The 55124-nt window shown below is 72.4% G+C and carries 62 protein-coding genes and 2 tRNA genes (2 of these 64 only partly in view); 41 read left to right on the forward strand and 23 right to left on the reverse strand.

Going from position 1 to position 55124, the window contains the following annotated elements; translation table 11 throughout:
* The 6 genes from era to IOD16_RS04285 form a co-directional block, all read left to right on the forward strand.
* Window positions 1–253, forward strand: the end of a protein-coding gene (era, locus tag IOD16_RS04260; RefSeq protein ID WP_123743564.1) for a GTPase Era. 644 nt of this gene lie to the left of the window's left edge; only the last 253 of its 897 coding nucleotides appear in the window; its start codon lies off the left edge, out of view; it ends in the stop codon at window positions 251–253.
* Window positions 254–265: 12 nt separating this feature from the next.
* Window positions 266–1018: a DNA repair protein RecO gene (recO, locus tag IOD16_RS04265; RefSeq protein WP_201438960.1), complete on the forward strand. Its 753-nt coding sequence runs from the start codon at window positions 266–268 to the stop codon at window positions 1016–1018.
* Between the two features lie 55 nt (window positions 1019–1073).
* Window positions 1074–1892 (forward strand): isoprenyl transferase, encoded by an 819-nt coding sequence (locus tag IOD16_RS04270; protein WP_123743562.1) that lies wholly within the window; start codon window positions 1074–1076, stop codon window positions 1890–1892.
* On the forward strand, window positions 1893–2321 hold the full coding sequence (locus tag IOD16_RS04275) for a YbjN domain-containing protein (RefSeq protein ID WP_123743561.1): 429 nt from the start codon (window positions 1893–1895) through the stop codon (window positions 2319–2321). It begins immediately after the preceding gene.
* Window positions 2321–2593 (forward strand): hypothetical protein, encoded by a 273-nt coding sequence (locus tag IOD16_RS04280; RefSeq protein WP_123743560.1) that lies wholly within the window; start codon window positions 2321–2323, stop codon window positions 2591–2593. The genes IOD16_RS04275 and IOD16_RS04280 overlap by 1 nt, the downstream gene beginning before the upstream one ends.
* Window positions 2594–2708: 115 nt before the next feature.
* Window positions 2709–3152: a hypothetical protein gene (locus tag IOD16_RS04285; protein WP_201438961.1), complete on the forward strand. Its 444-nt coding sequence runs from the start codon at window positions 2709–2711 to the stop codon at window positions 3150–3152.
* 37 nt (window positions 3153–3189) lie between these two features.
* Here the strand turns inward: IOD16_RS04285 and IOD16_RS04290 are convergent, their stop codons facing one another.
* Window positions 3190–3870 (reverse strand): class I SAM-dependent methyltransferase, encoded by a 681-nt coding sequence (locus IOD16_RS04290; protein ID WP_201438962.1) that lies wholly within the window; start codon window positions 3868–3870, stop codon window positions 3190–3192.
* A gap of 98 nt (window positions 3871–3968) precedes the next feature.
* Between IOD16_RS04290 and IOD16_RS04295 the strand changes: the two genes are divergently transcribed.
* Together IOD16_RS04295 and IOD16_RS04300 are read left to right on the forward strand one after the other, a co-directional pair.
* Window positions 3969–4979: a permease gene (locus IOD16_RS04295; RefSeq protein ID WP_123743557.1), complete on the forward strand. Its 1011-nt coding sequence runs from the start codon at window positions 3969–3971 to the stop codon at window positions 4977–4979.
* Between the two features lie 27 nt (window positions 4980–5006).
* On the forward strand, window positions 5007–5741 hold the full coding sequence (locus IOD16_RS04300; protein WP_201438963.1) for a TIGR03943 family putative permease subunit: 735 nt from the start codon (window positions 5007–5009) through the stop codon (window positions 5739–5741).
* A 9-nt stretch (window positions 5742–5750) separates the two neighbouring features.
* On the opposite strand, the gene IOD16_RS04305 is transcribed toward IOD16_RS04300, so the two are convergent.
* Genes IOD16_RS04305 through IOD16_RS04315 form a run of 3 tightly spaced genes read right to left on the reverse strand, consistent with a single transcriptional unit; the run spans window position 5751 to window position 6907 of the window.
* Complete coding sequence (locus tag IOD16_RS04305; RefSeq protein ID WP_201438964.1) at window positions 5751–6194, reverse strand: Fur family transcriptional regulator; 444 nt, start codon at window positions 6192–6194, stop codon at window positions 5751–5753.
* Window positions 6191–6595, reverse strand: coding sequence for an ArsR/SmtB family transcription factor (locus tag IOD16_RS04310; RefSeq protein ID WP_201438965.1), 405 nt, complete (start codon window positions 6593–6595; stop codon window positions 6191–6193). Before IOD16_RS04310 ends, IOD16_RS04305 begins: the two co-directional genes overlap by 4 nt.
* 45 nt (window positions 6596–6640) lie before the next feature.
* A complete protein-coding gene (locus tag IOD16_RS04315) occupies window positions 6641–6907 on the reverse strand; it encodes a DUF6703 family protein (protein ID WP_236594748.1) in 267 nt (88 codons plus the stop codon).
* 17 nt (window positions 6908–6924) lie between these two features.
* Between IOD16_RS04315 and IOD16_RS04320 the strand changes: the two genes are divergently transcribed.
* On the forward strand, window positions 6925–7305 hold the full coding sequence (locus IOD16_RS04320) for an antibiotic biosynthesis monooxygenase family protein (RefSeq protein ID WP_123743553.1): 381 nt from the start codon (window positions 6925–6927) through the stop codon (window positions 7303–7305).
* Between the two features lie 187 nt (window positions 7306–7492).
* Window positions 7493–8878, forward strand: coding sequence for a glycine--tRNA ligase (locus IOD16_RS04325; protein ID WP_123743552.1), 1386 nt, complete (start codon window positions 7493–7495; stop codon window positions 8876–8878).
* A 198-nt stretch (window positions 8879–9076) separates the two neighbouring features.
* Here the strand turns inward: IOD16_RS04325 and IOD16_RS04330 are convergent, their stop codons facing one another.
* On the reverse strand, window positions 9077–10009 hold the full coding sequence (locus tag IOD16_RS04330) for an AraC family transcriptional regulator (protein ID WP_201438966.1): 933 nt from the start codon (window positions 10007–10009) through the stop codon (window positions 9077–9079).
* Between the two features lie 82 nt (window positions 10010–10091).
* On the opposite strand from IOD16_RS04330, the gene IOD16_RS04335 reads away from it, so the two are divergent.
* Window positions 10092–10523 (forward strand): anthrone oxygenase family protein, encoded by a 432-nt coding sequence (locus IOD16_RS04335; protein ID WP_236594749.1) that lies wholly within the window; start codon window positions 10092–10094, stop codon window positions 10521–10523.
* On the opposite strand, the gene IOD16_RS04340 is transcribed toward IOD16_RS04335, so the two are convergent.
* On the reverse strand, window positions 10520–11449 hold the full coding sequence (locus IOD16_RS04340; protein WP_201438967.1) for a tetratricopeptide repeat protein: 930 nt from the start codon (window positions 11447–11449) through the stop codon (window positions 10520–10522). The two genes, IOD16_RS04335 and IOD16_RS04340, sit on opposite strands and share 4 nt — an antisense overlap.
* Window positions 11450–12157: 708 nt before the next feature.
* On the opposite strand from IOD16_RS04340, the gene IOD16_RS04345 reads away from it, so the two are divergent.
* Window positions 12158–13600 carry a SulP family inorganic anion transporter gene (locus tag IOD16_RS04345; protein ID WP_201438968.1) on the forward strand — a complete coding sequence of 481 codons (1443 nt, stop codon included), beginning with the start codon at window positions 12158–12160 and terminating at the stop codon, window positions 13598–13600.
* 38 nt (window positions 13601–13638) lie between these two features.
* Here the strand turns inward: IOD16_RS04345 and IOD16_RS04350 are convergent, their stop codons facing one another.
* The 5 genes from IOD16_RS04350 to IOD16_RS04370 form a co-directional block, all read right to left on the reverse strand.
* Window positions 13639–14103, reverse strand: a complete 465-nt coding sequence (locus IOD16_RS04350; RefSeq protein WP_236594750.1) for a DUF6194 family protein — start codon at window positions 14101–14103, stop codon at window positions 13639–13641.
* A gap of 80 nt (window positions 14104–14183) precedes the next feature.
* The gene (locus tag IOD16_RS04355; RefSeq protein WP_201438969.1) at window positions 14184–14702 is read right to left on the reverse strand and encodes an oxidoreductase; all 519 of its coding nucleotides are present in this window, start codon (window positions 14700–14702) and stop codon (window positions 14184–14186) included.
* On the reverse strand, window positions 14699–15622 hold the full coding sequence (locus IOD16_RS04360) for a methyltransferase domain-containing protein (RefSeq protein WP_201438970.1): 924 nt from the start codon (window positions 15620–15622) through the stop codon (window positions 14699–14701). Before IOD16_RS04360 ends, IOD16_RS04355 begins: the two co-directional genes overlap by 4 nt.
* 49 nt (window positions 15623–15671) lie before the next feature.
* Window positions 15672–16547 carry a hypothetical protein gene (locus IOD16_RS04365; protein ID WP_201438971.1) on the reverse strand — a complete coding sequence of 292 codons (876 nt, stop codon included), beginning with the start codon at window positions 16545–16547 and terminating at the stop codon, window positions 15672–15674.
* Window positions 16548–16562: 15 nt separating this feature from the next.
* Window positions 16563–17294 carry a peptidase E gene (locus IOD16_RS04370; RefSeq protein ID WP_123743543.1) on the reverse strand — a complete coding sequence of 244 codons (732 nt, stop codon included), beginning with the start codon at window positions 17292–17294 and terminating at the stop codon, window positions 16563–16565.
* 53 nt (window positions 17295–17347) lie between these two features.
* Between IOD16_RS04370 and IOD16_RS04375 the strand changes: the two genes are divergently transcribed.
* From IOD16_RS04375 to IOD16_RS04390, 4 genes are all read left to right on the forward strand, one after another.
* A complete protein-coding gene (locus tag IOD16_RS04375; protein WP_201438972.1) occupies window positions 17348–17986 on the forward strand; it encodes a YdcF family protein in 639 nt (212 codons plus the stop codon).
* Between the two features lie 32 nt (window positions 17987–18018).
* Entirely contained in the window at window positions 18019–19281 is a 1263-nt protein-coding gene (locus tag IOD16_RS04380) for a deoxyguanosinetriphosphate triphosphohydrolase (RefSeq protein ID WP_201438973.1), read from the forward strand.
* Between the two features lie 100 nt (window positions 19282–19381).
* Complete coding sequence (locus tag IOD16_RS04385; RefSeq protein WP_201438974.1) at window positions 19382–20428, forward strand: serpin family protein; 1047 nt, start codon at window positions 19382–19384, stop codon at window positions 20426–20428.
* 75 nt (window positions 20429–20503) lie between these two features.
* On the forward strand, window positions 20504–21070 hold the full coding sequence (locus IOD16_RS04390) for a carboxymuconolactone decarboxylase family protein (protein WP_201438975.1): 567 nt from the start codon (window positions 20504–20506) through the stop codon (window positions 21068–21070).
* 26 nt (window positions 21071–21096) lie between these two features.
* Here IOD16_RS04390 and IOD16_RS04395 read toward each other — a convergent pair whose 3' ends face one another.
* On the reverse strand, window positions 21097–22023 hold the full coding sequence (locus IOD16_RS04395) for a sigma-70 family RNA polymerase sigma factor (RefSeq protein WP_442978109.1): 927 nt from the start codon (window positions 22021–22023) through the stop codon (window positions 21097–21099).
* A 25-nt stretch (window positions 22024–22048) separates the two neighbouring features.
* On the opposite strand from IOD16_RS04395, the gene dnaG reads away from it, so the two are divergent.
* From dnaG to IOD16_RS04410, 3 genes are read left to right on the forward strand one after another with little or no spacing between them, the layout of a single operon-like run.
* Complete coding sequence (gene dnaG, locus IOD16_RS04400; protein ID WP_123743537.1) at window positions 22049–23944, forward strand: DNA primase; 1896 nt, start codon at window positions 22049–22051, stop codon at window positions 23942–23944.
* The gene (locus tag IOD16_RS04405; RefSeq protein ID WP_201438977.1) at window positions 23944–24477 is read left to right on the forward strand and encodes a hypothetical protein; all 534 of its coding nucleotides are present in this window, start codon (window positions 23944–23946) and stop codon (window positions 24475–24477) included. Before dnaG ends, IOD16_RS04405 begins: the two co-directional genes overlap by 1 nt.
* Before the next feature lie 53 nt (window positions 24478–24530).
* Entirely contained in the window at window positions 24531–25277 is a 747-nt protein-coding gene (locus IOD16_RS04410) for a trans-aconitate 2-methyltransferase (protein WP_201438978.1), read from the forward strand.
* 76 nt (window positions 25278–25353) lie between these two features.
* Here the strand turns inward: IOD16_RS04410 and IOD16_RS04415 are convergent, their stop codons facing one another.
* Window positions 25354–25584, reverse strand: coding sequence for a hypothetical protein (locus IOD16_RS04415; RefSeq protein WP_123743534.1), 231 nt, complete (start codon window positions 25582–25584; stop codon window positions 25354–25356).
* 138 nt (window positions 25585–25722) lie between these two features.
* On the opposite strand from IOD16_RS04415, the gene IOD16_RS04420 reads away from it, so the two are divergent.
* The 7 genes from IOD16_RS04420 (at window position 25723) to IOD16_RS04450 (ending at window position 30712) form a co-directional block, all read left to right on the forward strand.
* Window positions 25723–25794: transfer RNA gene (locus IOD16_RS04420), tRNA-Asn, on the forward strand.
* 119 nt (window positions 25795–25913) lie between these two features.
* Window positions 25914–26759, forward strand: a complete 846-nt coding sequence (locus tag IOD16_RS04425) for an oxygenase MpaB family protein (protein ID WP_123743533.1) — start codon at window positions 25914–25916, stop codon at window positions 26757–26759.
* A gap of 86 nt (window positions 26760–26845) precedes the next feature.
* Window positions 26846–26920: transfer RNA gene (locus tag IOD16_RS04430), tRNA-Ile, on the forward strand.
* 677 nt (window positions 26921–27597) lie between these two features.
* Window positions 27598–28659 (forward strand): sigma-70 family RNA polymerase sigma factor, encoded by a 1062-nt coding sequence (locus IOD16_RS04435; protein WP_201438979.1) that lies wholly within the window; start codon window positions 27598–27600, stop codon window positions 28657–28659.
* 35 nt (window positions 28660–28694) lie between these two features.
* Window positions 28695–30122 (forward strand): MFS transporter, encoded by a 1428-nt coding sequence (locus IOD16_RS04440; RefSeq protein WP_236594752.1) that lies wholly within the window; start codon window positions 28695–28697, stop codon window positions 30120–30122.
* Between the two features lie 22 nt (window positions 30123–30144).
* Window positions 30145–30375 carry a ribbon-helix-helix domain-containing protein gene (locus IOD16_RS04445; RefSeq protein WP_123743529.1) on the forward strand — a complete coding sequence of 77 codons (231 nt, stop codon included), beginning with the start codon at window positions 30145–30147 and terminating at the stop codon, window positions 30373–30375.
* A complete protein-coding gene (locus IOD16_RS04450; protein ID WP_123743528.1) occupies window positions 30362–30712 on the forward strand; it encodes a type II toxin-antitoxin system PemK/MazF family toxin in 351 nt (116 codons plus the stop codon). The genes IOD16_RS04445 and IOD16_RS04450 overlap by 14 nt, the downstream gene beginning before the upstream one ends.
* 51 nt (window positions 30713–30763) lie before the next feature.
* On the opposite strand, the gene IOD16_RS04455 is transcribed toward IOD16_RS04450, so the two are convergent.
* Together IOD16_RS04455 and IOD16_RS04460 are read right to left on the reverse strand one after the other, a co-directional pair.
* A complete protein-coding gene (locus IOD16_RS04455; RefSeq protein WP_123743527.1) occupies window positions 30764–30958 on the reverse strand; it encodes a ferredoxin in 195 nt (64 codons plus the stop codon).
* Complete coding sequence (locus IOD16_RS04460) at window positions 30955–32154, reverse strand: cytochrome P450 (RefSeq protein WP_201438980.1); 1200 nt, start codon at window positions 32152–32154, stop codon at window positions 30955–30957. The genes IOD16_RS04455 and IOD16_RS04460 overlap by 4 nt, the downstream gene beginning before the upstream one ends.
* Window positions 32155–32340: 186 nt before the next feature.
* Here IOD16_RS04460 and IOD16_RS04465 point away from each other — a divergent pair, with 186 nt between their 5' ends.
* From IOD16_RS04465 to IOD16_RS04475, 3 genes are read left to right on the forward strand one after another with little or no spacing between them, the layout of a single operon-like run.
* Window positions 32341–33213: an ABC transporter ATP-binding protein gene (locus IOD16_RS04465; protein WP_201441196.1), complete on the forward strand. Its 873-nt coding sequence runs from the start codon at window positions 32341–32343 to the stop codon at window positions 33211–33213.
* Complete coding sequence (locus IOD16_RS04470; RefSeq protein WP_123743525.1) at window positions 33210–34061, forward strand: ABC transporter permease; 852 nt, start codon at window positions 33210–33212, stop codon at window positions 34059–34061. Before IOD16_RS04465 ends, IOD16_RS04470 begins: the two co-directional genes overlap by 4 nt.
* On the forward strand, window positions 34058–34297 hold the full coding sequence (locus IOD16_RS04475; RefSeq protein WP_123743524.1) for a helix-turn-helix transcriptional regulator: 240 nt from the start codon (window positions 34058–34060) through the stop codon (window positions 34295–34297). Before IOD16_RS04470 ends, IOD16_RS04475 begins: the two co-directional genes overlap by 4 nt.
* 38 nt (window positions 34298–34335) lie before the next feature.
* Here IOD16_RS04475 and IOD16_RS04480 read toward each other — a convergent pair whose 3' ends face one another.
* Together IOD16_RS04480 and IOD16_RS04485 are read right to left on the reverse strand one after the other, a co-directional pair.
* Window positions 34336–35496, reverse strand: coding sequence for a macrolide family glycosyltransferase (locus tag IOD16_RS04480; RefSeq protein ID WP_442978110.1), 1161 nt, complete (start codon window positions 35494–35496; stop codon window positions 34336–34338).
* A 130-nt stretch (window positions 35497–35626) separates the two neighbouring features.
* Window positions 35627–36211 (reverse strand): TetR/AcrR family transcriptional regulator, encoded by a 585-nt coding sequence (locus IOD16_RS04485; protein WP_201438982.1) that lies wholly within the window; start codon window positions 36209–36211, stop codon window positions 35627–35629.
* Between the two features lie 60 nt (window positions 36212–36271).
* Between IOD16_RS04485 and IOD16_RS04490 the strand changes: the two genes are divergently transcribed.
* The 5 genes from IOD16_RS04490 (at window position 36272) to IOD16_RS04510 (ending at window position 41614) form a co-directional block, all read left to right on the forward strand.
* A complete protein-coding gene (locus IOD16_RS04490; protein ID WP_201438983.1) occupies window positions 36272–37375 on the forward strand; it encodes an FAD-dependent monooxygenase in 1104 nt (367 codons plus the stop codon).
* Window positions 37376–37576: 201 nt separating this feature from the next.
* The gene (locus IOD16_RS04495; RefSeq protein WP_123743521.1) at window positions 37577–38737 is read left to right on the forward strand and encodes a nitric oxide synthase oxygenase; all 1161 of its coding nucleotides are present in this window, start codon (window positions 37577–37579) and stop codon (window positions 38735–38737) included.
* A 101-nt stretch (window positions 38738–38838) separates the two neighbouring features.
* A complete protein-coding gene (locus tag IOD16_RS04500) occupies window positions 38839–39930 on the forward strand; it encodes a Re/Si-specific NAD(P)(+) transhydrogenase subunit alpha (protein ID WP_328809485.1) in 1092 nt (363 codons plus the stop codon).
* Complete coding sequence (locus IOD16_RS04505) at window positions 39927–40250, forward strand: NAD(P) transhydrogenase subunit alpha (RefSeq protein WP_328809415.1); 324 nt, start codon at window positions 39927–39929, stop codon at window positions 40248–40250. The genes IOD16_RS04500 and IOD16_RS04505 overlap by 4 nt, the downstream gene beginning before the upstream one ends.
* Entirely contained in the window at window positions 40247–41614 is a 1368-nt protein-coding gene (locus IOD16_RS04510; protein ID WP_201438985.1) for an NAD(P)(+) transhydrogenase (Re/Si-specific) subunit beta, read from the forward strand. Before IOD16_RS04505 ends, IOD16_RS04510 begins: the two co-directional genes overlap by 4 nt.
* A gap of 25 nt (window positions 41615–41639) precedes the next feature.
* On the opposite strand, the gene IOD16_RS04515 is transcribed toward IOD16_RS04510, so the two are convergent.
* From IOD16_RS04515 to IOD16_RS04525, 3 genes are read right to left on the reverse strand one after another with little or no spacing between them, the layout of a single operon-like run.
* Window positions 41640–43688: a PAS domain S-box protein gene (locus IOD16_RS04515; protein WP_201438986.1), complete on the reverse strand. Its 2049-nt coding sequence runs from the start codon at window positions 43686–43688 to the stop codon at window positions 41640–41642.
* 6 nt (window positions 43689–43694) lie between these two features.
* Entirely contained in the window at window positions 43695–44501 is an 807-nt protein-coding gene (locus IOD16_RS04520; RefSeq protein WP_201438987.1) for an SAM-dependent methyltransferase, read from the reverse strand.
* A 55-nt stretch (window positions 44502–44556) separates the two neighbouring features.
* Window positions 44557–45837 carry an MFS transporter gene (locus IOD16_RS04525; protein WP_201438988.1) on the reverse strand — a complete coding sequence of 427 codons (1281 nt, stop codon included), beginning with the start codon at window positions 45835–45837 and terminating at the stop codon, window positions 44557–44559.
* 53 nt (window positions 45838–45890) lie between these two features.
* Between IOD16_RS04525 and IOD16_RS04530 the strand changes: the two genes are divergently transcribed.
* The 3 genes from IOD16_RS04530 to crcB are packed head-to-tail and all read left to right on the forward strand — an operon-like array spanning window position 45891 to window position 47000.
* Window positions 45891–46328, forward strand: a complete 438-nt coding sequence (locus IOD16_RS04530) for a MarR family winged helix-turn-helix transcriptional regulator (RefSeq protein ID WP_123743514.1) — start codon at window positions 45891–45893, stop codon at window positions 46326–46328.
* Entirely contained in the window at window positions 46318–46671 is a 354-nt protein-coding gene (locus tag IOD16_RS04535; RefSeq protein ID WP_236594753.1) for a fluoride efflux transporter FluC, read from the forward strand. Before IOD16_RS04530 ends, IOD16_RS04535 begins: the two co-directional genes overlap by 11 nt.
* Complete coding sequence (gene crcB, locus IOD16_RS04540; protein WP_201438989.1) at window positions 46668–47000, forward strand: fluoride efflux transporter CrcB; 333 nt, start codon at window positions 46668–46670, stop codon at window positions 46998–47000. Before IOD16_RS04535 ends, crcB begins: the two co-directional genes overlap by 4 nt.
* 56 nt (window positions 47001–47056) lie before the next feature.
* On the opposite strand, the gene IOD16_RS04545 is transcribed toward crcB, so the two are convergent.
* Together IOD16_RS04545 and IOD16_RS04550 are read right to left on the reverse strand one after the other, a co-directional pair.
* Entirely contained in the window at window positions 47057–49306 is a 2250-nt protein-coding gene (locus tag IOD16_RS04545; protein ID WP_201438990.1) for a HelD family protein, read from the reverse strand.
* Window positions 49307–49542: 236 nt separating this feature from the next.
* A complete protein-coding gene (locus IOD16_RS04550) occupies window positions 49543–50400 on the reverse strand; it encodes an SGNH/GDSL hydrolase family protein (RefSeq protein WP_236594754.1) in 858 nt (285 codons plus the stop codon).
* A gap of 224 nt (window positions 50401–50624) precedes the next feature.
* On the opposite strand from IOD16_RS04550, the gene IOD16_RS04555 reads away from it, so the two are divergent.
* The 4 genes from IOD16_RS04555 to IOD16_RS04570 all read left to right on the forward strand — a co-directional run bounded on the left by IOD16_RS04555 (window position 50625) and on the right by IOD16_RS04570 (window position 54085).
* Window positions 50625–51299: a hypothetical protein gene (locus tag IOD16_RS04555; RefSeq protein WP_201438991.1), complete on the forward strand. Its 675-nt coding sequence runs from the start codon at window positions 50625–50627 to the stop codon at window positions 51297–51299.
* Between the two features lie 109 nt (window positions 51300–51408).
* Window positions 51409–52089 carry a TetR/AcrR family transcriptional regulator gene (locus IOD16_RS04560; RefSeq protein WP_236594755.1) on the forward strand — a complete coding sequence of 227 codons (681 nt, stop codon included), beginning with the start codon at window positions 51409–51411 and terminating at the stop codon, window positions 52087–52089.
* A gap of 54 nt (window positions 52090–52143) precedes the next feature.
* The gene (locus IOD16_RS04565; RefSeq protein WP_201441200.1) at window positions 52144–53595 is read left to right on the forward strand and encodes a dihydrolipoyl dehydrogenase family protein; all 1452 of its coding nucleotides are present in this window, start codon (window positions 52144–52146) and stop codon (window positions 53593–53595) included.
* Between the two features lie 118 nt (window positions 53596–53713).
* The gene (locus IOD16_RS04570; protein ID WP_201438993.1) at window positions 53714–54085 is read left to right on the forward strand and encodes a hypothetical protein; all 372 of its coding nucleotides are present in this window, start codon (window positions 53714–53716) and stop codon (window positions 54083–54085) included.
* A gap of 48 nt (window positions 54086–54133) precedes the next feature.
* On the opposite strand, the gene IOD16_RS04575 is transcribed toward IOD16_RS04570, so the two are convergent.
* Window positions 54134–55124: the 3' portion of a hypothetical protein gene (locus tag IOD16_RS04575; RefSeq protein WP_201438994.1), read on the reverse strand. Its footprint extends 257 nt past the window's final position; only the last 991 of its 1248 coding nucleotides appear in the window; its start codon lies off the right edge, out of view — the gene reads right to left on this strand; the stop codon is at window positions 54134–54136.

Here is a 55124-nt window from a genome sequence, read left to right on the forward strand (position 1 = left end):
CGTGGTGGAGGAGATGCTGCCCCGCGAGGGGCGTGACGACCTGGTGGACATCCACGCCAACGTGTTCGTGGAGCGGCCCAGCCAGAAGGCGATCATCCTGGGCCACCGGGGCGAGCGCCTGAAACAGGTCGGGATCACCTCGCGCAGGCAGATCGAGAAGCTGCTCGGCACGCGCGTGTACCTCGACCTGCACATCAAGATCGCCAAGGACTGGCAGCGCGACCCGAAGCAGCTGCGCAGACTGGGTTTCTAGGGACTGGCGAAGGTGGCGAACCTCTACCGCGACACCGGTGTGGTCCTGCGGGTGCAGAAGCTCGGCGAGGCCGACCGGATCATCACGCTGCTCACGCAGAAGCACGGCAAGGTGCGCGCGGCGGCCAAGGGCGTGCGCCGCACGTCGTCGCGGTTCGGCGCGCGGCTGGAGCCGTTCGGGCACGTGGACGTGCAGTTCTACCCCGGCCGGACGCTGGACGTGATCACGCAGGTGGAGACGCTGGACGCGTTCGGCGTGGTGCTGGTGGACGACTACCAGCGGTACACGGCGGCCTGCGCGGTGCTGGAGACCGCGGACCGGCTCACGTCCGAGGAGGGCGAGCCCGTCCTGCGGCTGTACCTGCTGGTCACGGGCGCGTTGCGGGCGTTGGCGGCGAAGGAGCGGGACGCCTCGCTCATCCTCGACGCCTACCTGATGCGCGCGATGGCGTTCGCGGGGTGGGCGCCGGCGGTCGACGAGTGCGCCCGGTGCGCCGACCCGGGCCCGCACAAAGCGTTCAACGTGCACGCGGGCGGCATGGTGTGCGCGCGGTGCCGGCCGCCGGGCAGCGCCACGCCGTCCACGGACACGTTGCGCCTGCTCGCCGCGCTGCTGCACGGCCGGTGGGACGAGGTGGACGGCATACCCACCGGCGCGCGCCGCGACGCGAGCGGCCTGGTCGCCGCGCACCTGCAGTGGCACCTGGAGCGGCAGTTGCGCTCGCTGCCGTTGGTCGAGCGAAAGGCGCAGCCGGCCGACGGTTAGAGTCGCCTGCCGCACCGGAGAACTCCTCCGCAGCACACCATCCGAGAGGACAGCCATGCTCCGCCGACGGCGGGTTGAGCGCGTCCAGCGCGTCACCCGACCCCCGGAACCGCACCCCACCGGCGCCACGCCCCCGGTGCTGCCCGCCGACCTCGTGCCCAGGCACATCGCGATCGTGATGGACGGCAACGGCCGCTGGGCCAACCAGCGCGGCCTGTCCCGCATCGAGGGGCACAAGCGCGGCGAGGCCGTCGTGGTGGAGGCGGCCAAGGGCGCGATCGAGATGGGCGTGAAGTGGCTGTCGCTGTACGCGTTCTCCACCGAGAACTGGCGGCGCAGCCCGGAGGAGGTCCGCTTCCTCATGGGCTTCAGCCGTGACGTGATCCGCCACCGCACCGACGAGCTGGACGAGCTGGGTGTGCGGGTGCGGTGGGCGGGTCGCCGGCCGAGGCTGTGGCGCAGCGTCATCACCGAGCTCGAGGTCGCCGAGGAGCGCACGAAGGACAACGACGTGCTGAACCTGGCGATGTGCATCAACTACGGCGGGCGGGCCGAGGTCGGCGACGCGGCGCGGGAGATCGCCCGGCTGGCGGCGGCGGGCAAGATCAACCCGGAGAAGGTCGACGAGCGGACCCTCGCCAAGCACATGTACCAGCCCGACATGCCGGACGTGGACCTGTTCATCCGGCCCTCCGGCGAGCAGCGCACGTCCAACTTCCTGCTGTGGCAGTCGGCGTACGCGGAGCTGGTGTTCCAGGACATCCTGTGGCCGGACTTCGACCGGCTGGACCTGTGGCGCGCCTGCGAGGCGTACGCCATGCGCGACCGGCGCTTCGGAGGCGCCGTGGACAAGCCCGACGTGGAGGATTCTTAAGTGACCGACGAGGACGCCAAGGTGACCGCGGAGCTGCTCACCGCGGCCCGTGAGGCGTTGGAGCTGTTCCACGAGGTGCACGTCGACGACGACGGGGCGCTGAGCTTCCAGCACGCGGAGGTGCCGTGCGCGGTGCAGGCGATGCGGCTGGCCGACGGCCTGACCGTGCTCAGCCTGACCTGCGTGGTGGCGTGGGACCTGCCCAACGACCCGAGCCTGGCCGTGTCCGCCGCCGAACGCGCCGGTCAGGGCCTGTTCGGCACGCTGGGTGTGGTGAACACCGAGCGCGGGATGGACGTCACCCTGCGCTACGCGTTCCCGGCCGAGGGGCTGAAGCCGGAGCCGTTGAGCACGTTGTTGATGCTGGTCGTGTCCACTGCCTCGCAGCTGCGCAACGAGCTGCTGGCCGGAACCGGGGACGGTGCCTGATGGCCGGGGTGATCGTGTACGAGCCCGATGACGAGTCGGACGTGGAGGGCCTGCCGTGGGCCATCACGTTCGAGGCGTCGGCGGGGGAGGAGTGGGCCTCGTTCGTGTGCGGGCCCTACGAGCGCGACGACGCGGTGCGGCTGGCCGAGGAGGTGCTGGCCGCGAGCCGCGGCGTGACCGCCGTGGTCGAGCCCCTGCTGCCGGTCACGGAGGCGGTGGACGTGCTGGCGACCATCGCCGAGCTGCGCGACGAGGACGAGACGGCGCAGTAGCCGCCCGGCGGGCCCGGTCCGGCCGGTGCGCGGTGCTCCGGTCACCCTTTCGACGGCAGTGCCGCGGGGACGCACCTCGCTACCGTGGTCGGACCGCGCCCGCCGGAGGTGTCCCGTGATCATCGAGAAGCTCGCCGCGAAGTTCGCCGCGTCGGTGGCCGCGGTGCTGGTCGCGGCGGTCTGGTCGGTGGCTCCGGCCGGCCCGGCGGTGGCGGCGGCGGGCATCACCGTGACCGGTGTCTCGGTCGGCGACTACCCGGACAGCGGTCTGTGGGTCTCCGGGACCGCCACCTGCTCCACCACCACCGGCACCGGTGTCGTCGACGTGTCGGCCCTCCAGGTCCTCTTCGGCGCGAACGCCTCCGGGTGGGGCGGCACGACCGTCTCGTGCGCGGACCAACCGGCCTACTGGTCGGTGTTCGCGAGCACCGCGGGCGCGTGCTTCCAGCCCGGCACCGGCTCCGGGTGCTTCCAGCGCGACTCGCTGGCCAGTGTGTTCGCCACGCTGACCAGGGGCGGCGCGCAGGAGGCGTTCCACGGCGACGCCTTCCCGACCTGACCGGCGTGCGGCCCCGTCGGCGCCGCCGTGGCGGTCGCTACTCGTCGGCGTCTTCGGAGGCGTCTGCGGCCGAGTCCTCGAACGCGTCCTCGGGGCGGCCGACGAAGGTGAACATGCGCACGCCCGCGGTCAACGGGCGTGGGTCGGCGTGGAGGCGGTGGGCGGCGGCGCCGAAGCCCGCGTCCGGGTCGGACAGCCAGTGGCGGTGGAAGCCGCGGTCCTCGAACCACTCGCAGATCAGCGGCACGCGGTCCGGGGCGCCGCGGTGGCGGGTCCAGATCACGGTGCCGCCCGTCCGGCACAGCGCGGCGCAGTGCTCGACGGTCCGCTCGATGTCCTCGTCGGTGATGTTGCCGAACACGCCGCAGACCAGCACGAGGTCCGCCGGCGCCAGGTCGCGGTAGTGGTCGGTGAGCGAGGCGTCGGCCGCCAGCACCTCCACCCCGGTCAGGCCGGCCGCCCGTGCCGCCGCCTCGGCGATGGCGGCGTTGCGCGGGTCCAGTTCGACCAGGCGCGCCCGGACGTCGTGCCGCCGGGGGTGCTCGGCGAGCACTTCCAGCAGGTCGCGGCCCTGACCGGCGCACAGGCTGAGCACCCTCAGCGGGCCGGGCGGGCTGTCGTCCAACGCGGCCTCGACCTGCGCCTGGACGGCCCGCAGCCGCCGGGCGAGCCCGGAACCCGGACGGTCGTAGTCGGCGTGCCACTCGTGCCAGTCCACGACGCGAACCTACCGCCGGTGACGGTCGCGTGGCCGGCGACCGAAGACCAGCCGGAGGTCGGTGAGCCGGGCGCGGTGGTTCTGGCATCATCTCGAAAGTGACAATCACTGGCGAAATCCGGGGTGCGGGACCGCGCCGCCCGCCGCCGCGCTGGAGGATCACTTCGCTGGAAGTGCTCTGCGCGTTGCTCGTGGCGGCGCTGTTGTTGCAGGACTGGCTGGTCGGCGTGCTCGACGTGCCGGTGCTGCGCACGGCGTCCACGGTGTTCGTCGCGGTGTGCGTGCAGGCGCTGCCGTTCCTCGTCCTCGGGGTGCTGATCAGCGGCGCGATCGCGGCGTTCATCCCGGCCTCGGTGCTGCGCCGGGCGTTGCCGAGCAGAACCGCGCTCGCCGTGCCCGTCGCCGGTGTCGCCGGGGTGGCGCTGCCCGGCTGCGAGTGCGCGGCCGTGCCCGTCTCCCGCCGGCTGATGCAGCAGGGCGTGGCGCCCGCCGTGGCGCTGACGTTCCTGCTCGCCGCGCCCGCGGTGAACCCGATCGTGCTGGTGTCCACGGCCGTGGCGTTCCCCAACGCGCCGATGATGGTGCCCGCGCGGTTCGTCGGCGCGCTGCTCACCGCCGTGGTCATGGGCTGGCTGTGGACCCGGTTCGGCAAGGCCGAGTGGATCGCCGAACGCGCGTTGCGCCGCCTGCCCGACCACGACGGCACGTCCCGCTGGCTGGTGTTCGCCGAGACCGCGCGGCACGACCTGGTCGACGCGGGCGGGTTCCTGGTGCTCGGCGGCGTGTTCGCGGCGGCGTTCAACGTCCTGGTGCCGCAGGCCTGGCTGGAGACGCTGGGCGGGCAGGTCGTGCTGGCCGTGGTGGTGCTGTCGTTGCTGGCCGTGGTGCTGGCGCTGTGCAGCGAGGCGGACGCGTTCGTCGCGGCCTCCATGTCGGCGCTGCCGCTGCTGCCCCGGCTGGTGTTCCTGGTCGTCGGCCCGGCGGTCGACGTCAAGCTCATCGCGCTGCAGGCGGGCGCGTTCGGCAAGTCGTTCGCGGCGCGCTTCGCACCGGCCACGTTCGTGGTGGCGATCGCGTCGGCCCTGGCGGCGGGAGCGGTGTTCCTGTGAGGCGGGAGAACCGAGGAGACGTGGCCCATGAGGCGTGAGACGCAGAACATCCTGCTGGTCCTGCTCGGCGGCGCGCTGCTCAAGCTCGCGCTGACCGGCACGTACCTGCGGTACGTCAAGGAGTCGTTGCAGCCGTGGCTGGTCGTGACCGGCGGCGTCATGGTGGTGCTGGCGCTGGTGTCGATCGCCCGCGACATCCGCGCCGGCCAGACCCACGCCGGTCACGCGCAGCCCGGCGGGGTCGAGCACGCCGGGCACGAGCACGGCACGTCGCGCAGCCCGTGGATGCTGCTGCTGCCGGTGTTCGCGGTGTTCCTGATCAGCCCGCCGGCGCTGGGCGCGGACACGGTCAACCGGTCCGACCGCAACGCCGCCCAGGAGGCCAACGCGTCCAGCGGGTTCGCGCCGCTGCCGGCCGACGAGGTCGTCCCGCTCACCATCAGCGAGTTCGTCACCCGCACCGCGTGGGACGACTCCGGTTCGCTGGACGACCGCACGGTCAAGCTCACCGGGTTCGTCGTGCGCAAGGACGCCGACGTGTTCATCGCCCGGCTGACGATCTCGTGCTGCGCCGCGGACGCCTCGCCGGTCAAGGCGAAGATGGTGGGCCAGGACTTCGCCGCGCTGCCCACCGACCAGTGGGTCGAGGCCACCGGCCGGGTCGTGCCCGGCTCGGCGACCAAGGAGAGCGCGTTCGTGCCCACGTTCACGGTGTCGCGGATCGTGCCGGTCACCACGCCCGAGGACACCTACGAGGGCTGAGCCGCACGGCTACGAGGGCTGCGCCGCCGCCCGGCCGTCGGCGCAGCAGTCGCGGCACGTGCCGAAGATCTCCACGGTGTGGCTGACCTCGACGAACCCGTTCTCCGCCGCGATCCGGTCGGCCCACTTCTCCACCGCCGGGCCCTCCACCTCCACCGTGCGGCCGCAGCTGCGGCACACCAGGTGGTGATGGTGGTGCTGGGAGCAGCGGCGGTAGATCGCCTCGCCCGAGTCGGTGCGCAGCACGTCGACCTCGCCCGCGTCGGCCAGGGACTGCAACGTGCGGTAGACCGTGGTCAGGCCGATGCCCTCGCCGCGCTTGCGCAGCTCCTCGTGCAGCTCCTGGGCCGAGCGGAACTCGCCCAGCGAGTCGAGCAGCTTGGACACGGCGGTGCGCTGCTTGGTCGAGCGCAGCCCGGGCACCGCGGTGGTCGGGCGCTCGCTAGTGGTCACATCTCCTCCGTCCGGGGGGTCCGGTCGGTCTGGTTGATACCACGCGGCGGCCCCTCGTCCACATGGGTCACCGCGTCGACCACGATGTGCGCGAGGTGCTCGTCGACGAGCCGGTAGACGACCTCCCGGCCGTGCCGCTCGCCGTGCACCACGCCCGCGGCCTTGAGCACCCGCAGGTGCTGGCTGATCAACGGCTGGGCCACGCCCAGCGCCTCGACCAGCTCGTGCACGCACCGGTCCGCCTCGCGCAGTTGCAGCACGATCGCGATCCGCACCGGCGCGGCGAGCGCCCGCAGCAGCTCGCCCGCCGCGGACAGGGTCCGGGTCGGCTGCCGCGGCGCGGGTGGTGGCACCCGGCGTTCCGTGGAGTGCACGTGTTCGCCTCGCACTCCGACCGTCACGGCGCCTCCCACGTGGTATGGATTTTCACCACCGATACTACGGCGCTAGAGCACGGACACCGTGATGAGCACCAGTACCCCGAGAACGAGCAGTCTCAACACGCGCGCGCTCGGGGTGAGCAGGGCCCAGGTGGTGGCGAGCAGCGTCGCCACCCCGAGCGCCAGCAGGCCCAGCAGCAGCGCGCCCACCGTGCCCCGCACCCACACACCGGCCAGGAACAACGCCAAGACCAGCAGGAACGCCGCCGGCGCGGGTACCCGCGAGAGCGGTCCGGCACCGGGGATCAGGGTCCGCTTCGAGTCACCAGCCACCGTGGCATCCTTGCACCGTGCTGCTCGTGTGCCGCTTCACCGTGGCGGAAACCGGGGTCGAGGCGTTCATCGGACGCGTCGACCGGGCGTTGGCCCTGCTCACCGCCCAGCCCGGCTGCCGGCGCGGCGGGCTGTCGCGGTCCACGGACGAGGCCGACCGCTTCGTGCTCACGGTCGAGTTCGACTCCGTGGTGGCCTACCGGCGGGCGCTGTCGCCGTTCGAGGTGCGCGAGCACGTCATCCCCCTGCTGTCGGAGGCGAGCACCGACGAGCCGGCCGCCTACGAACCGCTGCTGGTGGCCGCCGACGGCGCGGTCCGCCGCGAGGTGAGCCTGCTGGCGCACGACGCGGGCACCGTCCGCCTCGGCGAAGCCGCCGGTCCGACCACTCCCCGCTGACTCCGGTCGACCACTCCGCGTCGGGACTGCCCGCTCACGCGACAGCGCGTGAAAGCGGAACCGGCGCCGTCTCCACCACCGGAACGCGCGCACGGGTGTGGCCCGGTCGCCGGAGGGCGACCCGACGGCAAGGACTACCCTGGCAAGCCCGTTTCCGTCCTTTTCTGCATCTCCCGATGGAGTGTCCGTGGCAGCCGATCGCATCGAGACCGTCGTCAGCCTGTGCAAGCGTCGCGGGTTCGTCTACCCGTGTGGCGAGATCTACGGCGGCACCAGGTCGGCCTGGGACTACGGTCCGCTCGGTGTCGAGCTGAAGGACAACATCAAGCGCCAGTGGTGGAACTTCATGGTGCGCGGCCGCGAGGACGTCGTCGGCCTGGACTCGTCGGTGATCCTGCCGCGCGAGGTGTGGGCGGCGTCCGGCCACGTCGAGGCGTTCGTCGACCCGCTGATCGAGTGCAACTCGTGCCACAAGCGGTTCCGGCAGGACACGCTGGTCGAGGAGTACGCGGAGCGCACCGGCAAGCAGGTCGCGGAGGGCGACGTCTCCGACGTGCCGTGCCCGAACTGCGGCAACCGCGGCCAGTACACCGAGCCGAAGATGTTCAACGGCCTGCTCAAGACCCACCTCGGCCCGGTCGAGACCGACGAGGGCCTGCACTACCTGCGCCCGGAGACCGCGCAGGGCATCTTCACGAACTTCCTGAACGTGCAGACGACGTCGCGCCGCAAGCCGCCGTTCGGCATCGGCCAGATCGGCAAGAGCTTCCGCAACGAGATCACGCCGGGCAACTTCATCTTCCGCACCCGCGAGTTCGAGCAGATGGAGATGGAGTTCTTCGTCGAGCCGGGCACGGACGAGGAATGGCACCAGTACTGGATCGACGAGCGCACCCGCTGGTACACCGAGCTGGGCATCTCCAAGGAGAACCTGCGCCACTACGAGCACCCCGGGGAAAAGCTGTCGCACTACTCCAAGCGCACCGTCGACATCGAGTACCGGTTCCAGTTCGGCGGCCAGGAGTGGGGTGAGCTGGAAGGCATCGCCAACCGCACCGACTTCGACCTGAACACGCACTCGGAGCACTCGGGCGTCGACCTGTCGTACTTCGACCAGGCCACCAACTCGCGCTACCGGCCGTTCGTCATCGAGCCCGCCGCCGGTGTGGGCCGGCCGATGATGGCGTTCCTGCTGGAGGCCTACACCGAGGACGAGGCGCCGAACGCCAAGGGCGGCGTGGACAAGCGGGTCGTGCTGCGCCTGGACCGCAGGCTGGCCCCGGTGAAGGCGGCCGTGCTGCCGCTGTCGCGCAACGCCGACCTGTCGCCGAAGGCCAAGGACCTGGCCAACGCCCTGCGCAAGCACTGGAACATCGAGTTCGACGACGCGGGCGCCATCGGCCGCCGCTACCGCAGGCAGGACGAGATCGGCACGCCGTTCTGCGTCACGGTCGACTTCGACACCCTCACCGACCACGCCGTCACGGTGCGGGAACGCGACACCATGTCGCAGGAGCGGGTGTCGATGGACCAGCTGGAGGGCTACCTCGCCGCCCGCCTGATCGGCGCCTGACCCGACGGGTCACGCGGGTCGCGGCAGGCGGCGCACGAGCCGGGCCCGCTCGACGTCCACGTCGACGTCGAGCAGCCGCGGCTTGCGTTCCGCCTGCTCGCGCACCTCGGGGAGAGGACAACGGCTCGCACCGGGGCAGCAGGACCCGCATCTCGCCGCTCGCGTCGTGGCCGAGCCGGCCCAGCTCGACAGCGTTGCTCAGGAGGCCGCGCCCGCCCGGTGCTCGGACGGGCTCACGCCGCGTTCCCGCTTGAACGCCGTGCTCAGCGCGAACGCGGTGCTGTAGCCGACCTGGCGGGCGACCGCGGCGACGGTGGCGGACGGTTCGCGCAGCAGGTCGGCGGCCAGGGTGAGGCGCCAGCCGGTCAGGTAGGCCATCGGCGGCTCGCCGACCAGGTCGGTGAACCGCCTGGCCAGCGCCGCCCGGGACACGCCGACGGCCTCGGCCAGCGCGCCGACCGTCCACGGACTCGCCGGGTCGCCGTGCAGCAGGCGCAGCGCGCGCCCCACCACGGGATCGGCGTGCGCCGAGTACCAGGTCGGCGTCTCCGCCTCCGGGCGGCAGAACCAGGACCGCAGCACGGAGATCAGCAGCAGGTCCAGCAGGCGGTCCAGGACGGCTTCCTGACCCGGCTCGTCGCGGGTGATCTCGTCGGCCAGCAGCGGCACCAGCGGCAGGTCCGCGCGCGGCGCCACGAGGAACGGCGGCAGCGCCGACAGCAGCCGCCGGCTCACCTCGCCGTCCACCTGGTACGTGCCGCTGAGCATCACCACCGACCCGTCGGGGTTCGCGCCCCACGTGCGCACGCCCAGGCCCCACTGCTCGCACAACGCGGCGCCGTCCGGCGTGGTGGTGATCTCGCCGGGGTGGACCACCGCCTGCACGGGCGTGCCCGGGTCGTCGGCCAACGCGTACGGGTCGGGCCCGCGCAGCACCGCCACGTCGCCGACGCGCAGCGGCACGGGATCGGCGTCGTGCGGCAGCAGCCACCCCTCGCCGCGCACCATCGCCACCACGGTCAACGGCGCGCGGTCCTCGATGCGCAGCGACCACGGCGGGTCCAGGACGGTGCGCATGAGGAACGCGCCACGGGCGCGCGGCCCGTCCAGCAGCCCGGCGAGAACGTCCACGGCCGCCAGCCTAAGACGCTCGCGCATGCGATCGAGCCGTTCGGCGATGGGCGGTCCGGGACCCGTCGGCTTGACTGGGGTCATGTTCCCCACGGTGACGATCATCGCGGCCCTCGGCTGCGGAATGATGGCCGGAGTCTTCTTCGCGTTCTCCGCGATGGTCATGCCCGGTCTGCGGCGGGCCGAGCCGGCGGTCGGCCTGGCCGCGATGCGGGCGATCAACCTCGCCGTGGTGAACCCCGCGTTCATCGGGGTCTTCCTCGGCACGGCGGTCGTCGGCGTGGTCGCGGCGTTCGAGGGCGACCCGTGGGCGTGGGCGGGCGCGGCGCTCTACGTCCTCGGCGGGATCGTGCTCACAGGCGCGTTCCACGTCCCGCGCAACAACGAGCTGGAGCGGGTCGGCACGACCGGGCACTGGACCCGCTACCTCCGCGAGTGGGTGCCCATGAACCACGTCCGGGCGTTGCTCAGCCTGGCCGCCGCGGTGTCCTTCACCCTCGCCGCCCTCGACTAGCCCACTGGGTGGTTCGGGCGGCCGCAGCACTTCTTGTACTTGACGGTCGAGCCGCACCAGCAGCGCTCGTTGCGGGCAGGGGGCCAGGCGACCGCGCCGCCTTCCTCGACGATCTCGTTCAGGCACGCCAGGCGGGTGTCCTCGTCGGCGGGGTCCCCGCCGGTCCGCGCCGCGAACTCCAGGAGTTTCGTGGTGGTCAGCGGCACCATGGTGATCCGGGCGGTGCCCGTCTCGGACAGCTCGCGGTTGGCGGCCTCGCGCTCGGCCATCACGCGGTCGGCGTCGGAGTGCTGCACCAGTCGAGGCCAGGTGGTGTGCGCGCGGGCGATCTCGTCGCGCGGCCAGAACAGCACCCGCGCCTCCTGCGGCACGGCTCGGGGTGTCAGCGCGCGGGTGAAGTCCTCGGCGTGGTCCGCCAGGGACTCGACCGACTCGTCCAGCTCGTCCGGGGGCATCGCCAGGGCCTGGCGCACGCGTCGTCGGCCGGCCAGGACGTTGTTGGCGTAGGTGGCGAACCCGAACTCGCCGTCCCGCTGCGCCAGCTCCTCCTCGGTCAGCCGGGACACGGCCATGGTGAACCACGTCAGCGACTCGTCGAGCGCACCGCGTTCCTCCAGCAGCTCGGCCGCCAGGTGGTACGGCGACGCCGACGGCGGACGCTCGCGGCGCAGGGTGTCGAGCTGGGCTTGGGCCTCCTCGACCCGGTCGAGGCCGAACAGCAGGTCGGCCAGCGCCACGCGCGCCTCGCCGCCCTCCTCGCCGCCCTCGGCGACCACCTGGTCCAGCAGCGCGATCGCGCGGTCGTGCTCACCCGCCTCGCGCCACTCCTCGGCCGCCTCGATCAGGATCTGCGCCCGCTCCTCGGGGTACCGGGCCAGGTCGGCTTCCAGGCGAGCGGTGAGGTCCGCGGCCTTTCCCGTCTTCATCCCGCAGAGAGTATTCCGATTACTGAGAGTGATTTGCCACCCAGGTGAATGACCTGGATCACGCACATTCGAGTGAATATCGAGCCGAGTGTACGAAGGCGGTTCCGGATTCACCGCAACGTCACCCGCCTTTGTGACACTGGAGTTCCAGGCGCGGCTCATCGGGGGGTGTCATGGCGCGTGTCGTTGTCGTCGCAATCGCCTTGGCGCTCGTCGCCGTGCTCGCGCCGTCGCCGCCGGGCGCCGTCGGCGTCGTGCGCGCCGCCCCGGTCGGCCACGCCGTGGCCGGGTCGGAGGAAGAACCCGGCCGCGAGTGCCGCAACGGCCCCGAACCACGATCTTGGTCCACCCGATCGTGGCCGGCCAGGGGCGTGCCGCGCTCTGATCGCGGCACCCCCGGCACGGCCCGCCGGGCCACCGCCGGCCCCGTCCCGCCGGTAGGACGAGGCCGCGAAGAACACCTCCGCTCCTGGACGACCCCGTCGGCTTTACAGGTGTTCCGGAACTGATCGGCGCCCCACCGCCAGTAGTTCGCATCGTCCGACCACAGACGAGTGGGGTAATCCGAATGGAATTCCGTCTACGGTTCCGGCCTGCCCGCGCACACCCACCTCGCGTTTCCCAGGAAATGAGACGAGGGCCCGCCGGCGAGCCCGAACCCTTCCTCCGCACGAACTCACGCACGGTGAACGGCCCGAGGGCCGAGGCGTGAGCACCCGGACCGAACGACCGGCCCCGCCGACGTTCTGGCCCGACGTCGGCGCGTCGCTGGTGGTGTTCCTGGTGGCGCTCCCGCTGTGCGTGGGCATCGCCGTCGCCTCGGGCGTCCCGGCGGAGCTGGGCATCATCACCGGCGTGGTGGGCGGCCTCGTCGTCGGCCTGCTGCCCGGCAGCACCATGCAGGTCAGCGGCCCGGCGGCGGGCCTGACCGTGCTGGTCGCGGACACCGTCGCGGCACACGGCCTCGGCGCGATGGGCCTCATCGTGCTCGGCGCGGGCCTGCTCCAGGTGGCGATGGGCCTGCTGCGGCTGGGCCGCTGGTTCCGCGCCATCTCGCCCGCCGTGGTCCAGGGCATGCTCGCGGGCATCGGCCTGGTGCTCGTGCTGGGCCAGCTCTACCCGTTCGGCGGGCAGGACCAGCCCGCCACGACCGGCGCGAAGTTCGCCGGGCTGGTCGACCTCGTCCGGGCCGCGCTGACGACGGCGGTCGGGTTGAGCGGCTTGGCGGTCGGCGTGCTGACGCTGCTCGTGGCGTGGCTGTGGAAGCGCACGCCGTGGCGGGCCGTGCCGGGGATGCTGGTGGCCGTCGTGGTCGCCTCGGCGGTGGGCGCGCTGCTCCCGCTGCCGCGCATCTCGGTGGGCCCGCTGACCGACGTGGTGTCCCTGGTCGACTTCTCCCTGCTGGACGCCGGCGTGCTGGGCGCGATGCTGACGTTCGCCCTCGTGGCGTCGGCGGAGAGCCTGTTCAGCGCGGCGGCCGTGGACCGCATGCACAGCGGTCCGCGCACGAGGTACAACCGGGAGCTGGTCGCGCAGGGCGTCGGCAACGCGGTGTGCGGCGTGCTCGGCGCGTTGCCGATGACCGCGGTGATCGTGCGCAGCGCGGCCAACGTGGACGCCGGCGCCCGCACCCGGCTGTCCCGCGTGCTGCACGGCGGCTGGCTGCTGGTGTTCGTCGTGCTGCTGCCGGGCGTGCTGTCCTACGTGCCGCTGGCGGTGCTGGCCGCGCTGCTGGTGCAGGCGGGCTGGAAGCTCCTGGCGCCCCGACAGGTCCTGGCCCTGGCCCGCGTGGACCGGGCCGAAGCGGGCATCCTGGTGCTCACCGCGGGCCTGATCGTGCTCACGGACCTGCTCACCGGCACCCTCGCCGGCCTGCTGGCGGCGGTGGTCAAGACGGCCTGGGACATGTCCCGCCTGACCGTCACGGTGACCGCGCACGGCGAGGACCACCACCACGTGGCGGTGCGCGGCAACGCGACGTTCCTCAAGCTTCCGGGCCTGCTGGAGTCCCTGGAGGCCGTGCCGGACAGCAGGCACGTCCGCGTCGACCTGACCGGTGTCCGCCACCTCGACCAGGCGTGCGGCCAGGCGATCGACCACTGGGCCGCGGGCCGCGGCAGCGTGGAGCTGATCCACCCGGTGTCCGACTGAACCGACCCCCGGCGCGGGCGATCCCCGCGCCGGGGCGGTCACCCCCTGGCCCGCCGGGCGTGGTTGGCGTGCTTGCGGGCGGCGAACCCGTGCGCCTCGGCGAGCAGCGGCCCGATGGCGTCCGCCGTCGCCTCGCCCGGCGACACCACGCACACCCAGTGCTGCGACGCGTACACGGGGTGCGGCATCACGCGGTCCCGTTCCGCGTGGTCGAAACCGGTGTCGAACACGCCCCGGTCGTCGCGCCCGGTCGGCACGGCGCCGAACATCGCGGTGTAGGTCGCCTTGGTGAGCCCGATGTTGAGCCGGTAGGCGCCCGGCTCGGTCAGCTCGGACACCTGCTCGTAGTGGTCGCCGGTCACGATCGTCGCGAACGGCAGCTGACGCTCCGGCGGGAGGTCGCCGTCGGGGTCGTAGAGGAAGAACGTGTCGCCGTACGCCTCCATGACGCGGGTACCGGCGAAGGTCGAGCTGATGTGGTCCGTCATCTCCTCGGCAGTCACACCTTCAAGCGTAACTTTGAAGTCCTTTGTGAGACTTTTCCGAAGATTCCGCAGGACAAGCAGTGAAAAGCCTCAACCCATCAGATGGGCGACGCGTACCGGAGGCGGTGCACCGCCGGTTCCACGGCCAGCACACAGGCCGCCGCTGCGCCCGAACCCGCCCAGACGAGCCAGTCGGACGACCCGACGGCCGCCCACACCGCGCCCGCCACCACGACGACCGGCCGCAGCAGCGTGAACGGACCCAACCCGACCAGGATCACGAAGGTGCTCTCCCGCATCGGCAGCAGCCAGTACGCCACCAAGGTCGCCACCACCAGCGCCGCGAACGGGACCAGCACCTCCAGCAGCCGCGTTCCCGCCCGGACCAGCTCGGCGTACCGGGCGGCGGCGTCGGGCGCGGCCACCAGGGGCAGCAGGAGCAGCAGGGCCACCGCGGCGAGGCCGACCGCGCCGCCGAGCAGCCCCCGCCACGCGGCGCGCAGGTAGTAGGCGCGCTTGTGGATCCGCGCGTTGCGGCCGGTGGACGCGCGGAACCCGGCGAAGCAGGCGTCGGTGAGGGCGAGCAGGCACAGCGCCGCCGGTACCGCCGAGCTCACCGCTGCTCCCGCGCCGGAACCGTGACCAGGCCGCGCGCCCGGCGGCCCAGGGCCCGCCGAACCCCGTCGACCAACGCGGGTCGCAGACCGACCACCGGGCGCATGGCCGCGCAGAACGGGTTGGCGTGCCGGACGGGTTCGAACAGGAAGACGTCCATGCCGTCGGCGTGCGCCGCGGCGTCGAGCAGCACCCGGTCGCCGTGCGCGCGCCGCGCGGACGCCACACCGTCGTGCCTGCCGAGCGGCTCGCGCATCCGGGCGCGGTGGAACACCCACGCGCCCAGCGGGGCCAACGGCGTGGCGGCGACGTCGTAGTGCAGGAACGCCTGCGTGCCGGGCCGGTCCTGGGCCCGGAAGAACGACGGCAGGGCGTCGGCGGCGAAGTGGTGCAGCACGCCGTTGGACAGGTAGACGGTGGCGTGCCCCGGCAGGGCGAACGCGTCGGCGACGAAGAACCGGCACCGCAGCCGCTCGTGGCGGGCCAGCCGCGACGCCTCGGCGATCAGGGCCGGGTTGAAGTCGACACCCACCAGTTCGACGTCCTCGCCCAGCACGCCGGACGCGGCCAGCGACCGCACCACGAACCCCAGCCCGCAACCGATGTCCACCACGCGCAGCGGTGTGACGCCGGCCTGCCGCGCCGCGGCGAGGATCGGGCGCAGCACCTCGGCGAACCGCCGCACCATGTGCAGCTCTTCGTTGAGCCGTTGCAGCTCGGTGTGCACGCGGACCAGCAGCCGGTCCACCGCCGCCGGGTCCAGCACCCCGTTCACGGCCGGGATGCGCTCCACGATCCGGGCCGCCCGCTCGTCGCCCGCGTCCCGCAACCGGGTCGCCACCTCGGCCCGGTGGACGTCGAGCCGTGCGCCGGTGCCGGGGTCCCGGGCCACCACCAGGTCGGAGATCTCCAGCACGGCCATCGAGCGAGCGTAGCGATCACCGGCCGTCGGGAGGGCCTGATCGCGGTGCTCACCCGGTCTGGTCGGCGAGGCCGGCGACCAGGGTGTTCGTGACGGCGGTCAGCCGGTCCTTGGCGGCCTCTTCGGTGACGCCCGTCTGGACCGACAGGGCGACCACGGCGTAGCGGTCGGCGACGATGCCCGAGCTGTGCAGGTAGAAGTCCCCCGACAGGTACCACATCCAGCCCTGCTTGGCGCAGACGTGCGCCTCGGCGCCCGGCGCCAGCAGGCCGTAGGCCTGGTCGAAGCCGTCCGCGGCGGTGGGGGAGGCGGCGGACAGGGCGGTGACGAAGAAGGCGCGCCGGGCGGCCGGCAGGTCGGTCACGGCGTAGCGGTAGAGGGAGGCGACGTCGGCGGCCGACATCTCCACGTCGCCCCACTGGGAGGCGTCCTCGGGGGCGTGGGTGGCGGTCAGGCCGGCCTGCGCGGACACTCGGTCGATCGCGCCCATCCCGTCGTGCGAGGTCCACAGCGCGTTCATCGCGTCGTCGTCGCTCAGGCTGAGGGCGCGGCCCAGCCGATCGAGGTCGTCCGCCGGCACCTCGCCGGAGGTCAGCACGTCCACGGCCACCAGGAGCTTGCTCAACGACGCCGAGCGGAACGGCACGTCGGCGTCGTGGCCGGCCGCCGCACCGGTCTCCAGGTCGACGACCGCCAGCCCGAGGTCCGCGTCGCCGGCGGCCTCGACCGCCCGCGCCACCGCCGCCGAGAGGTCCGGGGCGGGTGCCTCGACGGCACGTGGCGCGGCCGGCCGCGGGTTCTCCGCCGCGGCGCTCGCGGGCACGGCCGACGACACCCGCGCCGTGCGGTCCGCGGCTCGCGGCGCCACCAGCACGGCCACGCCCGCGACCACCGCGACCACGACCACCCACCAGCGTCTTCCCACGCCTCAACAGTCCGTTCACAACCGCCTGATGTCGAGCGATTCCTCCTGTGCGGTTGCTGAAGACTCCTCTCGGGTGACGACGTAGGCGCCACCCGTGCGCCGTTCGGACACCGCCTCCACCAGCTCCGTGCCGTGGTACACGAGCCCGGCGCCGTCGTCGGTGCAGTGCGTCACCGGCAGCACGCCCGCCGCCACCGCCGCGTGGATCGTCGGACGCCGCGCCGCCTCGCTGTCGTAGTGCACGCCGTTGCCGTACGGCAGGAAGCCGAGGCCGTTGGTGACCACCCGCAGCTCCGGCCCGAACGAGTCCGTCGAGCCGCCCGCGAACCAGCAGATCGACCCGGCGGACACGCCGCCGAGCACGACGCCGTCCTGCCACGCGCCGCGCAGCGCCGACCCCAGGTCGTGCACCGCCCACACGGCCAGCAGGTTCGCCACCGACCCGCCGCCGACCCACACCACGTCGTGGGAGGCGAGGAAGCCCGGCACGTCGGTCGTCGGCGGCATGGTGAACAGGTTCAGGTGCGACACCTCCCACCCCGCCAGCTGCCCGGCTTCGGACACGTCCGCGCTGAACCACCGCTGGTCGCCGGAGGCCGTGCCGATGTGGCACAGGCGGGGTTTGCGGCCGTGCACGCCGGACAGGTCGACGGCGTGGTGCACGAGCCGGTGGAACTCCAGGTTGGTGCGGCGCCCGGCGCGGAAACCACCTGAGGTCGCCACGATCGTCGGCTGGTCTGCTGCCATGCCCGCGATCCTGGCAGCGCTCACGCCCGAGCGGGTGTGGAATCATCCCCGGCGTGACGTTCCTGCCGAGACTCCGCAGGCTTGCCACGCGTGTCGTCCTCGGCGGCATCGTGATCGGGCTCCTCGTCGTCGGCGGCACGGCGTTCCGCGTGTGGCAGGTGGCCCGCGAGGACGACCGGACCCACGCCGACATGGCCGTGGTGCTCGGCGCGGCCCAGTTCAACGGCGTGCCGTCCGACGTGCTGGAGGCACGGCTGGAGCACGCGCGCCGGCTCTACGAGCAGGGCGTGGTCAACTACATCGCCACCACCGGCGGCAGGCAGCCCGGCGACAACTTCACCGAGGGCGAGGCGGGCCGGCTCTGGCTGGAGGCGCACGACGTGCCGACCGACCGGATCCTCGAGGTCGGCGAGGGCACCGACACGCTGGGCAGCATCCGCGCGCTCGCCGCCGCCGCCCGCGAGAAGTCGCTCACCACGGCGGTGATCGTCAGCGACCCGTGGCACTCCCTGCGGGCGCGCACCATGGCCGAGGACGAGGGCCTGTCCGCGTGGACGTCGCCGACCCGCAGCGGGCCGAACGTGCAGACCCGCGAGACGCAGCTGTTCTACATCCGCCGCGAGACCGGCGCGCTGCTCTACTACCACCTGATGAAGGCGCCGGCGGGCGCGTTCGACGGCATCCTGCTCTGAGCGAGCACCGCCGGGGCACCTACCCTGGGCCGATGAGTCAGGGCTACACCGGGCACGACTCCGCGCGCCTGCTCCCCGAGCCGCCCAAGGGGGCGGTGCTGCCCGGAGCGCGCACCGAGCGCCGCTCGCCGTTCTCCCGCGACCGGGCGCGGGTGCTGCACTCGGCGGCGCTGCGCCGGCTCGCGGGCAAGACCCAGGTCGTCGGCCCCGGCGAGGGCGCGGAGGTGACCGGCGTGCCGCGCACCCGCCTCACCCACTCGCTGGAGGTCGCCCAGATCGGCCGGGGCATCGGCGAGGAGCTGGGCTGCGACCCCGACGTGGTCGACACCGCCGGCCTCGCCCACGACATCGGGCACCCGCCGTTCGGCCACAACGGCGAACGCGCGCTCGACGAGCTGGCCGGGCCGTGCGGCGGGTTCGAGGGCAACGCCCAGACCCTGCGCATCCTGACCCGGCTCGAACCCAAGACCGCCAAGGGCCTCAACCTGACCCGGGCGTGCCTCGACGCGGCCACCAAGTACCCGTGGACCCGCCGTCCCGGGATGGTGAAGTTCGGCGCCTACGACGACGACCTCGGCGTGTTCGCGTGGGTCCGCGAGGGCGCGCCGGAGCGGAAGCGGTGCCTGGAGGCGCAGGTCATGGACTGGGCCGACGACGTCGCCTACTCCGTGCACGACGTGGAGGACGGCGTGCTGGCGCACCGGATCAGCCTGGCCGCCCTCGGCGACCCGGCCGAGCGCGCCACCATCGCGGGCCTGGCGGCCAAGCACTTCTCCGACGAGCCGACGTCCGTGCTCGAAGACGCCGCGACCGAGCTGCTCGGCCTGCCGGTGATCGCCGACCTGGCCGCGTACGACGGCTCGCTGCGCGCCCAGGTGGCGTTGAAGCGGCTCACCAGCGAGCTGGTCGGCCGGTTCGCGTCCGCCGCCGTCGGCGCGACCCGCGAGGTGCACGGCGACGGCCCGCTGAGCCGCTACCAGGCCGACCTGGTCGTGCCGCCCCGGGTCGCGGCCGAGGTGGCGCTGCTCAAGGCGGTCGCGGTCCGGTACGTGATGAGCGACCCGTCCCGGCTGGAGATGCAGGCCCGGCAGCGAGAGCTGGTCGCCGAGCTGGTCCACCTCCTGCTGATGCGCGCCCCCGACACCCTCGACCCCGCGTTCCACCCCGCGTGGGCCGCCGCCGGCACCGACGCCGAACGCCTGCGCGTGGTGATCGACCAGGTCGCCTCCCTCACCGACGCCCAAGCCGTGGCGTGGCGGCGGGCGCTGGGCGCCGCCACCCCCGAACCCCTGTGACCGGTGGCACACTCGGTGTCACCCCCCGGCCGCTCGAACCGACGAGCGACGCGGGCGAACGTCCGATCCCGGACGAGCCCACAGCGGTCAAGGAGACCCAGTGCCTGATCGAGCGCACCTGACGTTCGCCCTCACCCTCCACGACGCCATCGCGCCCGACCGCGCCCGCAACGCGTGCTGGTCGCCGTACTCGGTGGCCAGCGCCCTCGGCCTGACCGCCCACGCGGCGCGCGGCGACACGGAGGCCGAACTCCTCGCGCTGCTCGGCGCGGACCACGCCAAGGTCCTCAAGGACGCGGTGGTGGGCGACGACGCCGAGTTCGCCGTGGCCAACACGCTCTGGGCGTGGGACGAGCTGCCGATCGACGAGGGCTTCCTCACCGACCTGGCCGGGTGGCCCGGCGCGCGGGCCCGCTCCGCGCCGTTCGCCGGCGACCCGGAAGGCGCGCGCGAGCTCATCAACGCCGACGTGGCCGAGACGACCCGGGGCCTGGTCCCCGAGCTGCTGTCCGCCGGCGCGATCACCTCCGACACGGTCGCGACGCTGGTCAACGCGCTGTACCTGAAGTGCGCGTGGCGCGAGGAGTTCCCCGAGCACGACACCGCCGACCTGCCGTTCCGAGGCGCCGGGAACGTCGCCACCATGCGCCGCGAAGGCAGCATGCGCTACGCCCGCCGCGACGGGTGGGAGGCCGTGGCGCTGTCCGCGCGTGGCGGCGTGGAAGCGGTCGTGCTGCTGCCCGACGACGACCTCGGCGGCACTGAAGGCGTCCCCGAGGTGCTGGAGGCGCTGGACCACGACCGGGTCGAGCTGTTCCTGCCCAAGCTCAGGCTGTCCGCGAACGTCTCGCTCGCCGCGTCGTTGCAGCAGGTCGGGGTGCGCACGATGTTCGCCCGCGAAGCCGACCTCACCGGGCTGAGCCCCGACCCGCGGCTCTACGTGGACGACGTGGTGCACGAGGCCGTGCTGCGGTTGGACGAGCAGGGCTTCGAGGGCGCGGCGGCCACCGCCGTGGTGATGCGCATGACGTCGTTCATCCCGGCCGAACCCGCCCGCACGGTCCGCGTCGACCGGCCCTACCTGCTGCTGGTCCGGCACGCCGAGACGGGCGCGATCTACTTCCTCGCCCAGGTCGCCACGCCGTGAGCGGTGGCCCTGGGGCTGTCACGTCGTGAGGCCCTTCCTCGTCCACCGGGTGGACACCCGAAACGAGGAGGGGACATGCCCAGGATCCCGGTCGTCACGACCAAGCAGGCCAACCCGCTGGTGAGGTTCGCCTACCGGTTCGCCAGGAAGCGGTTCGGCGCGGTGCCGGAGCCGTTCGCGGTGACCGCGCACCACCGCGGACTGTTCGTCGCGGGCGCGCGGCACGAGATGGCGGTGCAGAAGGCCGCCCGGACGCTGCCCGTGTCGTTGCGGGAGCTGGTCGTCTACTCGACGGCGGTGAAGCTCGGCTGCTCGTGGTGCGTCGACTTCGGCACCATGCTGATCAAGCACGAGGGCCTGGACGTCGACCGGCTCAAGGAGATCCACGACTACCCGACGTCTGACAAGTACACCGAGCTGGAGAAGCTGGCCCTCGCCTACGCCGACGCGATGACCGAGACCCCGACCGCCGTCACCGAGGAGCAGGTCGCCGAGCTGGACCGCCGGCTGGGCCACCAGGGGCTGGTCGAGCTGACCTACCTGATCGCGCTGGAGAACCAGCGCGGCCGGTTCAACTCGGCGTTCGGCATCACCGACCAGGGGTTCACCTCGGGTGACGCCTGCCGGGTGCCGATGCCGTAAGCGGGCCCACAGGGCTTCAGGGGCTCTCAGGGGCTCTCGGGGAACGGCACGTGGCCGAGCTTGTCCGGGTTCGACATGTCGTACACGCCGGCCACCTTGCCGTCCCGCACCACGACCGCCTCGACCCGGGGCGTGAGCTCGCCCTGGGCGGTGAACAGCAGCCCCAGGTCGCCGTTGACCAGCACGGGCCGCCCCTCGACGTCGCCGTAGCGCCTCATCAGGCCGAGGATCAGGCGGGCCACCTTGTCCGCGCCGCTGACCACGTTGAACGCGGTCTTGGCCCGGCCGCCGCCGTCGCCCACCAGCACCGCGTCCGGGTGCAGCACGCCAATCACCGCGTTGACGTCGCCGGACGCCACGGCCCGGAGGAACCGCTCCAGCACCTCGCGCTGCTCCTCCAGCGCCACCCGCGGCGGCGGGTCGGCGTCGGCCGCCGCCTTGCGGCCGCGGGAAGCGTGCTGACGGGCAGTCGCGACCGTGCAGCCCAACGCGTCGGCGATCTCCGCGAACGGCACGCCGAACGCGTCGTGCAGCACGAACGCCACCCGCTGCTCGGGCGTGAGGCGGTCCAGCACCACCAGCGCCGCCATCCGCACGCCGTCGTCGCGCACCACCGCGTCCAACGGGTCGTCCTCGCCCGACGTGACCAACGGCTCAGGCAGCCACTGCCCGACGTACCGCTCCCGCCGCGACGCCGCCGACCGCAGCCGGTCCAGGCAGATCCGGCCCACCACGGTCGTCAGCCAGCCGCGCAGGTCCCGGATGTCGGCCCGGCCCTCCCGGCTCAGGCCGGTCAGCCGCAGCCACGCCTCCTGCACCGCGTCCTCGGCGTCCGCGACGCTGCCGGTGAGCCGGTAGGCCACGCCGACCAGGTGGGAGCGGTGGCCGGTGAAGGTCGACGCCAGGGTCCGCTCGGACGCCGAGATCTCCTCGCCGGTGGTCACGGGCACCAGTCTGCCAGCACTAGACTCGCTCGACGTGGCAGGACGCATCCGGGAGAGCGACGTCGCATTGGTGCGTGACCGGAGCCGGATCGACGACGTCGTGGGGGACCACGTCTCCCTGCGCGGCGCCGGCGCCGGCGCGTTGAAGGGCCTGTGCCCGTTCCACGACGAGAAGTCGCCGTCGTTCAACGTCCGGCCCTCGCACGGCACGTTCCACTGCTTCGGCTGCGGCGAGGGCGGCGACGTCATCGCGTTCGTGATGAAGATCGAGCACCTCGGGTTCGTGGAGGCCGTCGAACGGCTGGCCGACCGGGCGGGCATCCAGCTCACCTACGAGGGCGGCGGCGCGACCGTCCAGCGCGACCGGGGCACCCGCAGCAGGCTCATCGAGGCGCACCGGGTCGCCGCCGAGTTCTACGCCGAGCAGCTGGCCACGCCGGACGCGCTGGCCGCGCGCGAGTTCCTGGCGCAACGCGGTTTCGACGAGGCCGCGGCCCGGCAGTTCGGCTGCGGCTTCGCGCCCGCCGGCTGGGACAAGCTCACCAAGCACCTCCTCGGGCGCGGGTTCGAGCTGACCGAGCTGATCAAGGCCCAGCTGACGAAGGAGGGCAGGCAGGGCCCGATCGACCGGTTCCACCGCCGGCTGCTGTGGCCCATCCGGGACATGGGCGGCGAGGTCGTCGGCTTCGGCGCCCGCCGGATCTTCGACGACGACCCGATCCAGGCCAAGTACCTCAACACCAGCGAGAGCCCGATCTACAAGAAGTCGCAGGTGCTGTTCGGGCTGGACCTGGCCAAGCGGGAGATCGCCAAGCGCAGACAGGCCGTGGTCGTCGAGGGCTACACCGACGTGATGGCCATGCACCTGGCGGGCGTGCCGACGGCGGTCGCGTCCTGCGGCACGGCGTTCGGCGCGGACCACATGAACGTGCTGCGCCGGCTGCTGATCGACGACTCGCTCAACGGCGAGGTCATCTTCACCTTCGACGGCGACGCGGCCGGGCAGAAGGCGGCGCTGAAGGCGTTCGAGGGCGAGCAGGCGTTCTCCGCGCAGACCTACATCGCCATCGCGCCGGACGGCATGGACCCGTGCGAGCTGCGGCAGGACAAGGGCGACGTGGCCGTGCGCGACCTGGTGGCCCGCCGCACGCCGCTGTTCGAGTTCGCCATCAAGACCCGGCTGAAGGACTACGACCTCGACTCGGTGGACGGCCGGGTCGAGGCGCTGAAGGTCATGGTGCCGTTCGTGGCGCAGATCAAGGACCGGGCCAAGCGGGACGGCTACGCGACCCGGCTGGCCTGGTGGGTCGGCTGGGAGGACGAGTCGGCCGTGGTGCGCCGGGTGCGCGAGACGGCGACCGGCCGCGCGCCCGCGCCGTCGCGGCGTGCCGCGCCCGCCGACCCGAACCAGGGCGCGCTGGCCGTGGACGTCGACGGGCCGACCCGCCCCGACCCGCGCGACCCGGCGCTGTGGGCGCAGCGGGAGGCGTTGAAGGCGGCGCTGCAGCTGCCCGAGATGGCCGGGCCGTACTACGACTCGCTGCCCGACGAGGCGTTCACGCACCCCGCCTACCTGGCGTTGCACCAGGCGATCCGGGAGGCGGGCGGCGCGTCGTCCGGGCTGTCCGGTCCGGCGTTCCTGGACGCGGTGTCGCAGGCGTGCCGGCACCAGGCCGTGCGGTCGGTGCTGACCGAGCTGTCCGTCGAGCAGCTGCGGGTCAAGGCGGACGACGAGTACCGGTACGTGCAGGGCGTGCTGGCGCGGTTGCAGCAGATCCTGGTGGCGGGGCAGATCACCGAGATCAAGTCCCGGCTGCGGCGCGTGTCGCCGGTGGAGGAGCCCGACGAGTACCGGGCCCTGTTCGGCGACCTCATCGCGCTGGAGGACTACCACAAGGCGTTGGGCCAACAAGCGGCGGGCGGGCTGTGATGGGGCTGTTCCGGAGGGTTTTCGGCTCGGGCGCGCCCGAGGGGTTCACCGGGTCGCTGGAGGCCGACGAGAACGTGCTGGCGTCGGCCCCGGTCGGCGCGGGGTGGCTCGTGGCGACCACGCACGGGCTGTGGTTGCCCGGTCCGGGTCAGCCTGATGCGGGGCAGCCCGGTCCGCGCCGGGTCGGGTGGCACCTGATCAGCAAGGCGACGTGGAGCGGGAGCGCGTTGGCGGTGATCGAGGCGGTCGAGGACGGCGCGGCCGGCGGGGCCGTGCTGCTGCGCGACCTCGCGCCGCAGCGGTTCCCGCTGGAGTCGCCGGGCAAGGTGCCCGAGGTCGTGCACGCGCGGGTGACCGGGTCGATCAAGTCCCGGGAGCACAACGCGACCGTCGGCGCGTGGTTCGTGCAGCGCAAGGTCGCCGGGCGGGACGGCGTGGTGCTGCAGGTGCGGCCCGACCCGGGTGCGGACGTGACGCGGGTCCGCGAGGTCGCGGCCTCGGTGGCGTCGAAGATCGCCCAGCTGCGCGGGTGAGCGTTCCCGGCGTACGGTAGCAGTACGATCGTACTGTTACTGGGGGTGCGCGCATGTGGGATCCGGGCAAGTACCTCGCGTTCGCCGACCACCGGTCGCGACCGTTCCACGAGCTCGTGGCACGGGTCGGGGCCACGTCGCCGCGGCGGGTGGTCGACCTGGGCTGCGGTCCGGGGAACCTGACCGCGTCGCTGGCCGAGCGGTGGCCGTCGGCGGTGGTGGAGGCGCTGGACTCGTCGCCGGAGATGGTCTCGGCGGCGCGGGCGCGCGGGGTCGACGCGAGGGTCGGCGACGTGGCGTCGTGGGAACCCGAGCCGGACACCGACGTCGTGGTGACCAACGCGGTGCTCCAGTGGGTGCCGGGGCACGAGGACCTGCTGCGGCGGTGGGTCGGGGCGCTGCCGTCCGGCGCGTGGCTGGCGATGCAGGTGCCGGGCAACTTCTCCGGACCGTCGCACGAGCTGGTGCGGACGCTGGTCGACGCGTCGTGGCCCGCGCTGCGAGGGCTGATGCGGCCGTCGCCGGTGCTCGACCCGGTGGGGTACGCCGAGGTGCTCGACGGCTGCGCGGTGGACGCGTGGGAGACGACCTACCTCCAGCGGCTGGAAGGCGAGGACGCCGTGCTGGAGTGGATCACCGGGACGGCGCTGCGGCCGATCCGGGCGGCGTTGGACGACGGCGAGTGGGCCGCGTTCCGCGGTCGGCTGGCGCCCCTGCTGCGCGAGGCCTACCCGCGCCGGCCGGACGGCACGACCTGGTTCCCGTTCCGCCGGATCTTCGCCGTGGCCCGCGTGCCGTAGCGGATCGGCGCCATGTGCCACCGCGCCGGGGCCGCCCACTGGTCGTGGGCGGCCCCGGCGCGGTGGTTCGGCCGTTCTAGTTGGCGCGTGGGATGACGGGGTCGCGCCGGTGGCCGTTGGCGTTCGACTGGCGCCGGCCGAAACCCGTCTTCTCGCCGACCTTGGCACGCACGATGCCCGCAGCGCCCTGGACGGCCGGGTGGTCGGCCAGGGAGCGGTAGGCGCGCACGATCTGGTCGTAGCGCTGACGTCCGGCGCGCGCCCCTAGGACGTAGCCGACGGCGGCGCCGAGCAGGATGCCCTTCATGAGGTGGTCCTCTCCTGGAGATCGTGCCTGGTCACACCCCTTCCTACCGCACGAGGAGGGGGGTGTGCGCGAGCACTGTTCCGGATGCGCTAGAGTTACCTCCTGTCGGGCCGGGAGGCCCGACCTACAACAGAACATTCCCCCTTAGCTCAATGGCAGAGCATTCGACTGTTAATCGAAGGGTTACTGGTTCGAATCCAGTAGGGGGAGCGCGATGGCAGCCCCAGGTCAACCGGCCTGGGGTTTCGTCGTGTCATGGGGTCCGGGTACCCGCGAGTCACCCGTTTGTCACCCTCTCGTGGCTGGTTTCTTCGGGCAGGCTGGGCCGCATGGCCGACCGCTTCGCCAACCGCCGCCGGATCACCTCGCTCGACCCCGAGCGGGACCACGCCGAGATCATGCGCATCTCGTCCGGGTACGAGTTCCCGTGGGACTACGTGCGGTCGCTGGAGTTCGCCCTGTTCCGGACGTACTGCGTGCCGTCCATCTCGGCGCTGCTGGCCAAGACCGGCGAGTTCGAGCGCCGGCCGCAGCAGCGCTACGACGACACGGCGCTGCTGATGGCCGAGCTGGTGGAGCACGGCTACGACTCGCCGCGCGGCCGTGAGGCGCTGCGCGTGGTGAACCGGCTGCACGGGCGGTACGACATCTCGAACGACGACATGCGGTACGTGCTGTCCACGTTCATCTTCGACCCGATCGAGTGGATCACCCGGTTCGGCTGGCGGCCCTTGACCGACCACGAGCGGCTGGGCGCGTTCCACTTCTACCGCGCCGTCGGCCACCGGATGGGCATCAAGGACCTGCCGCCCGACTACTCCTCCTACGCGGCGTTCAAGCGCGAGTACGAGGCGGAGCACTTCACCTACAGCGACACCAACCGCGCGATCGGCCAGTACACGCTGGACCTGTTCTGCTCCTGGTACCCGGCGCCACGCGCGCTGACGTCCCGCGCGGTGCTGGCGATGCTGGACGAGCCGATGCTGACCGCCTTCGGCTTCCCCGCCCAGCCGGCGTGGCTCACCAAAGCCGCCCGAACCGCCCTGCGCGCCCGCGCCACCACCGTCCGCCTCCTCCCACCCCGCACCACACCACGCCTGACCAACGACCCGAAGAACCGCAGCTACCCGGGCTACCCCGCGGGCTACCGGCCGACCGACCTCGGAGCCCCGTAGTCCGGGAGTGCACAGCTTGGTCACGCCGGCCGGGTTGTCGAGACGCGGGGGAGCCACCCTCTGTACCCTCCGGAACCGCACGTCAGGGGGCGGTAGCTCAGCCGGTCAGAGCAGCGGACTCATAATCCGTCAGGTCGTGGGTTCGAACCCCACTCGCCCCACTGTCGGTGCTGGTCACGAGGGTGGCGTTGAGCCGTTGCAGGATCAACGCCACCCTCCGTCCCTGGGATTGTCCCGCTACGAGGACGGCGCGAGTGGGCGTTCGGTGTGACGGCGAAGTGTTAGACCGCGCGTAAGCACGCCGCGCAAGCCCGTGAAGACGGGTTCTACATGCTTCTTCCGGTCAACGAACATGTCGCCGAGTCGATCCGTGAGTTGAAGACGAACCCGGCGAACATGTATTCGGTGTTGATTGCGTCGCTTCGGTCCCGACGGCATCGTCACGTTCACGATGACCTTCAACTCCTGCAAGAAGCGGCCGAAGGGTGAGGACGCCCTCCGGCTGACGCAACGCGGTTCCCGCTGACCATGCCCGGTGCTCCGCCGCTACTGCGGAGCACCGGGCAATGCCACGTCAAGGGTCATTTCGAGCGAAGTCCCCGCTCGGCGTCGGCGGAGGTGGGTGGAGGTGGTCTTGGCGGCATGATCGCAGGTGGCGGTGGCAGCGCCGGGGGTGTCGGGACGCGTGGTGACGGAGAGGTGGTTCCGGGCCGACCAGTTTCCGGTTCCGGCGGTGTCTGCCCTTCCGAGAGCAGTGTTCCGCCCGCACGACCACGCCGATCGGGCGGTGGACGGTGGGGGTGGGCGGGGAGCGGAAGTGGGGAGCAGCATGCGAGAGATGTCGCTGGTCAGGGGGAGTGACGTGGTGCAGCGCCCGGCGGGGGAGTTGTTGGCGTTGGCGCGTGGCGGGGACGGGGAGGCGTTTCGGCGGCTCGTGGAGCCCTACCGGCGGGAGTTGCAGGTTCACTGCTATCGCGTCCTCGGGTCCGTGCACGACGCCGAGGACCTGGTGCAGGAGACGTTGTTGGCGGCGTGGCGGGGGATCGGGGGGTTCGAGGAGCGGGCGTCGGTGAGGACTTGGCTGTACCGCATCGCGACCAACCGGTGCCTCAACGCGTTGCGGGCCGGTGGTCGTCGGCTGGTCGACCCGGTGGCCGTCCGAACGGAGGTCGCGTTGCCCGAGCCGTCCCACCGCCGGTCCGAGCCGAGCTGGCTGGAGCCGTACCCGGACTCGCTGCTCGACGAGGTCGCCGACCGCGCGCCGGGCCCGGAGGCGCGGTACGAGGTCAGGGAGTCGGTGTCGTTGGCGTTCCTCACCGCCTTGCAGGAGCTGCCGCCGAAGCAGCGGGCCGTGCTGGTGCTGCGGGACGTGCTGGGGTTCCGGGCCGCCGAGGTCGCGAGCATCCTCGACACGTCCGAGAACGCGGTCACCAGCGCGTTGAAACGAGCCCGGGGCACGCTCGCGCACGAACTGCCGGCCCGGGAGAGCGCGCCGCTGCCGAACTCGCCGGGCGAACGCCGGGTGGTGGACGACTTCACCCGCGCGTTCCAGGCCGGTGACGTGGACGCGGTGGTGGAGCTGCTGACGAGCGACGCGCGGCTGACCATGCCGCCGATGCCGCTGGAGTACCGGGGCCTGGACGACGTCCGCCACTTCCTGGCCACCGTGGCGCTGCACCACGACCGGCGGCACGTGCTGATCCCGACGCGCGCCAACGGCCAGCCCGCTTTCGGCTGCTACCTGCGCGACCCGCGGACCCCGATCCTGCACGCGCACGGCGTCCTGGTGCTGACCCTGGCCGGTGACCGGATCACCGGGCTCACCCGGTTCCACGACAACGGCTTCCTGCCCCTCTTCGGGCTCCCGCGGTCGCTGCGCGCCTCCATCGGCAGCGCGTGAGCGCGGAACCCCGACCGGCGGACGACAGGAGCACGGTGAGCACCGCAACGGGACGGATGACGTCCAAGCAGGCATGGACCTTGGGGCTGGCCTCGCTGGCGTCGTTCATGATGGCCCTGGACAGCCTGGTCGTGACCACCGCGTTGAGCACGATCCGCGCGGACCTGGCGGCGTCGGTCGAGCAGCTCGAGTGGGTCGTCAACGCCTACAACCTGACGTTCGCGGCGCTGCTGCTCACGGGCGCCGCGCTGGGTGACCGGTTCGGCCGCCGCAAGGTGTTCGCCACCGGCCTGGCGCTGTTCACCGCGGCGTCGCTGGCGTGCGCGGTGGCGCCGGACGTCGTCTTCCTGATCGTGTCCCGCGCGGCGCAGGGCGCGGGCGCGGCGATGGTGCTGCCGCTGTCGCTCACGCTGGTCACCGCGGTCTTCCCGCCGCAGGTGCGCGGCAGGGCGATGGGCCTCTACCTCGGCCTGACCGGTCTGGCCACGTTCAGCGGCCCGTTCATCGGCGGCGCGATCGCGCAGGGCCTGGCCTGGCAGTGGATCTTCTGGCTGAACCTGCCGGTCGGCGTCGTCGCGATCCTGCTCGCCACGCGCCGGGTGGACGAGAGCACCGGCCCGAACGACAAGCTCGACCTGGGCGGTCTCGCCCTGGTGACGCTGGGCGCGTTCGGCGTCATCTGGGCGCTGGTGCGCGGCAACGCGGCGGGGTGGGGCAGCGTCGAGGTCGTCGCCTCGGCCGTGGTCGGTGTCGTGCTGGTGGTCTCGTTCGTGCGCCACGAGCGGCGCACACCGCGGCCGATGGTCCCGATGGGCTTGTTCAAGCTGCGGGCGTTCGCCACGGCCAACCCGGCGAACTTCCTGGTGTTCGCCTCGCTCTACGGCACGATGTTCTTCCTCGCCCAGTACTTCCAGCTCGTCAAGGGCCACGGTCCGCTCGTCGCCGGCCTGATGCTGATGCCGTGGACCGGCACGCTCATGGTGTGCGCGCCGATCGCCGGTCGCCTGGTCGACCGGGTGGGTGAGCGGAGGTTCGTCGTCGGCGGCTTGTTCCTGCAGGCGGTCGGCATGGCGTGGATCGCGGTCGTCGTCGACACCGACACGTCCTACCTGGAGATCCTGCCCGCGCTGGTCGTCGGCTCGGTCGGCATCACGGCGGCGATGCCCGCCGCGCAGAAGGCGGTCGTGGGGGCGGTGCCGCCGCGGCGGATCGGCCAGGCGTCCGGTGTCTTCATGATGCTGCGCATGTTCGGTGGCGTGTTCGGCACGTCGGTGTCGGTCGCGGTCTTCGGCGCCGCCGGCGGCTACGCGACGGCCGCGCAGTTCAGCACCGGCTTCTCGGCGTCGATGACCGCGGTCGCCGCGCTGGCGTTCGCCGGCACGGCGATCGGGCTGGCGATGCCGGGCAGGCGCCCGGCCCCGGCCGACGTGCCGACGCCCGCGGACGAGGTTCCGGCCGGGTAGTACCGGAGGTAGCATCGACGGTATGAAAATCAGTGTGAGCCTCCCCGAGGAGGACGTAGAGTTCGTTGATCGCTACCTGCGGCAACATCGGAGCGCATCGCGGTCGTCGGTGATCCACCAGGCGATCACGCTGCTGCGCGAGGCGGGTCTGGAGAACGCCTACGCGAGCGCGTGGGAAGAGTGGGAAGCCGGAGGAGACGCCGACATGTGGGACGTGACCGCGCCAGACGGTGTCCTCGATGCGGCGAGGTGACATCTACTGGGTGGACCTGGAGCCGGCGCAGGGCGCCGAGGCCAACAAGATCCGCCCGGCCGTGGTCGTCAGCAACGACGCGGCGAACCGGGCCGCCGGACGGGGTGGCGGCCGGGGTGTGGTGACGGTCGTGCCGATCACCTCCAACACCGCGAAGGTGTACCCGTTCCAGGTGCTGCTGCCCGCCAAGGACTGCGGGCTCGGCGCGGACTCGAAGGCCCAGGCCGAGCAGGTGCGCACGGTCACCGCGGCCAGGCTCCGCGCCCGGATCGGCGGCCTGCCGCCGGCGGTGCTCAAGCAGCTCGACGAGGCACTGCGCGTGCACCTGTCGCTCTGAGCCGCCGCTCACCGCCCGGGACCGCCCGAAGACGGCCCCCGGCGGCTCACGTCACTCCACGACGCGGATGGCCCCGGCCGGGCAGAGGTGCGCCGCTTCACGCGCCGCCTTCTCGTGCTCGCCCGTGGGGGACGGCTGCAGCAGCACGACCGTCCCGTCCACCTCGTCCTGGTCGAACACGTCGGCGTCGGTCAGCGCGCACATGCCCGCCCCCGCGCACCGGTCAGGATCCACTTCGATCTTCACGAGAACTCCACCGGCAGCTCGTGCACCCCGTAGATGGCCATGTCGGTGCGCAGCTTGACATCCTCGGCGGGCACGCCGAGCCGCAGGTCCGGGAACTCCCGGAACAGCGCGGCGAACCCGACCCTCATCTCGATCCGGGCCAGCTGCTGCCCGAGGCACTGGTGCACGCCGTGGCCGAACGCGAGGTGCCCGGCCGCGGACCGGCGGACGTCGAACTCGTCCGGCCGGTCGAACCGCGCCGGGTCCCGGTTGGCGGCGGCCACCGAGATCGAGACCGACTCGCCCGCCTTGACCACCACGCCGCCGATCTCCACGTCCTCCAACGCCGTGCGCAGCGTGCCGAACTGGATGATCGACAGGTACCGCATCAGCTCCTCGACCGCGTTGTCCACCAGCGACGGGTCGGCTTGCAGCGCGGCCAGCTGCTCGGGGTGCCGCAACAGCACCATCGTGCCGATGCCCAGCATGTTCGCCGTGGTCTCGTGGCCGGCGACGAGCAGGAGCAGCCCCATGTTGGCGACTTCCTCGTCGGTCAGCTCGCCGGTGGCGACCAGCCCGGACAGCATGTCGTCGCCCGGCTCGACGTGCTTGCGCTTCGCGAGCTGGAGCACGAAGTCCTCCAGCCGCTCGAACGCCTCCATGATCTCCTCGAACGTGGAGTCGAGCCGCAGCGCCTTGGCGGTGTCCTCCTGGAACGCCGCCCGGTCCTCGTAGGGCACGCCCAGCAGTTCGCAGATGACCATCGACGGCACCGGCAGCGCGAACTGCGCCACCAGGTCCGCCGACGTGCCGGAGGCGCGCATCGCGGCCAGGTGCTCGGCCACGATCTGCTCGATCCGGGGCATCAGCTGGTTCATCCGCCGCACGGTGAACTGGCCGGTCAGCAGCTTGCGGTAGCGGGTGTGGTCGGGCGCGTCCATCGCGATGAACATGCCCGGCTTGGCCGCCGGTCGCGGCGGCACCGGCTTGCCGGCCACCTTGCGCGGTGAGTGCTGCAGCTCGGACCGGCTGCTGAACCGGCGGTCGGCGTGCACCTCGCGGGCCAGCTCGTAGTTGGTCACGAGCCACCCCAGGTGCCCGTCGGGGAACTTCATCCTGCTGATCGGGGCCCGCTCGCGGAGCAACCCCAACTCCGCGGGCGGGTCGAACGCCGTGCTGCGTTGGCTCGGCAGCTCGGCGGACAGCGTTTCGGTCATCTCGCACACCTCCCAGTGCGTTAAGGGACCTACTTCGCAACGTACAGAAGTTTCACGAAGCCGTGAAGTAAATAAGCCGTAGGGAACAGCAGTAGTACGTCTGATAGCAGGTGTGCTACAAAATGCCGGACAACTCAGACAAGGGGGAGGTGAGGGTCCTTGGTCATCGAGGTGCGCGATCTGCGGATGCGCTACGGCACGACGGACGTGCTGCACGGGGTCGACTTCACCGCGGGCCCGGGCGAGGTGGTGGCCCTGCTCGGGCCCAACGGCGCGGGCAAGACCACGACGATCGAGATCCTGGAGGGCTTCCGGCTGCCCTCCGACGGCCACGTCCGGGTGCTGGGCGTCGACCCGGCCGTCGGCGACGAGGCCTGGCGGGCCAGGCTGGGCGTGGTGCTCCAGTCCTGGCGCGACCACGGCCGCTGGAAGGTGCGCGAGCTGCTGCACCACCTGGGTCGCTACTACGCGCCCTACGCGACACCGCACGAGTCGCGGCCGTTCGACACCGACGAGCTGATCGAGACCGTCGGCCTGACCGGGCACGCGCACAAGAAGATCAGCAGCCTCTCCGGCGGCCAGCGGCGGCGGCTGGACGTGGCGATCGGCATCGTCGGCAAGCCGGACCTGCTGTTCCTGGACGAGCCGACGGCCGGGTTCGACCCGCACGCGCGGCGGGACTTCCACGACCTGGTGCACCGGCTGTCGGACCTGGAGGGCATGACGATCCTCCTCACCACGCACGACCTGGCCGAGGCGGAGAAGCTGGCCGACCGGATCCTGGTGCTGGCGGGCGGGCGGATCATCGCCGACGGCAGCCCGGACCAGCTCAGCCGCCGGGTCGCGGGCAAGTCCGAGGTCCGCTGGACGCACGACGGCCTCCGGCACGTGCACACGACCGACGACGCGACGGCGTTCGTCCGCGACCTGTTCCGCCAGCACGCGACGGGCGTCTCCGAGCTGGAGGTGCGCCGCAGCACGTTGGAGGACACCTACATGGCCCTCGTGCAGCGGCACGAGAGCGGCCAGGCGACCGAGGAGGAGGTGGCGCTCCGGTGAACACCAAGGCACAGGCCATCCGGCTCGGCGTGGACCGCGGCGTGCGCGAGTTCCGCCACTCCCTGGGCAGCTCGGACCAGGGGTACAACCTGTTCACCGGGCTGGCCGCGCTGACCGTGCTGTGGTTCCAGCGCGACTCGCCCGTCGACGGCGCCGGCCTCTCGCTCGCCGCGCTGACCCTGCCCGGCCTGCTCGGCATGGGGATCGTGTTCGGCGCCCTGGTCGGGCCGGCCGGCCAGCTCTCGGTCAACCGGGAGGACGGCACGCTGCTGCGCGCCAAGGCGGTGCCGCACGGGATGGTCGGCTACCTGGTCGGCCGGACCGTGCAGACGTCGCTGGACTCCCTGGTCGGTCTGCTGATCGTGCTGGTGCCGGGCCTGTTCCTGGTGAACGTGCTGGCGGACGCGGGCGTGGGCGGCATCCTCGGCCTGCTCGCCGTGCTGGCGTTCGGGATGGTGTCGATGATGCCGTGGGGCGCGGTCGCCGGGTCGATCACCAAGAGCCCGGGCAGCGCGATGGGCATCACGATGCTGCCGATGATGGGTGTCGTGGCGATCTCTGGCATCTTCTACCCGATCACCGCGATGCCCGGCTGGTTGCAGGGCGTGGCCCAGGTGTTCCCGGTGTACTGGGCCGGTCACGGCGCCAGGGCGGCGCTGCTGCCGGACTCGGCGGCGGCCGCGGAGATCGGCGGCTCCTGGCGGATCCTGGAGATGGCGGGCGTGCTCGGGGTGTGGACGGTGGTCGGTTTCCTGCTTGCGCCTACGATCCTGCGTCGGATGGCTCGGCGGGAGTCCGGCTCGGACATGGAGCAGCGCCGACAGGCGGCGTTGCAGAGGGTGCGATGAGCGAAAGCGTCTACAACCGGATCGCGATGCTGCGCGCGGAACGGGGAGTGTCACGCCGGCAGCTCTCCGAGGCGCTGGGCATCCACTACCAGACCGTCGGCTACCTGGAACGGGGCGAGTACAGCCCCAGCCTGTACCTGGCGCTGCGCATCGCGCAGTACTTCGAGGTGCCGGTGGAGGTCGTGTTCTCGACCGACCCGTTCCCCCGGCTGGGCAGCACGGAGCGGTCCGCGTAGACGAGGAGGGGCGGCGCCGGAGGGCGCCGCCCCTGCCCTCACCTCAGCTCCGCCTCGACCACGTCGGCCGCCGCGGCGGTGCCGCCCGCCGCCCGGATCTCGGCCTTGAGCGCGGCCAGCCGCCGGGCCACCTCCGGGTCGTCCACCAGCTCCAGCACGGCGGAGCGCAGCACCTCGGCGGTGGCCTCCTCCCGCGGCACGTGCCTGCCGACGCCGAGGTCGACCAGCCGCACGGCGTTCATGACCTGCTCGCCGATCGCGGGCAGGCCGAGCATCGGCACGCCGTGGTAGAGCCCTTCCATGGTGCCGCCCATGCCGCAGTGCGTGATGAACGCCTTGGCGTGCGACAGGATCTCCAGCTGCGGCACCCACCGGTGCAGCTCCACGTTCGCCGGCGGCTCGCCCAGCTCGGCCGGGTCGACGTGCTTGCCGATGTTCACCACCACGTGCCAGTCGAGGTCGCCGAACGCCTCGAAGCACTGCCGGTAGATCCCCGGCTCGTTGGTGTAGGCCGACCCGAACGACACCAGCAGCACCGGTCGGTCGTCCGCGGGCCGTTCCCACGTGCCCTGGAACGACGACCGGTCGCTCAGGCACGGCCCCACGAACGTGTACTTCGGGTGCACCGACTCGTGGTTGGGCTGGAAGGACCGCGCGATGCTCACCACCGCCCGGTCGGGGTGGCCGACGTAGGTGCGGGCGGGGATCGCGCAGCCCTCGGCGGCCAGCCACCCGTCCAGCTCGCCGAAGAACGCCTCCACGTCGGGGTGGTCGTACATGTCGGCCATCTCCTCCTCCCAGCCCTCGTACGCGACGAAGGTGGGGGAGAACTGGATCGCGGGCACGCCCCAGCGGCCCGCCAGCACGCGTGCGGTCCACGCGCCGATGTCGTAGACGACCAGGTCCGGCCGGTCGTCGGCGTAGGCGGCGGCCAGCACCGGCAGCACGGTCCTGGCCTCCTCGAGGAACAGGCGCATGGCGGGCGCCATCTCGGTCGGCCACTCGCGGTCGTCGGTGGGCAGGCCGGTCGGGTGGAGCACGGGCTCGGCGCCCGCCTTCGCGACGATGCCGGCGAAGCCGGGGTCGACCGCGTAGGTGACCCGGTGGCCCCGGTTCACCAGTTCGGTGACGACGGGCAGCGTGGGGTTGACGTGGCCGTGGCCGGGGATGTTGAAGAAAGCGATGTGCGACACGGGTATCTCCGCATGAGGTCAGGGTCGGCTCGATGACCCCGGCACGCGAGGCGCGTGGGGGTTGACGGCTGCCCTGGGCTCAGAGGTACTCGACGCGGAATGCCCACATGCGACCAACGGTAGCGCCGGGCGCCACTCATTTACCGAGCACGGCGCGCAACGCGGCGCGGATCGCGGAGGCCAGTTCGGCCCGGCTCCGCGGGGTGCCGGGGTCGGGTGCGCCGAGCGCGCCCGCGCCGACCAGCCGGTCGAACAGCAGCCCGTCCACGAACGCCACCAGCTCCCGGCTGCTCCGCTCCGGGTCCGGCGCGCCCAACGCGGCCAGCAGCTCCCGCGCCTGCGCGCGCGGCCGTTCCCCGTGGGCCAGGATGCCGCGCAGCTCCGGGTGGTGCGTGGCCTCCAGCAGGCACGCGTACCGGGCCAGCGTGCGCTCGCGGCCGGTCGTCATCCACTGGTCGAGCACGGTCGCGAGGCTCTCGGAGAGCAGGTCGGGGTCGAGCGGGACGTCGATCCGCGCCGCCGCCACCTCGGCGTCCTCCAGGTCGGCGAGCCGCTGCACGACGCCTTCGACGAGGGCCTTGCGGGTGCGGAAGTAGGCCGACGTCGAGCCGGTGGGCACGCCCGCCTGCGCGTCCACGGCGCGGTGGGTCAGCCCGCGCATGCCCCGGGTGGCCACCACGTGGATCGCCGCGTCGGCGAGGGCGGCCATGCGCTCCGTCACAGTGCGTCCTCCTTCTACACCTGTAGAGTACTGGTCTCTACAGGTGTAGAAGGAGCGGGCATGAAAGCGGTCGTGGTGGGCGGTGGCCTCGGTGGCGTCACGGCGGCGGTGGCGTTGCGGCGGGTCGGGTGGGAGGTCGCGGTGCTGGAGCGCGCGGCGGAGTTCGGCGAGGTCGGCGCGGGCGTCGGCGTGATGCCGAACGCGATGCGGGCGCTGGCGGCGCTGGGCCTGGCCGACGACGTGCGGCGGATCGGCACGCCCCGCGTGCCGGGCGGCATCCGCGACCGGAGGGGGCGGACGCTGACGCGCGTCGACGCGTCGCACCAGGACCACGTGGTCGCCGTGCACCGGGCGGACCTGCACCGGGTGCTGCGGTCGGCGCTGCCGGCGCGGTGCCTGGTCACGGACACCGAGGTGCGCTCGCTGGACGACCTGGACGCGGACCTGGTGGTCGCCGCGGACGGCATCCGCAGCCGCGCCCGGGAGGCGCTGTTCCCGACATTGCCCCAGCCGGTGTACGCGGGCACCACGGCGTGGCGCAGCGTGACGACCGCCCGGTTCCCGCTCGACCTCGGCCTCAGCCAGAGCCTCGGCCCCGGCACCGAGTTCGGCGTCCTCCCACTGGGTGACGGCCGGGTCTGCTGGTACGCGGCTGCGATCGCACCCGCCGGTGGCCGCTCGGTCGACGAGCTGGGCGAGGTGCGCCGGCTCTTCGCCGACTGGCACGACCCCATCCCCGCCCTGCTGGACGCCACGCCGCCGGCTGCCGTGCTGCGGCACGACATCCACGAGCTCGCCGCGCCGCTGCCGACCTACGTGCGCGGCCGGGTGGCGCTGCTCGGTGACGCCGCCCACGCGATGACGCCCTACCTGGGCCAAGGCGCGTGCATGGCGATCGAGGACGCCGTGGTGCTGGCCGCCGCCTGCGCCCGCGCCGACGACGTGCCGACCGCGCTCGCCGCCTACGACCGGCAACGCCGGCCGCGCACGCAGTCGATGGCGAAGGCGTCCCGGGCGCTCGGGCGGGTCGGGCACAAGGTGCGCAACCCGGTGGCCGTGGCCGCGCGGAACGCCGCGATGCGCGCGGTGCCGGCGTCGGTCGGGTTGCGCGGGATGTCGAAGTTCTTCGGGTGGACGCCGCCGTCGTTGTCACCCGATAGGTGAAAAAGCGGTTGTGGGGTAAATCACAAGTTACTGCGGATATTCGAGCGGATAACGATCGAATATCACTCGTTTTCGCAGGATGGGTCACTCTTCTGCGCGATCAAGCACTCACTCTGCGACACCAATAGGGTGGTGTCGCACCTCCCCGGTGCCCGGCACGGCGGTGCAGCAACCACGAAAGGGCAACTACGGTGTCGCGCCATGGCCCCCGTCCCCCCGTGTCCGGCTGAAGCCATTCCCCTGCACGACGCCGCCGCCCCCACCGTCGACCTCGCCGAGGCCGAGGAGTTCATCCGACTGCACCACGCCGAGGACCCCGACCTCGGCGCGGTCGAGCACCGCCTGGCCGAGGTGCACGCCGAGGTCGCCGCCACCGGCACGTACCGCCACACCCCCGACGAGCTGACGTTCGGCGCACGGGTGGCGTGGCGCAACAGCGCGCGCTGCATCGGGCGGCTGTACTGGCGCAGCCTCAAAGTCCGAGACCTGCGCGAGCTGCGCGACCCCAAGGAGATCGCGGACGAGTGCGTCGAGCACCTCAAGCTCGCCGCCAACGGCGGCAAGGTCCGCCCGGTGATCACCGTGTTCGCGCCCGACGAGCCGGGCCGGCCCGCGCCGAGGATCCGCAACGAGCAGCTGATCCGGTACGCGGGCTACGTCGGCTCGGACGGCGGCGTGCTGGGCGACCGGCGCAACGCCGAGCTGACCGCGACGGCCATCGACATGGGCTGGCGACCGCCCGCGCGACGCGGGCCGTTCGACGTGCTGCCGTTGATCGTGGAACGGGAGGACGCCGAACCGGCCATGGTCGAGCTGCCGCCCGACGCGGTGCTGGAGGTGCCGATCGGCCACCCCGAGCTGCCGTGGCTGGCCGACCTCGGGCTGCGCTGGCACGCCGTGCCGGCGATCAGCAACATGCGGCTGCGCATCGGCGGCATCGACTACCCGGCCGCGCCGTTCAACGGCTGGTACATGGGCACCGAGATCGGCGCGCGCAACTTCGCCGACGGCGACCGGTACGACCTGCTGCCCTACCTGGGCCGGCGGATGGGCCTGGACACCTCCTCGGTGCGGACGCTGTGGCAGGACCGGGTGCTGGTCGAGCTGAACCGCGCGGTGCTGCACTCGTTCGCCGCGGCGGGCGTGACGATCACCGACCACCACACCGAGTCGGACCGGTTCCTCACGCACCTCAAGAAGGAGGAAGAGGCGGGTCGCTCGTGTCCGGCGGACTGGACGTGGATCGTCCCGCCGATGTCGAGCGGGATCACCAGCGTCTTCCACCGGTACTACGACAAGCGGGAGCTGGTGCCCAACTTCTTCGCCGGCGACACCGAGGGCGTCTGCCCGGTGATCCACTGAGCGCGCCGCGGGAGGTCTCAGCAAGACGTATGTACGGTTAACGTTAAGGCCCATCTGTGGCGTAGATCACCTTCGGCGGTCTAGGGTGACTCTCCGTGAGAGTGGGCATACCCGTCGAGGCGCGGCCCGCCGAGCGCCGCGTAGCCGGTCTACCGGAAACGGTGACCACGTTGATCGGTGCCGGACTCACGGTGGACGTGCAAGCCGGAGCGGGCAGACACGCCCACGCCTCGGACGCCGCCTACCGCGCAGCCGGTGCGAACGTCATCGCCGACCACCCGGCCGGGCAGTCCGACGTGATCGTCTCCGTCCAACCACCGACCCCCGAGCAGGCCGCCGCCCTCCGCGAGGGCGACGTCACGATCAGCTTCCTGCAACCCAACGCCGAGCCCGAGCTGATCGAGGTGCTCAAGGCCAGGAAGGTCACCGCGTTCAGCCTCGACCTGCTACCCCGGGTGACCAGGGCGCAGGCCGCGGACGCCCTGTCGTCGCAGGCCCTGGTGGCGGGGTACCGGGCGGTGCTGGAGGCCGCCAACCGGCTGCCCCGGTTCCTGCCCATGTTCACCACGGCGGCGGGCACCATCCCGCCCGCCAAGGTGCTCGTCCTCGGCGCGGGCGTGGCCGGGTTGCAGGCCATCGCCACCGCCCGGCGCCTCGGCGCCGTGGTCGAGGCCTACGACGTGCGCGCGGCGGCCAAGGACGAGGTCAAGAGCCTCGGCGCGCGGTTCCTCGAACTGGACCTCGAAACGCAGCAGGGCGTGTACGCCGAGGCGCAGTCGGAGACGTTCCTCGAACGCCAGCGCGAGCTGATCGCCGAGCGGGTCGCCGCCTCCGACGTGGTGATCTCCACCGCCGCCATCCCGGGCCGCAAGGCGCCCGTGCTGGTCACCAACGACATGCTCAAGGCGATGGCGCCCGGCTCGGTGGTGGTCGACCTGGCCGCCGAGTCCGGCGGCAACGTCACCGCGAGCAGCCCGGGTGAGGAGACCTGGGTCGGCGAGGTCCTGGTCTACGGCGCGCTGAACATGCCCAGCGGCATGCCCGTGCACGCCAGCAGGCTCTACGCGCGCAACGTGGCCAACCTCCTGATGATGATGACGGAGGACGGCCGGGTGGTCCCCGACCTCACCGACGAGGTGCTGTCCGGCTGCTGCCTCACGCACGCGGGCGAGCTGAGGAGGGAGCTGCGGTGATCGACCTGTTGACGATCTTCGTGCTGGCCGTGTTCGTCGGCTTCGAGGTCGTGTCGAAGGTGTCCACGATCCTGCACACGCCGCTGATGTCGGGCGCGAACGCGATCCACGGCGTGATCCTGGTCGGCGCCATCCTCATCACCGGGCGGGCCGAGCAGGCGCTGGAGGTCACCCTCGGCCTCGCCGCGGTCTTCCTGGCCACGGTCAACGTGGTCGGCGGCTTCGTGGTGACCGACCGGATGCTGGAGATGTTCAAGGGCCACAAGGCGGGCAGACCCGTCAAGAGCGCCGCCAACGGGCACCAGGAGGTGGGGGAGTGAGCCCCACCTGGGTCCAGCTCGCGTACCTGGTCGCCGCGCTGTGCTTCGTGCTCGCGCTCAAGGGCCTGAGCACCCCGAAGTACGCCCGCGCGGGCAACCTGGTCGGCGCGGCGGGCATGGCGCTGGCGGTGGTCACCGCGTACGTCCACGGCGCCGTGCACAACGGGCTGCTGATCGTGCTCGCCGTGGCCGCGGGCGTGGTGGTGGGCATCCCGGCGGCGCGCTCGGTGAAGATGACCGCCATCCCGCAGATGGTGGCGCTGTTCAACGGCGTCGGCGGCGCGGCGGCGGCGCTGGTGGCGTTGACCGAGTTCCTGGCCGTCCCGCACGGCTCGGTGGCGTTCCAGCTCGCCACCGTGCTCACCGTGCTGATCGGCTCGGTCAGCTTCTCCGGCAGCGTGGTCACCTTCCTCAAGCTCCAGGAGGTCATGACCACCCGGCCGGTGCTGCTGCCCGCCGGTCAGCTGCTCGGCCTCGGCGCGGCCGCGGTGAGCGCGCTGCTCGCGCTGTCGGTCGTGCTGACCGGCAACGGCCTGCTGCTGGTGCTGCTGGCGGTGGCGGGTCTCGCGCTGGGCGTGCTGTTCGTGCTGCCGGTGGGCGGCGCGGACGTGCCGATCGCGATCTCGCTGCTCAACGCGTTCACCGGTCTGGCCGTCGCCGCGTCCGGCTACGTGCTGGCCAACACCCTGCTGATCGTCGCGGGCACGCTCGTCGGCGCGTCCGGCACGATCCTGACCCGGCTGATGGCCCAGGCCATGGGCCGGCCGCTGACCAACATCCTGTTCGGCGCGTTCCAGGCGACCACGGCGACCGCGACCACCGACGAGCAGCGCACCGTGCGCTCCGGCACGGTGGAGGACGTGGCGATCCTGCTCGGGTACGCCCACTCCGTGCTCGTGGTCCCCGGTTACGGCCTGGCCGTGGCGCAGGGCCAGCACGCGGCGCGGGAGCTGGCGCAGGTGCTGGAACAGCGCGGGATCACCGTGCTCTACGGCATCCACCCGGTCGCGGGCCGCATGCCGGGCCACATGAACGTGCTGCTCGCCGAGGCGGACGTGCCGTACGAGCACCTCAAGGAGCTCGACGACGTCAACCCCGGCATCGGCAGCGTCGACGTGGTGCTGGTGGTCGGCGCGAACGACGTGGTCAACCCGGGGGCGCGGGACGAGCCGAGCAGCCCGATCTACGGCATGCCGATCTTCGACGTGGACCGGGCGAAGGCCGTGGTGTTCATGAAGCGCTCGATGCGGCCGGGCTTCGCGGGCGTGGACAACAGCCTGCTCTACAACCCGAAGACCACCATGCTGTTCGGCGACGCCAAGGAGTCGCTGACCAAGCTGCTGGCCGCGGTGAAGCACGTCTAGTGCCGCGGCCTGCGCGGTCGCGGCACTAGGAGCCGGACAGCTCGTACCCCGGCACGACGGGAGCGAGGTGGTCGCCGTACGCGCCGTCCACCTCGACCCGCCGCCACCACGCCGTCCGCTCCTCTGTGGACAGGTCCGGCACCACCACCGCCACCCCGTAGTCCCGGATCAGCGGGATCATCAGCTCCACGGCGGTGTGCAGGAACGACTCGTGCGGCTCGGCGAGCCTGCCCACGATCGACGGGTCGAGGACCAGCGCGTCCACCGGCAGCTCGCCGAACAGCGACAGCTCGGCCTGCCCGCCGTTGAACCGGGTCAGCCCGGTGGAGATCCCGTTGTCCCGCAACACCTGCGCGTTGTCGTCGCCCCTGCCCTCCAGCATCGACCGGGTGTCCAGGAAGATCTGCAGCCGTGACGCCGGCAGGCCGCTCGCGTCCAACGTCCGCTTCACCGTGCGCACCAGGTCCTCGTCGCGGGACTGCATCGGCGACAGCTCGAAGTACAGGGTGCCGAACGACTCGGGCCCGGCCGCCACGGCGGCGGCCTCGTGCAGCGCCCACTGGCCGAGCGCCAGCGACAGCCCGGTCTCCTCGGCCAGCTCGACGCACTCGTGGTGCCCGACCTCGTCCCAGCGCAGCCGGGCCACGTGGCCGAGCACCTGCCCGCCGGCCAGGTCGACCACCGGTTGGTACTCGACCTCCAGCTCCTGCCCGGCCAGCGCGCCGGGCATCTTCGCCGCCCGCGCCTGCCGTTCCCGCCACTGCCGGTCGAGGTGCTTGTCGTAGGGCAGCCACTGCCGCTTGCCGCACGTCTTGGCCCGGCGCAGGGTCGCGTCGCCCGCGCGCAGGATCTCAGCGACCTCCCACCCGGCGGGCGGCCGGTCGACCACGCCGATGGACGCGGACAGCGCCACGCCGTCGTCGACCGGCTGCCGCAGCGTCTCGTTGATCAGCTCGACCATGTCGGGCACGCTCGGCGTGGTCGGCGAGTTGTCCACCACGATGCCGAACTCGTCGCCGCCGATCCGGGCGACCAGCGCGACGTCGTCGGAGACCAGGGCTTCGAGCCGGTGGCCGACCTCGGTGAGTAGCCGGTCGCCGAAGGCGTGGCCGAGGCCGTTGTTCACCAGCGAGAACGCGTCCAGGCCGAGGTGGTAGAGGGTGATCCCGCCGCGTGACGCGCCGTGCAGCGCCTCCAGCCGGGTGGCGAAGCGCTGCCGGTTGGACAGGCCGGTGAGCGGGTCGTGCAGCAGCTGGAAGTCCAGGTTCTTCTGCAGCAGGTGCAGCTCGCTGACGTCCTCGACCATGGTCACGTGGTACGCGGGCTCGCCGTCCGCGTCGCGCAGCGAGGACACCGCCAGGTGCACCCACACCGGCTCGCCGTCCTCGCGCAGCAGCCGCCGCTGCTCGCGCGTCCGCTGCACCCGGCCCTCGCCGACCTCCTCGTACCTGGTCGCGAGCGCCTCGGCGTCGTCCGGGTCGAACAGCTCGACCAGCCGCCGCCCGGTCAGCTCGCCCCGGTCGCGGCCGATCATCTCGGCCAGCGCCGCGTTCACCTCGACGCACCGGCCCTCCAGGTCGGTGATCACGATGCCGAACGCGGAGGAGTCGAACACCTCGCGGAACCGGGCCTCGCTGACCTCCAGCACGCGTTCGGCGCGCAGCTTGGCCGCCATCAACGCGCGCTGGACCTCTTCCTGCTGGTCCAGTGCGTCCAGCCGCATCGCGGCGGCGAACCCGGCGCTCACCGCGCCCAGGATGGCGACGACCTTCTCCGCCAGCCCCGGCACGTCCCGCAGCTCCGGGCCCGCCAGCAGAGCGTGCCCGAGCACGTCCACCGTGCGCTGCAACGTCTCCGGGCCGGTGAAGTGGGCCTCGACCAGCCGGTGGCCGACCGCGGCGACCGGCTCGACGGCGAACGGCTCGGCCTGGACCGCGTCGGCGATCACGTCCACCAGTTCGAGCAGGTACAGCTCGATCTCGACCGGCGACATCGGCACGTAGGCGGTCGGGTAGACCGCCCGCATCCACTCCCGCGCGATGCCCTGCCGCCGGGTCCTATCGCGTGGCGACACGTCGGCTCACTTCTTGCGCCCCACCCCGGCGAAGATCCCCGCCCGGTCGGCGTCCTCTTGGACGGAGCCCTCCTCCGGCCGCCACCGGGGCAGCGGTACCACGCCGGGCTCGACCAGCTCGAAGCCGTCGAACAGGGCGGTGATCTCGGCGCGGGTGCGCGGGAACATCGGGTCCGGGCTCTGGCGCATCACCGCCACGACACCTGCCATCTCCTCGGGTTGCAGGTCGGAGCTGAACTGGGAGAGGGCGAGGTGGCTGCCCGGCGCCACGGCGTCGCGGTAGGCGGCGATCACGCCGGCCGGGTCGCGTTCGGGCGGCACGAAGTGGAACACCCCGACCGCGAGCACGCCGACCGGCTCGGCGAAGTCGATCAGGCCGGTGCCGCGGGCGCCCGCCAGCACCGCGTCCGGCTCGGTCAGGTCCTCCCGCAGGACCGCGGACCGGTCGTCGTCCCGCAGGATCATCTGGCTGTGCGCGACGGCGACGTCCTCGAAGTCCACGTACACCACTCGTGCCCCGGGCGCGGCCTTCTGCGCGATCTCGTGCACGTTGCCGACGGTCGGGATGCCGGAGCCCAGGTCGAGGAACTGCCGCACGCCGGCGTCGACCAGGTGCAGCACGGCCCGGCGCAGGAACGCGCGGTTGAGGCGGGCGATGGCGCGGCCGTTGGGCTGGGCGCGCAGGAACTCCTCCGCGAGCTCCCGGTCGGCCGCGAAGTTGTGGCCGCCGCCGAGCAGGTAGTCGTAGAGCCGTGCGGCGCTGGGCAGCCCCGTGTTCACGTCATCGGGGACCCAGCTCAGCCGATCCGCCACCCTCGTCCTCACCCGTGTGTGTGCCAGCCCGAGGTTTCGCCCCGCCGGGGCGAGGTTACTGATCCGGCCGGAGCCGCGGGCCGGGACGAGGCAGCTTGTCCCCGATCGGCGTACACGCAGTCACCAGAACGATCATGGCGAGGACGCCGAACGCCACTCGCGGTCCCCAGTGCGCGTGGACGAAGAGCGGCACCGCCACGCCGAGCGCGGTGCCGAGGGCACGGGCGAGGTTCACCAGACCGCCGCCCGACCCGGCGTCACCGCGGGGGAGGGCGCCGAGCACGGCCGCGTTGTTGGCCGGGATGAAGAGGCCGAGCCCGAGCCCCAACGCGATCAGCGCGACCGGGTGAACCTGCCAGGCGAGCACCCCGCAGGCCACTGTGGACAACACCGCGCCGGCCCGCGGCACGCGCCACGGCAGCGCCGCGCCGAGCGCGAACCCGACCGGCAGCGCGGTGAGCAGCAACCCGGTCGCCGACGGGCCGCGGTCGGACGTGAACGGCACCAGGACCAGCGGTCCGAACAGGACCAGGTACCCGCACGTCGCGCCGAACAGGCCGCCCTTCACCCGCCGCACCAGCGGTTCCCGCCACACGTAGCCGACACCCGCCGGCAGCGCGAGCAGCAGCAGGAACGGGCTCGCGCCGGACAGCACCAGCAGCAACGCGGTGGTGGCCGTGGCGAGCAGGACGACGGCGACCCCGTCGACCGGCGTGCTGCCCCGCTCCCGCGTGCGCGGCAACAGGTAGTGGCCCGCCACGAGGGCGGCGACGCCGACCGGCACGTTGACCAGGAACACCCACTGCCACCCGAACGCCTCGACCAGCAGGCCGCCGACCGTGGGGCCGAGCGCCAGCCCCAGCGCCTGCGCGGTCGCCTGCACCCCCAGCGCCTTGCGCATCAGGTCGCGCGGCACGGCCGCCACCACCAGCGCCACGCTGTTGGCCTGCAACATCGCCGCGCCCAGCGCCTGCACCACCCGGAACGCGATCAGCACGTCCAGGTCCCGGGCCAACGCGCACGCCACCGACGCGCCGGTGAACACCACGAACCCGTACAGGTACACGAGCTTGCGGCCCCGCCGGTCCGACCACTTGCCGATCGGCGCGACGAACGCGGCCAGCGTCAACAGGTACGCCAGCGACACCCACTCGGGTGACGCGCCGAAATCGTCCCGCAATGCGGGCAGGGCGAGTGTGACGACGCTCGCGTCGAACTGGCCGAGGAAGGCGCCGAGGCACACCGTCGCCACGGCCAGCCAAGGCGCACCGGCCCAGGTCGCGACCCGCCGCGGCCTGGGTGATTCCACGACGAACCAGCGCAGTGAGCGATTCATCGACACCAGACTATCTCGGTCTCCGACATAGTGCGAGCCAGTACCATTCGCGCATGTCAGACGAGGCACGCTCGCTCACCGACGTGGTCACGAGGCTCCGCCGGGCACTGCGCACGAGCATCCGGTCGGAATGGCCGTGGGACTCCCTGCCGATGGCGCAGGTCGAGCTGCTCCAGACGCTCGCCGAGCGTCCCCCGATGCGCGTGGGCGACCTCGCGGCCGAGTTGCGGCTGGCGCCGAACACGGTCAGCGGGCTCGTCGGCCAGCTGATCGAGAACGGTCTGGTCGAGCGGGGCGGCGACCCCAGCGACCGCCGCGTGGCCCGGCTTTCCGTGACACCGCAGGGGCACGAGCAGCTGGCCGTCTGGCAGTCCGCGCACGAGAAGCGCATCGGCTCGGCGCTGGACAAGCTCGACCCGGCCGAACGCGCCGACGTGGTCCGCGCCCTGGCCGCCCTCGACCACCTGGTGGACCACCTGCGTGCGAGCTGAGACCCGGATCGTCGCGGCCGTCGCCCTGGGCGGCGGCATCGGCGGCGTCGCGCGGTACGGCCTGTCCACCGTCGTGCCCGGCCCGTGGGGCACGCTGGTGGTCAACGTCGTGGGCAGCGCGCTGATCGGCGTCCTGATGGTCCTGGTGCCGCGCCTGCACCCGCTCGCCCGGCCGTTCCTCGGCATCGGCGTGCTCGGCGGCTTCACCACGTTCTCGGGCTACGCGCTGGACGCCGTGCGGCTGGGCGGCCTCACCGCCGTCGCGTACCTGTTCGGCACCCTGTTCCTGGCGCTGTGCGCGACCTTCGCCGCCATGGCCGCGACCCGCAAGGTGTGGCCATGACGGTGCTGCTGGTCTTCGCCGGCGCGGCCGTGGGCGCCTCGCTGCGCTACGCCGCCGGCCGGTTGGCCCAGCGGACGTTCCCCTGGGCCACGCTCGCGGTCAACGTCGTGGGCTCGTTCGTGCTGGGCTGCGTGGCCGGCACGTCACCGGACCTGTTCGCCCTGGTCGGCACCGGCCTGTGCGGCGGCCTGACGACCTACAGCACGTTCAGCTACGAGACCGTCCGGCTGACCGAGGACGGCCGCTACCGCCGAGCGCTGGCCAACATCGCCGCGAGCCTGGCCCTCGGCCTGGCCGCCGCCGTCCTCGGCTGCCTCATCTCCCGATGACGTCCGAGCCCCGCCTCACCCACCCGCGCCGCGGGCCGTGCCGGATCTCCTCGCGGTCACACGGTGGTCAACCGGCTCAGCACGGGGGGCAGGTCGCCGGTGTGCACGACGCCCAGGCGTTGGGTGGCCCGGGTCAGCGCCACGTACAGGTCGCTCGCGCCGCGCGGTGACTCGGCCAGGATGCCCGCCGGGTCGACGACCAGCACCGAGTCGAACTCCAGGCCCTTCGCGTCGGTCACGGCCAGCACCACCACCTGCGCGTCGAGGTCGTCCGAGGCGCCCGGCACGGCGGCGCGCAGCGACGCCACCGACGCCGCCGGCACGATCACCGCCAGCTTGCCGTCACCGATCGCGGCGACCTCCTTGCCCACCACCGGCGGCAGCGCCTCGGCCAGGGACGGCGCCCGCAGGCTCCACGGCGCGAAACCGCTGTCCCGCACCGAGGTCGGCGGCACGAGGTCGGGGTCGACCGACGCCAGCACGTCCGCCGCGACGGCCATGATCTCCGACGGCGTCCGGTAGTTGACGGTCAGCTCGGTGAGCTTCCAGCGGTCCATCACGTACGGCGACAGCACGTCGTGCCACGACGACGCGCCCGCGATGTCGCCGGTCTGCGCGATGTCGCCGACCACGGTCATCGACTTCGACGGGCACCGGCGCATCAACGTCCGCCACGCCATCGGCGACAGCTCCTGCGCCTCGTCCACGATGATGTGCCCGAACGTCCACGTCCGGTCCGCCGCCGCCCGCTCGGCCGCCGTCTCGTAGCGCTCCGCGCCGTGCCGCTCGGCCAGCCGGTAGGCGTCCATGATGTCGGTGGCCATCAGGATCTCCGGGTCGGCGTCGTCCTCCAGGTCGAGGATGTCCAGCACGCCCTGCGCGTAGTCGATCGCCTGCCGCCGCTGCCGCTCGGCCCGCGCCTTGGCCTCGGTGTCGTCCTCGCCGAGCAGCTCCGCCGCCTCGTCCAGCAGCGGCACGTCGGCGGGCGTCCACTCGGCGCCGCGCGGGCGGGCCAGCAGCTCGCGCTCGGCGGGGGAGAGCTTCGGCGTGGCCTTGGCGATCAGCTTCGGCGACGCGTACAGGTCTTCGAGCAGCCGCTGCGGCGACAGCGTCGGCCACAGCTTCTCGACGGCGGCCTGCACGGCGGGGTCCTCGCGCAGCTCGCGCCGGATGTCATCGATGTCGGCCTGGTCCAGCAGGTGCCTGCCCAGCCGGGACACGGCCTGCGACGCCAGGGTGGAGATGATCTCGCGCTGGAACGTCCGCCGCGCCTCGTTGTGCGGTCGTCTGGTGCGCCGCGCCCGCCCCCGCGCGTCGCTGATCGCCCGCCGGTCCAGCCGCAGCACGTCGCCGTCGAACGGCACCTCGACCAGGCTCGGCGCCTCCTGCCGGTCCCGGATGGCGTGCGCGACCACGTCCGCCATCCCGGTGCGGCCCTTCAGCGCGGCCACCTCGGCGGGTTCGCGACCGACCGCGGTGAGGCCGGGGAACAGCTCGCCGACGGTCGACAGCAGCACGCCCGTCTCGCCCAGCGAGGGCAGCACCTGCCCGATGTAGCGCAGGAACGTCGCGTTCGGCCCGACCACGAGCACGCCGCGCTTCGCCAACTGCCGCCGGTGCGTGTAGAGCAGGTACGCGGCGCGGTGCAGCGCGACCGCCGTCTTGCCGGTGCCCGGACCGCCCTGCACGACGACCACGCCGTTCAGCTCGGTGCGGATGATCTTGTCCTGCTCGGCCTGGATGGTCGCGACGATGTCGCCCATCTGGCCGGTGCGGCTCGCGTTCACCGCGGCCAGCAGGGTGGCCTCGCCGGTCAGGCCCTCGGAGCGGCGGTCCAGGTCGACCGAGTTGATGTCCAGCACCTCGTCGTCGAACCCGACCACCTTGCGCTGCTTGGTCCGCAGGTGCCTGCGCCGGCGCACGCCCTCGGGCGCGGCGGCGGTGGCCAGGTAGAACGGGCGGGCGGCGGGCGCGCGCCAGTCCATCAGCAGCGGCTCGTACTCCTTGTCCTCGTCGAACAAGCCGATCCGGCCGATGTAGAACCGCTCGTCGGTGTGGAAGTCGAGCCGGCCGAAGCACAACCCGTTCTCCACCGCGCTGTACTGCGCCAGCTGGTCGGAGTACAGGGCCACCGAGGTGTCGCGCTCGGAGCGCATCTGGTGCGTCCCACCGGTTTGCCGCAGCGCCCCGGCCAGGCGCTTCGAGCTCTGTTCGCGGAGGTCGTCCAGCCGGCCGTACAGCATCGACACGTATTCCTGCTCCGACTCGGTTTCCGCGAGCCGGAGGTCATCGGCGGGGCTTGACAACGTGCCTCATTTCTGGATAGCGTGTTTTATCAGCCTGTGTCGCATTGCGGCTGACGGTTTCTTGCGGGCTCACAGTCCTGCGCCCGTCTCGCGCAGAACGTCTAATCTACTACACGCCCTTCCCGCCGGTGCGTGAACAACTCCGCCCGCGCTCGGACTCGGTGAACGCACGAAGGCCGCCGCCGAGCGGGTGCTCGACGGCGGCCTGGTGATCTTGGTGCGGCCCGGACCTCCTGCTACAACCGGTCGGCGACGATCCCGCCGACCGCGGCCATGCCCGCCTTGTTCGGGTGCAGCGGCGCGACCGGCCCGGTCACGACCACGCCCTCGAACCACTTCTGCGCCGAGGGCGCGCACGCGTCGTGGCCCACGCTCGGCGACTCGATGTCGACGTACAGCGCGCCGTGCTCGGCTGCCTCGCGGGCGAACAGCTCGTTCAGCCGGTGGATGCCACCCTGGAGGTAGGCGGCGTCCTTGGGCCAGATCGGCTGCTCCGGGTGGCAGCCCTCGGGCCGGATGTGGGTGCCGTAGCCGACCACCACGACCCGCGCGCCGGGCGCCCGGTCGGAGATCAGGTCGAGCGCGGCGGCGAACTCGGCCGCGTAGGCGTCGATCCGCTCGGCCAGCTCGTCGCGCCCGCCGGCGGTGAACTCGTCGCGGCACGACCTGCCGATCGGCTGGGGCAGCAGGTTCACGCACTTCCCCGCCAGGTCGACCAGCGCGATGTCGTTGCCGCCGAGGGTGAGCGTCACCAGGTCGGTCGACGGGCTCAGCGCGTCCGCCTGCGGCGCCTGCGACTCGCCGTCGATGGTGGTCTGCGACCCGGTCAGGTCGTCGGTCACGGCGCCGGAGCACGTCACGTCCGTGAGCCGGGCGCCGATCCGCTCGGCCAGCACGGACGGCCAGTTGCGCGACGAGCGCATGCAGCCCGGGGCCTCCGGGTCCTGCTGCGGGATGAGCGGTCCGGCGGCGGACGAGTCGCCGAGGGCGACGTACTCGAAGTCCGGTTCGGCGAGGTCGGGGTCGGCGACCGCGGCACCGGCCGTCCAGGTGATCGTCAACGCCGCCAGCAACGCCGGTAGCAGCCTGCGCACGGTCGCCTCCTCTTCGTGATCGGGTGGTGTCCGCTGGACATGATGTGGCCTGGGCCGCCGAGGTGCGGCGGTGAGCCGGGGTAGATCACCCGAGAGAGTGCGCGAGGTCGTCGCGACGCCGGGTGACGGCTTCCCGGTGGGCCCACCACCCGATGAGCGGCTCTACGAAGGCACGCGGGTGAAACCGGGTCGCGGCGCCGGCTCGCTCCGGCACGCTGGGACGGGTGAAGGAGAAGCGCCGGGAGTTGGCGGGCCTGTGCCGCGTCGCGGTGGACCGCCCCAGGTGGCAGCTCGGGTTCGCGGCGGTCGTGTCGGCGTGGTCGCTGGCGTGGGTGGTGGGCCAGGCGTTCGGCGAGCCGAGCCCGCTGGAGGTGCTGCCGGTGCGGTGGGCCGGCCTGCCGACCGGCTGGTTGGACGCGACGCGCGGGTGGTTCGACGGCCGCACCGGGTTCCTGGCCGTGGTGGGTGGTCTGCTCTGGGCGATGACGAGCGCGAGCCGACAGGCGTCGGCGGTGGTCGGCTGGCTCGCGGTGATGGCGTCGGCGGAGGACGTCGGTTACGTCGCGGTGCGGTGGGCGTTGCTGTCGCTGGTGGTGTTCCTCGCGGTGATGGGCCTGGTGTCGATCACCGGGCGGCGGGCGTTCGTGGTGGACCGGGTGGCCGTCATCCCGCGGGACGTGGCCCGCGCGGGCGCGACGGCGGCAGCGCTGTCGGCGGTGGTGCCGCTGGTCGCGCCGGGGCTGGTGCTGGCCCGGCTGGTCGGCCCCTACGTGACTCGGCCACCGCGCCGACGGCCGGGGACGCCGATCGTCCGCGCGGCTTCCGCCGAACGGCCGCCGGCCGGCGGCACACCCGGTGAACTGCCCGAACCCGTCCCGGCGCAGCGCGGATCGCGTTGAGCCGGACCGGATTTCCCGATCCGGTCAGGGTATGCAAATAGTTTTGCACCCCAACAAATCTATCCGGGTAAGTCGAGTGAACCTCACATCACATTCTGGATTCGCCTGTTTGGGCTTACCGGTCCGTATCCATCAAGATGTGCGAGTGCCAGAAAATCCCGCCGAAAACCGCTTAGCCAAGGTGATGCGTCGTCAGCCCGTTCAGCAGCGCGGCGCCGCGACGGTGTCCGCGATTGTCGATGCCTGCGCGACGCTGCTCAACGACTACGACTACGACGACATCACCACCGCCCGGATCGTCGAGCTAGCAGGCGTGCCAATTGGATCGTTCTACCAATACTTCCCGGACAAGCGTTCTGTTGTGCACGCGCTGGCCCTGCGCGGCATGGAGGAGTACCTGGGACGGGTGGAAACGCTGTTCACGGAGGGGCGGATCGCCGAGGACTGGCGGGAAGCGGTCCGCCAAGTGGTCGCCGTCTACCTGCGGATGCTCGTCGAGATCCCCGGGTTCGGGCGGGTGCGGTTCAGCGACCTGCTCGACGGCCACCGCCTCGACTCCTCCGTCGACCAGTACGAGCTGATGGCCGAGCGGCTGCGGGACCTGTTCGTGAGCCGCTTCGCGGTGCGCGGCGACGCGCCGGTCATGTTGACGTTCCGGATGGCCGCCCAGACCGCGGACGCGATGTTCAAGCTGGCCGAGCGGGTCGATCCCGACGAACGCCCGGTGGTGCTCCGCACCGCCGACGGGGTGATCTTGAAGATGCTGTCGACGGTGTTCGACCCCTCGTGACTTGCCGCGCCGGTCCTGGTGGTGTGGGGTGGACCGGTGAGCGACGACTTCGACGTGATCGTGATCGGCGGCGGCCCGGTGGGCGAGAACGCCGCCGCCCGGACCGCCGCCGGTGGCCTGCGGACGGCGTTGGTGGAAGCCGAGCGCGTCGGCGGCGAGTGCTCGTACTGGGCGTGCATGCCGAGCAAGGCGTTGCTGCGCCCGGGCCACGCGCTCGCCGCCGCCCGCCGGGTGCCCGGCGTGCCGGTCGGCGAGCGGCTCGACCCGGCCGAGGTGCTGAAGCGGCGCAACAGCTTCACCTCCGACTGGGACGACTCGGGTCAGGTCGAGTGGGCCGAGGGCGCCGGGCTGACGGTGGTGCGCGGTCGCGGCAGGCTGGCGGGCGAGCGCCGGGTGGACGTGGACGGGCGCGTGCTGACCGCGACGAAGGCGGTCGTGGTGTGCACGGGCAGCGTGCCGCGCATCCCGTCGCTGCCCGGCCTGGCGGACGTGCCCTACTGGACGTCCCGCGAGGCGACCTCCGCGCAGGAGGTGCCCCGGTCGCTGGTGGTGCTCGGCGGCGGCGTGGTCGGCGTGGAGATGGCGCAGGCCTGGGCGCGGCTCGGCTCCGACGTCACGCTCGTCGTGTCCGGTGAGCGGCCGTTGCCGAAGTTCGAGGCGTTCGCGGGCGAGCTGGTCGCGGACGGGCTGAAGGAGGACGGCGTCCGGCTCGTCACCGGGGTCAAGGCGGTCGGGGTGTCCACTTCGGACGGCTCGGGCGGCGCGGGTTCGGGCGGTGAGGGTTTGGGTGGCTCGGGTCTGGGTGGCTCGGGTCTGGGTGGCTCGGGTCTGGGTGGCGCCGGCGAGGTGTCGTTGACGTTGTCGGACGACACCGTGGTGACCGGTGCCCACCTGCTGATCGCGACCGGTCGTCAGCCGGCGACGTTCGACCTCGGCGTGGAGCAGTTCGGCTTCACGGCGGGCGAGGCGCTGGAGGTCGACGACACCGGCCGGGTGTCCGGAGTGGACTGGCTGTACGCGGCGGGCGACGTCACGGGTCGCGCGTTGCTGACCCACCAGGGCAAGTACGCCGCGCGGGCGGTCGGCACGGCGATCGTCACCGGTGCGACCGACCCGGAGCCGTGGACCGCGCCGGTCGCCACGGCCGACCACACGGCCGTGCCGCAGGTGGTGTTCACCGACCCGGAGGTGGCGTCGGTCGGCTGGACCGAGGCGCAGGCCCGCGAGGCGGGACTGGACATCCGGGTCGTCGACCTCGACATCGCGGTGGCCGGCTCGTCCCTGCACGCGGACGGGTACCGGGGCAAGGCGCGGATGATCGTGGACGAGCGCAAGCGCACGCTCGTCGGCGTCACGTTCGCCGGTCCGGACGTGGCCGAGCTGGTCCACGCGGCCACCATCGCGATCGTCGGCGAGGTCACCGTGGACCGGTTGTGGCACGCCGTTCCGGCGTACCCCACCATCAGTGAGGTGTGGTTGAGGCTGCTCGAGGCCTACGGTCTCTGACGCTGAGTGCACGTTGTGTCAGCACATCGTGTACACCATGCGCCGAGTGCCGTATCGACCGTGCGGCCATAGAGACTCTTAACCTCAAAATGCGGCTTCAGCTCCTTACACTGCCAGTGTGACCAGGGGAACAGTGGCCGTCGCGATGGGCGCGGTGCTGTGGTGCGCCTTCGTCATCGCCTCCACGTTCCTGCCCGGCGGCCCCTCGTGGCCGCCGGTCGCGGTCCACCTGCCGGGGTTCCTGATCGTGCCGGTCGTGCTGCACACGTTGTTCCGCGCGCGGTCCAGCGCGCTGCTGTGCCTGGCGCACGTGCCGAAGTCGGTGCTGTTCACCGGGTTCGCCATCGCGGTGGGCGGGTGGCTGTTCTCGTTCGGCGCGATCGCCGGCAAACCGGGCACCGAGACGCTGTGCGCGGTGGCCGGGCTGGTGATCGTGCTGCACGTGGCGTTCGGGTTGATCGGTGTCGGGATGGTGCGCACCGGGCGTTGACCGGCACCGTGCGTCGGACAGGCAGGCGTCAAGCGTCGAGGTGGGGGATCACCCCTGCGCGGCGGGGAGCCGCAAGGCCTGGTCGGCGATCTCGGTCAGCTCCGGGTCGGCCGGGTCCTGCTCGCCCTCGGCCCACACCACCTGCGTGATGCGCAGCTGAGCGCCCTTCGCCGACACGCGGATCGCCGACCGGTCGAACGTCTTCGGCCCTCCCGGCCAGCCCTTGCCGTCCTTGACGAGGGTGGTGACACCGCCCGAGCCCGCCGCCGACGCGATCGCGTGCAGCTCGCTTGCCCGGGTCGAGTCGGGCAGGCTCAGCTCGGCGATGGCGACACCGACCTTGCGGCCGTCCACTGTGGTCTCGTACTGGGCGCGCCGCAGCTGCATGCACAGGTGCCCGGTCAGCCAACCCCGGACGTCGCCGAACGCGTGCGAGGCGCAGTCGTCGGTCCGGTCCGCGCCGCGCGGCGAGAAGTTCCGGCCGTCGACGACCACGGTGGTCGGCTGCGGGGCGGTGGTGGTGGACGTGGCGCTGTCCGCGGTGTCGTTCGAGGACAACGAGATGATCAGGGCGATGACCAGCAGGAGCGCCACCACCGCGCCGGCCGCGTAGGGCAGGAGCTTGCGGGCGGCCGGTGCGGGCGTGACCTTCGGCAGCAGCATCGTGCTGGCGGAGGCCAGGTCGGCCGCCGCGTCGGAGAAGCCCTCGGCGATCAGGTGCTGGCGGGTGGGCGGCGCGCCGGTCGTGGCGAGGACGGCGACCAGCTTGGCGGCGTGCTCGGCGGAGCAAGGCCGGTCGCTGGTGGCCAGCTCCCGCGCGGCGGCGAGCAGCGTGGTCGGCTTCGGGTGCAGGACGCGCACGCCGCGGTTCAGGTCGACGGTCGGCTGCACGACCTGACCGACGTACGGGCCGACGGCCACCACCGTGGTGACCGGCAACGGCTCCCCGCGCATGTCCTGGATGCGGCGGGCGACGGCGGTGGTGGCGGCCAGCGCCTCGGCGGCGGGGCTCATCGCGCCGTCCGGCCGGGTCAGCGGC

Origin of the sequence: Saccharothrix sp. 6-C, assembly GCF_016695385.1 — a bacterium.
Taxonomy (GTDB): Bacteria; Actinomycetota; Actinomycetes; order Mycobacteriales; family Pseudonocardiaceae; genus Actinosynnema; species Actinosynnema texasense.

Excerpts from the sequence above, each read along its gene's own strand:
- IOD16_RS04270 (WP_123743562.1), top strand. The coding sequence starts at position 1,074 with ATGCTCCGCCGACGGCGGGTTGAGCGCGTCCAGCGCGTCACCCGACCC.
- IOD16_RS04280 (WP_123743560.1), top strand. The coding sequence starts at position 2,321 with ATGGCCGGGGTGATCGTGTACGAGCCCGATGACGAGTCGGACGTGGAG.
- IOD16_RS04300 (WP_201438963.1), top strand. The coding sequence starts at position 5,007 with ATGAGGCGTGAGACGCAGAACATCCTGCTGGTCCTGCTCGGCGGCGCG.
- IOD16_RS04335 (WP_236594749.1), top strand. The coding sequence starts at position 10,092 with ATGTTCCCCACGGTGACGATCATCGCGGCCCTCGGCTGCGGAATGATG.
- IOD16_RS04340 (WP_201438967.1), bottom strand. The coding sequence starts at position 11,449 with ATGAAGACGGGAAAGGCCGCGGACCTCACCGCTCGCCTGGAAGCCGAC.
- IOD16_RS04360 (WP_201438970.1), bottom strand. The coding sequence starts at position 15,622 with ATGGCCGTGCTGGAGATCTCCGACCTGGTGGTGGCCCGGGACCCCGGC.
- IOD16_RS04370 (WP_123743543.1), bottom strand. The coding sequence starts at position 17,294 with ATGGCAGCAGACCAGCCGACGATCGTGGCGACCTCAGGTGGTTTCCGC.
- IOD16_RS04380 (WP_201438973.1), top strand. The coding sequence starts at position 18,019 with ATGAGTCAGGGCTACACCGGGCACGACTCCGCGCGCCTGCTCCCCGAG.
- IOD16_RS04390 (WP_201438975.1), top strand. The coding sequence starts at position 20,504 with ATGCCCAGGATCCCGGTCGTCACGACCAAGCAGGCCAACCCGCTGGTG.
- IOD16_RS04405 (WP_201438977.1), top strand. The coding sequence starts at position 23,944 with ATGGGGCTGTTCCGGAGGGTTTTCGGCTCGGGCGCGCCCGAGGGGTTC.
- IOD16_RS04410 (WP_201438978.1), top strand. The coding sequence starts at position 24,531 with ATGTGGGATCCGGGCAAGTACCTCGCGTTCGCCGACCACCGGTCGCGA.
- IOD16_RS04415 (WP_123743534.1), bottom strand. The coding sequence starts at position 25,584 with ATGAAGGGCATCCTGCTCGGCGCCGCCGTCGGCTACGTCCTAGGGGCG.
- IOD16_RS04425 (WP_123743533.1), top strand. The coding sequence starts at position 25,914 with ATGGCCGACCGCTTCGCCAACCGCCGCCGGATCACCTCGCTCGACCCC.
- IOD16_RS04435 (WP_201438979.1), top strand. The coding sequence starts at position 27,598 with ATGTCGCTGGTCAGGGGGAGTGACGTGGTGCAGCGCCCGGCGGGGGAG.
- IOD16_RS04445 (WP_123743529.1), top strand. The coding sequence starts at position 30,145 with ATGAAAATCAGTGTGAGCCTCCCCGAGGAGGACGTAGAGTTCGTTGAT.
- IOD16_RS04450 (WP_123743528.1), top strand. The coding sequence starts at position 30,362 with ATGCGGCGAGGTGACATCTACTGGGTGGACCTGGAGCCGGCGCAGGGC.
- IOD16_RS04460 (WP_201438980.1), bottom strand. The coding sequence starts at position 32,154 with ATGACCGAAACGCTGTCCGCCGAGCTGCCGAGCCAACGCAGCACGGCG.
- IOD16_RS04465 (WP_201441196.1), top strand. The coding sequence starts at position 32,341 with ATGCGCTACGGCACGACGGACGTGCTGCACGGGGTCGACTTCACCGCG.
- IOD16_RS04475 (WP_123743524.1), top strand. The coding sequence starts at position 34,058 with ATGAGCGAAAGCGTCTACAACCGGATCGCGATGCTGCGCGCGGAACGG.
- IOD16_RS04490 (WP_201438983.1), top strand. The coding sequence starts at position 36,272 with ATGAAAGCGGTCGTGGTGGGCGGTGGCCTCGGTGGCGTCACGGCGGCG.
- IOD16_RS04495 (WP_123743521.1), top strand. The coding sequence starts at position 37,577 with ATGGCCCCCGTCCCCCCGTGTCCGGCTGAAGCCATTCCCCTGCACGAC.
- IOD16_RS04525 (WP_201438988.1), bottom strand. The coding sequence starts at position 45,837 with ATGAATCGCTCACTGCGCTGGTTCGTCGTGGAATCACCCAGGCCGCGG.
- IOD16_RS04530 (WP_123743514.1), top strand. The coding sequence starts at position 45,891 with ATGTCAGACGAGGCACGCTCGCTCACCGACGTGGTCACGAGGCTCCGC.
- crcB (WP_201438989.1), top strand. The coding sequence starts at position 46,668 with ATGACGGTGCTGCTGGTCTTCGCCGGCGCGGCCGTGGGCGCCTCGCTG.